This window comes from Pseudoalteromonas byunsanensis (assembly GCF_001854475.1).
Lineage (GTDB): Bacteria > Pseudomonadota > Gammaproteobacteria > Enterobacterales > Alteromonadaceae > Pseudoalteromonas > Pseudoalteromonas byunsanensis.
In genome coordinates this window covers 1-57671 of record NZ_MNAN01000025.1, presented here as the reverse complement: position 1 = coordinate 57671, position 57671 = coordinate 1, and the positions used below count along the sequence as shown (strand labels likewise).

General features: G+C 41.1%; 45 protein-coding genes and 1 pseudogene (1 of these 46 running past the window's edge). 35 read left to right on the top strand and 11 right to left on the bottom strand.

Features of this window, described 5'->3' with window-relative positions; genetic code table 11:
* From BIW53_RS03575 to BIW53_RS03490, 19 genes are all read left to right on the top strand, one after another.
* Positions 1-294, top strand: partial view of a ParA family protein gene (locus BIW53_RS03575; RefSeq protein ID WP_070990444.1) — the end only. It extends 492 nt beyond the left edge of the window; 294 of the gene's 786 nt are visible here — the last part of the coding sequence; the start codon falls outside the window, past its left edge; its stop codon occupies positions 292-294.
* A 15-nt stretch (positions 295-309) separates the two neighbouring features.
* Positions 310-1236, top strand: a complete 927-nt coding sequence (locus tag BIW53_RS03570) for a ParB/RepB/Spo0J family partition protein (RefSeq protein WP_070990443.1) — start codon at positions 310-312, stop codon at positions 1234-1236.
* Positions 1237-1375: 139 nt separating this feature from the next.
* Positions 1376-1756, top strand: coding sequence for an ATP synthase subunit I (locus BIW53_RS03565; RefSeq protein ID WP_070990442.1), 381 nt, complete (start codon positions 1376-1378; stop codon positions 1754-1756).
* 15 nt (positions 1757-1771) lie between these two features.
* The gene (atpB, locus tag BIW53_RS03560) at positions 1772-2623 is read left to right on the top strand and encodes a F0F1 ATP synthase subunit A (protein WP_070990441.1); all 852 of its coding nucleotides are present in this window, start codon (positions 1772-1774) and stop codon (positions 2621-2623) included.
* Positions 2624-2677: 54 nt separating this feature from the next.
* Complete coding sequence (gene atpE, locus BIW53_RS03555) at positions 2678-2911, top strand: F0F1 ATP synthase subunit C (protein WP_070988097.1); 234 nt, start codon at positions 2678-2680, stop codon at positions 2909-2911.
* A 57-nt stretch (positions 2912-2968) separates the two neighbouring features.
* A complete protein-coding gene (atpF, locus tag BIW53_RS03550) occupies positions 2969-3439 on the top strand; it encodes a F0F1 ATP synthase subunit B (protein WP_070990440.1) in 471 nt (156 codons plus the stop codon).
* Between the two features lie 15 nt (positions 3440-3454).
* Entirely contained in the window at positions 3455-3988 is a 534-nt protein-coding gene (gene atpH, locus BIW53_RS03545; RefSeq protein ID WP_070990439.1) for a F0F1 ATP synthase subunit delta, read from the top strand.
* Positions 3989-4002: 14 nt separating this feature from the next.
* Positions 4003-5544 carry a F0F1 ATP synthase subunit alpha gene (atpA, locus tag BIW53_RS03540; RefSeq protein WP_070990438.1) on the top strand — a complete coding sequence of 514 codons (1542 nt, stop codon included), beginning with the start codon at positions 4003-4005 and terminating at the stop codon, positions 5542-5544.
* Between the two features lie 58 nt (positions 5545-5602).
* Entirely contained in the window at positions 5603-6463 is an 861-nt protein-coding gene (atpG, locus tag BIW53_RS03535) for a F0F1 ATP synthase subunit gamma (RefSeq protein WP_070990437.1), read from the top strand.
* Positions 6464-6495: 32 nt separating this feature from the next.
* A complete protein-coding gene (gene atpD, locus BIW53_RS03530) occupies positions 6496-7881 on the top strand; it encodes a F0F1 ATP synthase subunit beta (protein WP_070990436.1) in 1386 nt (461 codons plus the stop codon).
* A gap of 14 nt (positions 7882-7895) precedes the next feature.
* A complete protein-coding gene (locus BIW53_RS03525; protein ID WP_070990435.1) occupies positions 7896-8312 on the top strand; it encodes a F0F1 ATP synthase subunit epsilon in 417 nt (138 codons plus the stop codon).
* Positions 8313-9621: 1309 nt separating this feature from the next.
* Positions 9622-9747, top strand: coding sequence for a hypothetical protein (locus tag BIW53_RS21190; protein ID WP_281179861.1), 126 nt, complete (start codon positions 9622-9624; stop codon positions 9745-9747).
* A gap of 103 nt (positions 9748-9850) precedes the next feature.
* Positions 9851-11995: a glycosyltransferase gene (locus BIW53_RS03520; RefSeq protein WP_070990434.1), complete on the top strand. Its 2145-nt coding sequence runs from the start codon at positions 9851-9853 to the stop codon at positions 11993-11995.
* Positions 11996-12013: 18 nt separating this feature from the next.
* Positions 12014-12856 carry an MbnB/TglH/ChrH family RiPP precursor modification enzyme gene (locus BIW53_RS03515; protein ID WP_084228057.1) on the top strand — a complete coding sequence of 281 codons (843 nt, stop codon included), beginning with the start codon at positions 12014-12016 and terminating at the stop codon, positions 12854-12856.
* A gap of 78 nt (positions 12857-12934) precedes the next feature.
* Complete coding sequence (locus tag BIW53_RS03510) at positions 12935-14722, top strand: ABC transporter ATP-binding protein (RefSeq protein WP_070990433.1); 1788 nt, start codon at positions 12935-12937, stop codon at positions 14720-14722.
* Positions 14723-14732: 10 nt separating this feature from the next.
* Positions 14733-16667 (top strand): asparagine synthase (glutamine-hydrolyzing), encoded by a 1935-nt coding sequence (gene asnB, locus BIW53_RS03505; protein ID WP_070990432.1) that lies wholly within the window; start codon positions 14733-14735, stop codon positions 16665-16667.
* Positions 16668-17127: 460 nt separating this feature from the next.
* Positions 17128-18378: an HlyD family secretion protein gene (locus BIW53_RS03500; RefSeq protein WP_070990431.1), complete on the top strand. Its 1251-nt coding sequence runs from the start codon at positions 17128-17130 to the stop codon at positions 18376-18378.
* A 13-nt stretch (positions 18379-18391) separates the two neighbouring features.
* Positions 18392-19099, top strand: a complete 708-nt coding sequence (locus BIW53_RS03495; protein WP_070990430.1) for an ABC transporter ATP-binding protein — start codon at positions 18392-18394, stop codon at positions 19097-19099.
* Positions 19096-21525: an ABC transporter permease gene (locus BIW53_RS03490; protein WP_070990429.1), complete on the top strand. Its 2430-nt coding sequence runs from the start codon at positions 19096-19098 to the stop codon at positions 21523-21525. Before BIW53_RS03495 ends, BIW53_RS03490 begins: the two co-directional genes overlap by 4 nt.
* A gap of 45 nt (positions 21526-21570) precedes the next feature.
* Here BIW53_RS03490 and BIW53_RS03485 read toward each other — a convergent pair whose 3' ends face one another.
* Complete coding sequence (locus BIW53_RS03485; RefSeq protein WP_070990428.1) at positions 21571-22101, bottom strand: winged helix-turn-helix domain-containing protein; 531 nt, start codon at positions 22099-22101, stop codon at positions 21571-21573.
* Between the two features lie 408 nt (positions 22102-22509).
* Here BIW53_RS03485 and BIW53_RS03480 point away from each other — a divergent pair, with 408 nt between their 5' ends.
* The 5 genes from BIW53_RS03480 (at position 22510) to BIW53_RS20650 (ending at position 28962) form a co-directional block, all read left to right on the top strand.
* Positions 22510-23874 (top strand): sigma-54-dependent transcriptional regulator, encoded by a 1365-nt coding sequence (locus tag BIW53_RS03480; protein WP_070990427.1) that lies wholly within the window; start codon positions 22510-22512, stop codon positions 23872-23874.
* Positions 23867-25165, top strand: a complete 1299-nt coding sequence (locus BIW53_RS03475; RefSeq protein ID WP_070990426.1) for a sensor histidine kinase — start codon at positions 23867-23869, stop codon at positions 25163-25165. The genes BIW53_RS03480 and BIW53_RS03475 overlap by 8 nt, the downstream gene beginning before the upstream one ends.
* Before the next feature lie 463 nt (positions 25166-25628).
* The gene (locus tag BIW53_RS03470) at positions 25629-27764 is read left to right on the top strand and encodes a winged helix-turn-helix domain-containing protein (RefSeq protein WP_084228056.1); all 2136 of its coding nucleotides are present in this window, start codon (positions 25629-25631) and stop codon (positions 27762-27764) included.
* Between the two features lie 469 nt (positions 27765-28233).
* Positions 28234-28368 carry a hypothetical protein gene (locus BIW53_RS21185; protein ID WP_281179858.1) on the top strand — a complete coding sequence of 45 codons (135 nt, stop codon included), beginning with the start codon at positions 28234-28236 and terminating at the stop codon, positions 28366-28368.
* Positions 28369-28416: 48 nt separating this feature from the next.
* Entirely contained in the window at positions 28417-28962 is a 546-nt protein-coding gene (locus BIW53_RS20650; protein ID WP_139158771.1) for a hypothetical protein, read from the top strand.
* Here BIW53_RS20650 and BIW53_RS03460 read toward each other — a convergent pair.
* Entirely contained in the window at positions 28874-29815 is a 942-nt protein-coding gene (locus tag BIW53_RS03460; protein WP_070990423.1) for a hypothetical protein, read from the bottom strand. The two genes, BIW53_RS20650 and BIW53_RS03460, sit on opposite strands and share 89 nt — an antisense overlap.
* A gap of 180 nt (positions 29816-29995) precedes the next feature.
* Here BIW53_RS03460 and BIW53_RS03455 point away from each other — a divergent pair, with 180 nt between their 5' ends.
* The 7 genes from BIW53_RS03455 to BIW53_RS03425 all read left to right on the top strand — a co-directional run bounded on the left by BIW53_RS03455 (position 29996) and on the right by BIW53_RS03425 (position 40974).
* Positions 29996-30682: a helix-turn-helix transcriptional regulator gene (locus tag BIW53_RS03455; protein WP_070990422.1), complete on the top strand. Its 687-nt coding sequence runs from the start codon at positions 29996-29998 to the stop codon at positions 30680-30682.
* A gap of 234 nt (positions 30683-30916) precedes the next feature.
* A complete protein-coding gene (glmU, locus tag BIW53_RS03450) occupies positions 30917-32278 on the top strand; it encodes a bifunctional UDP-N-acetylglucosamine diphosphorylase/glucosamine-1-phosphate N-acetyltransferase GlmU (protein WP_070990421.1) in 1362 nt (453 codons plus the stop codon).
* A 199-nt stretch (positions 32279-32477) separates the two neighbouring features.
* Entirely contained in the window at positions 32478-33722 is a 1245-nt protein-coding gene (locus BIW53_RS03445) for an HlyD family secretion protein (protein ID WP_070990420.1), read from the top strand.
* Positions 33723-33753: 31 nt separating this feature from the next.
* Complete coding sequence (locus tag BIW53_RS03440) at positions 33754-35877, top strand: peptidase domain-containing ABC transporter (RefSeq protein WP_070990419.1); 2124 nt, start codon at positions 33754-33756, stop codon at positions 35875-35877.
* Positions 35878-35923: 46 nt separating this feature from the next.
* Positions 35924-37132: a lanthionine synthetase C family protein gene (locus tag BIW53_RS03435; RefSeq protein ID WP_070990418.1), complete on the top strand. Its 1209-nt coding sequence runs from the start codon at positions 35924-35926 to the stop codon at positions 37130-37132.
* A 10-nt stretch (positions 37133-37142) separates the two neighbouring features.
* Positions 37143-40322, top strand: coding sequence for a lantibiotic dehydratase (locus BIW53_RS03430; RefSeq protein ID WP_070990417.1), 3180 nt, complete (start codon positions 37143-37145; stop codon positions 40320-40322).
* Positions 40323-40449: 127 nt separating this feature from the next.
* On the top strand, positions 40450-40974 hold the full coding sequence (locus BIW53_RS03425; RefSeq protein WP_070990416.1) for a hypothetical protein: 525 nt from the start codon (positions 40450-40452) through the stop codon (positions 40972-40974).
* Positions 40975-41026: 52 nt separating this feature from the next.
* Here the strand turns inward: BIW53_RS03425 and BIW53_RS03420 are convergent, their stop codons facing one another.
* Both BIW53_RS03420 and BIW53_RS03415 read right to left on the bottom strand, forming a co-directional pair.
* On the bottom strand, positions 41027-42298 hold the full coding sequence (locus BIW53_RS03420; protein WP_070990415.1) for a LysM peptidoglycan-binding domain-containing protein: 1272 nt from the start codon (positions 42296-42298) through the stop codon (positions 41027-41029).
* 280 nt (positions 42299-42578) lie between these two features.
* On the bottom strand, positions 42579-43865 hold the full coding sequence (locus tag BIW53_RS03415) for a beta-ketoacyl-[acyl-carrier-protein] synthase family protein (protein WP_070990414.1): 1287 nt from the start codon (positions 43863-43865) through the stop codon (positions 42579-42581).
* Positions 43866-44080: 215 nt separating this feature from the next.
* On the opposite strand from BIW53_RS03415, the gene BIW53_RS03410 reads away from it, so the two are divergent.
* Positions 44081-44383: a DUF6482 family protein gene (locus BIW53_RS03410; protein WP_070990485.1), complete on the top strand. Its 303-nt coding sequence runs from the start codon at positions 44081-44083 to the stop codon at positions 44381-44383.
* A 40-nt stretch (positions 44384-44423) separates the two neighbouring features.
* Here BIW53_RS03410 and BIW53_RS03405 read toward each other — a convergent pair whose 3' ends face one another.
* Entirely contained in the window at positions 44424-45722 is a 1299-nt protein-coding gene (locus BIW53_RS03405) for a PKD domain-containing protein (protein ID WP_070990413.1), read from the bottom strand.
* Positions 45723-45940: 218 nt separating this feature from the next.
* Here BIW53_RS03405 and BIW53_RS03400 point away from each other — a divergent pair, with 218 nt between their 5' ends.
* Positions 45941-46708, top strand: a complete 768-nt coding sequence (locus tag BIW53_RS03400) for a DeoR/GlpR family DNA-binding transcription regulator (protein ID WP_070990412.1) — start codon at positions 45941-45943, stop codon at positions 46706-46708.
* Positions 46709-46787: 79 nt separating this feature from the next.
* Positions 46788-48608: a glutamine--fructose-6-phosphate transaminase (isomerizing) gene (gene glmS / locus BIW53_RS03395; RefSeq protein WP_070990411.1), complete on the top strand. Its 1821-nt coding sequence runs from the start codon at positions 46788-46790 to the stop codon at positions 48606-48608.
* 174 nt (positions 48609-48782) lie between these two features.
* Here glmS and BIW53_RS03390 read toward each other — a convergent pair whose 3' ends face one another.
* Positions 48783-49073 carry a type II toxin-antitoxin system RelE/ParE family toxin gene (locus BIW53_RS03390; RefSeq protein WP_070990410.1) on the bottom strand — a complete coding sequence of 97 codons (291 nt, stop codon included), beginning with the start codon at positions 49071-49073 and terminating at the stop codon, positions 48783-48785.
* Positions 49060-49317, bottom strand: coding sequence for a ribbon-helix-helix domain-containing protein (locus tag BIW53_RS03385; protein WP_070990409.1), 258 nt, complete (start codon positions 49315-49317; stop codon positions 49060-49062). Before BIW53_RS03385 ends, BIW53_RS03390 begins: the two co-directional genes overlap by 14 nt.
* Positions 49318-49477: 160 nt before the next feature.
* Here BIW53_RS03385 and BIW53_RS03380 point away from each other — a divergent pair, with 160 nt between their 5' ends.
* Positions 49478-49834, top strand: a complete 357-nt coding sequence (locus tag BIW53_RS03380) for a PDDEXK family nuclease (RefSeq protein ID WP_245699342.1) — start codon at positions 49478-49480, stop codon at positions 49832-49834.
* Between the two features lie 32 nt (positions 49835-49866).
* On the opposite strand, the gene BIW53_RS03375 is transcribed toward BIW53_RS03380, so the two are convergent.
* The 4 genes and pseudogenes from BIW53_RS03375 to BIW53_RS03360 form a co-directional block, all read right to left on the bottom strand.
* Complete coding sequence (locus BIW53_RS03375; protein ID WP_070990408.1) at positions 49867-50574, bottom strand: hypothetical protein; 708 nt, start codon at positions 50572-50574, stop codon at positions 49867-49869.
* Between the two features lie 625 nt (positions 50575-51199).
* Positions 51200-52615 (bottom strand): hypothetical protein, encoded by a 1416-nt coding sequence (locus BIW53_RS03370; protein ID WP_070990407.1) that lies wholly within the window; start codon positions 52613-52615, stop codon positions 51200-51202.
* Positions 52616-52628: 13 nt separating this feature from the next.
* On the bottom strand, positions 52629-56105 hold the full coding sequence (locus tag BIW53_RS03365) for a fibronectin type III domain-containing protein (protein WP_070990406.1): 3477 nt from the start codon (positions 56103-56105) through the stop codon (positions 52629-52631).
* 545 nt (positions 56106-56650) lie between these two features.
* A pseudogene (locus BIW53_RS03360) lies at positions 56651-57625 on the bottom strand (transposase).
* Positions 57626-57671 lie beyond the last annotated feature (46 nt).

Sequence of the window (57671 nt, the reverse complement as noted above, 5' to 3'; positions counted from 1 at the left end):
ATTACCCAATTGGCTAAGTTAGTGAACCCTGAATTACAAATTGAGGGGATTTTACGCACCATGTATGATCCGCGAAATCGCCTAGCCAATGATGTATCTGAGCAACTGAAACAACATTTTGGTGATAAAGTATATCGTACCGTGATCCCCCGTAATGTGCGTTTAGCTGAAGCCCCAAGTTTTGGTGCGCCAGCTATGTATTATGATAGGGCATCTAGCGGTGCAAAAGCGTATTTGGCTTTGGCAGGCGAAATGTTACGTCGTAAAGAAAAACAATCCGCAGCGGTTGCCTAAGAGGATAATAACAACATGTCGGTAAAAAAACGCGGTTTAGGCCGAGGCTTGGATGCCTTACTTAGCTCTTCAAAGCCACCAGTAAGCGCTGAACCTGTCGAAGTGGAAGAAGCGCAACAAGCACCTAGCTCGGGTGAGTTGTCACTTGATGGTGAGCTAAAACGTATCCCTATTGAGTTTTTGCATCCAGGTAAGTATCAGCCGCGTAAAGATATGTCTGAGCAAGCGCTAGAAGAGCTAGCCAGTTCTATTAGAGCACAAGGGGTACTGCAACCAATCGTAGTGCGCCCTGTTGCTGATAAACAATTTGAGATCATTGCCGGAGAGCGCCGTTGGCGAGCAGCTCAACTGGCTGAACTTGATGTTGTACCATGCATTTTAAAAGATGTGCCTGATGAGGCTGCCGTTGCAATTGCCTTAATTGAGAACATTCAACGTGAAGACCTCAACGCGATGGAAGAAGCGGTTGCTTTAGACCGATTACTACACGAATTTGAGCTAACGCATCAGCAAGTAGCCGATGCAGTGGGTAAATCGCGTACCACAGTGACTAATTTACTCAGACTCAATAATCTCAATGACGATGTTAAAATTTTGTTGGAGCATGGTGACATTGAAATGGGTCATGCGCGTTGCTTATTAGCCCTCACCGGTGAAGAGCAATCTGAAGCTGCAAGAACCGCGGTGGCCAAAGCTTTGACTGTGCGTGAAACAGAGAAGTTGGTACGCAATATTCTTGAGCCTATGGATAAAAAACAGCCAAAAGAAAAAGATCCAGATGTCAAATTGTTAGAACAACAATTAGCCGAAAATTTGGGCGCTAAAGTGGAAATTAATTATAACCAAAAAGGCAAGGGAAAATTGGTTATTTCATATGCCAATTTGGATGAACTAGACGGTATCTTAGGTCGCATCCAGTCAGACATGCAGCAACCTTCCTAATGCATGAATAATAGGCAAATGTGGTGTCGAAAAAGCGCCACATTTTGTCGCATCAAGTTGCAAAATCACCAAATATAAGTATAATTTCGCCAGTTTTAAGACCCTGATTAATTTTTACGCCATTAAAGGTTAACTAAAAGTGACTCAATCGTTAGTAAGCCCATATCGGCGTGCCGCACTAAAAGGTGTTTTATATCAGGGAGCCGTGGCGTTAGCCATCGCAGTTATCGTTTTTGTATGTTGGGGAGCTTTGGCAGCTCAGTCGGCACTAGCCGGTGGAGTGATAGCCGTGCTTCCCAATTTAGTATTTGCCGTTTATGCCTTTCGTTATATGGGCGCAAGCAAGGCAAACCAAGTGCACAAATCGTTTAAACGAGGCGCTGGGTTAAAATTTTTGTTAACTACTGCACTATTTTTGGTGGCATTTAAAGTCCTAGCAGTCGAGCCGTTATGGTTGTTTGTTAGTTTTATCATCGTAACCATCGTGCATTGGTGTACATCGATTTTTTTTAATCATTAACTTTTAGGAAAAACAATGGCTGCAGAACAAAGCTTACAAGGCTATATTCAGCACCACCTTACGAATGCCAAAATGTGTACGACCGATCAAGGTCTTGCATTTAATAAGGCATGTAGTGAGGCTGGTTTCTGGACTTGGCATGTAGATACTTTGGCTTGGTCAATTCTATTAGGTCTTGTTTTTATCTGGATTTTCAAAAGTGCCGCTAATAAAGCGACCACTGGCGTGCCAGGTAAAATGCAATGCTTCGTAGAAATGATCGTTGAATTCGTTGACTCGAACGTGAAAGATACCTTCCACGGTAAGAGTAAACTGATCGCTCCTCTAGCCCTAACAATTTTCGTTTGGGTATTTCTGATGAACTTGATGGATTTGATCCCGGTTGACTTCCTTCCATTTGCTGCAGGGCAAATTGGTGCTGCGACTATGGGCATGGATCCTCATGATGTATACATGAAAGTGGTACCTACTACAGACGTTAACCTAACGTTTGCGTTGTCACTGGGTGTATTCGCACTAATCATTTTCTATACCATCCGTACCAAAGGTGTAATGGGCTTTGTAAAAGAGCTAACACTTCACCCGTTCACGGCTAAGAACCCGTTTGTTCAGGCGTTACTTATCCCTGTGAACTTCGTGATGGAATTTATTACATTGATTGCTCGCCCTATCTCGTTGGCGCTGCGTCTACACGGTAACTTATTTGCGGGTGAATTGATTTTTATCATCATCGCATCAATTGGCTTGTTCCAGTTACCATTACACTTTATCTGGGCGGTATTCCACATCCTAGTTATCGTATTACAAGCATTCGTATTTATGATGCTGACCGTTGTTTATTTAAGCATGGCAACGTCGGATCATTAATAGATATAAACACCAAATTCATTAACTTTAAATTTAAATAAATCGGAGACAATAATGGAAATCGTACTAGGTCTTAAATATATCGCTGTTGCACTTCTAATTGGTTTAGGTGCGTTGGGTACTGCAATTGGTTTTGGTACTCTTGGTGGTAAATTCCTAGAGTCTGCTGCTCGTCAACCAGAGCTTGCACCTCAACTTCAAGTTAAAATGTTCATCGTTGCTGGTCTTATCGATGCGATCGCTATGATCGGTGTTGGTATCGCAATGGTACTGTTGTTCGTAATGTAATTACTGGTTTTATAAGCCAATTTGTTTATCGAACAACTAATTTGAGGAGGAGCGGTTGTGAACTTAAACGCCACTCTACTGGGTGAATTAATCGCGTTTATCGTTTTCGTATGGTTCTGCATGAAGTATGTATGGCCACCGCTAAACGGTGCGATTGAAGCTCGCCAAAAGAAAATTGAAGACGGTCTTGCTGCTTCTGACGAAGCGGAAAAAGAGCTTGAGCGTGTGCGTCTTGAGGCTGCTGAGCAGTTAAAAGAAGCAAAATCTCAAGCGGCTGAAATCATCGAGCAAGCGAAAAAACGCGCTGCGTTGATCGTGGATGAAGAAACCACGCGTGGTCAGCAAGAGCGTGAGAAAATCATTGCTCAAGGGCACTCTGAAATTGAATCTGAGCGTAACCGTGTGACAGAAGACTTGCGTAAGCAGGTTGCTACTCTGGCTGTGGTTGGTGCACAGAAGATTTTAGAACGTGAAATCAATCAAGCTGCACACAGTGACATCGTTGAAAAACTTGTCGCTGAGCTGTAATAAGGAGGTATGAGCATGTCTGAATTGGCTACTATCGCTCGTCCTTACGCTAAAGCGGCTTTTGAGTTTGCTGTTGAAAAAAAAGCTGTTGAAGCTTGGAATGAGATGCTTTTCTTTGCTGGTGAAGTAGCAAAGAATGAGCAAATCTCGCGTTTCCTAGCAGGCAGCGCCTCTGTTGAAAAACAAGCTGAGGTTTTCGCTCAAGTTTGTGCTGAGCAAATCAACGACCAAGTTTTGAACCTTATTAAGGTGATGGCTGAAAATGGTCGTTTGGTTGCACTTCCAGCGGTTGCACAGTTATATGCTGAGTTTAAAGCAGAATATGACAAAGAAATCGACGTAGATGTGATTTCTGCAACACAGTTAGCACCAGAGCAGCAAACAAATCTAGTAGCGGCACTTGAAAAACGTTTCGCACGCAAAGTTAAGCTAAATTGTAGTGTTGATGAAAGCACGGTTGGCGGCCTTATTATTAAGGCTGGCGACACAGTCATCGACGGCTCAGTACGCGGCAAGCTAAACCGCTTAGCTACTACACTACAATCGTAATTGGGAAAAAGAGCATGCAACTTAATTCCACAGAAATTTCTGCGCTGATCAAGCAACGTATTGAACAGTTTGAAGTTGTAAGTGAAGCTCGTAACGAAGGTACAATTGTATCTGTTACTGACGGTATCATCCGCATCCACGGTCTAGCTGACTGTATGCAGGGTGAGATGATCGAGCTTCCTGGCAACCGTTATGCTATCGCACTAAACCTTGAGCGTGACTCAGTAGGTGCAGTAGTAATGGGTCCATACGCAGACCTTAAAGAAGGCGTAAAAGTACAATCGACTGGTCGTATCTTAGAAGTACCTGTTGGTCGTGGTCTACTAGGTCGTGTTGTAAACACACTTGGTCAGCCTATCGATGGTAAAGGTGCACTTGAGAACGACGGTTTCGAACCAGTTGAAAAAATCGCACCAGGCGTAATCGAGCGTCAATCAGTAGATGAACCAGTACAAACTGGTTATAAGTCTATCGATGCGATGATCCCTGTTGGTCGTGGTCAGCGTGAGCTTGTGATCGGTGACCGTCAGACTGGTAAAACTGCACTAGCAATCGATGCTATCATCAACCAAAAAGACACAGGCGTTAAGTGTGTGTACGTAGCGGTTGGTCAAAAAGCTTCTACTATTGCTAACGTAGTACGTAAATTAGAAGAGCACGGTGCACTTGCAAACACTATCGTTGTTGTTGCATCAGCTTCTGAATCAGCAGCGCTACAATTCCTAGCGCCATTTGCTGGTTGTACTATGGGTGAATACTTCCGTGACCGCGGTGAAGATGCGCTAATCGTATATGATGATTTGTCTAAGCAAGCTGTTGCTTACCGTCAAATCTCATTGCTACTTAAGCGTCCACCAGGTCGTGAAGCATACCCAGGTGATGTATTCTACCTTCACTCACGTCTTCTAGAGCGTGCATCACGTGTTAACGCTGATTACGTTGAGAAGTTCACTAACGGTGAAGTGAAAGGTAAAACAGGTTCATTGACGGCATTGCCAATCATTGAAACTCAAGGTGGTGACGTTTCTGCATTCGTACCTACCAACGTTATCTCAATCACCGATGGTCAGATCTTCTTAGAAACTGACTTATTCAACGCAGGTATCCGTCCAGCTGTTAACGCTGGTATCTCGGTATCTCGTGTAGGTGGTGCTGCGCAAACTAAAATCGTTAAGAAACTAGGTGGTGGTATCCGTCTAGCGCTAGCTCAATACCGTGAACTAGCGGCGTTCTCTCAGTTCGCTTCTGATCTTGACGATGCAACTCGTGCACAACTTGAGCACGGTGAGCGCGTAACTGAGCTAATGAAGCAGAAACAGTACGCTCCAATGTCTGTTGCTGAAATGTCTCTGTCACTATTTGCAGCTGAAAAAGGCTACCTAAAAGACATCGAAATAAACAAGATCGGTGACTTTGAAGCAGCGCTTATCGGTTTTGCAAACAGCACATACGCAGAGCTAATGGCTCAAATCAATGAAACAGGTAACTACAACGCTGAGATCGAAGCGCAGCTTAAAGAACTTCTAGAGAAGTTCAAAGCAACGCAAACTTGGTAATTTAGTTATGCTTGGTGAGGGTTATCGCTAACACTCACCTTGATTCGGAGAGAGAGTCATGGCCAGCGGAAAAGAGATTAAAAGCAAGATCGGGAGTATCAAGAATACTCAGAAGATCACCAGCGCAATGGAAATGGTTGCCGCTTCAAAAATGAAGAAGGCGCAAGACCGTGTGGCTTCAAGCCGTCCATACGCTGAGAACTTACGCAAAGTGATCGGTCGTGTTGCTCAAGCTAGCCTTGATTTCCGTCATCCGTTCTTAGCAGAACGTGACGTGAAACGAGTTGGTTATATTGTTATCTCTACTGACCGTGGTCTATGTGGCGGTTTGAACTCAAACGAGTTCAAAAAAGTGGCATTAGACGTAAAAGCGTGGAAAGAGAAGGGTGTAGACGCAGAGTTTGCAACCATCGGCAGCAAGTCTGCTGGTTTCTTTAGACGTTTTGGTGGTCAACTACTTGCTAAAAAAGCAGGGTTAGGAGATACCCCTTCAATTCAGGACGTAATTGGTCCTGTTAAAGTAATGCTAGATGCATACGCTGAAGGAAAAATTGACCGTTTGTACGTGGTATACAACAAGTTTGTAAATACCATGAAGCAAGAGCCCGTAATCGATCAGTTATTGCCTTTGCCAAAAGCTGAAGAAGAAGTATCAAGCTACGCTTGGGACTACTTATATGAGCCAAGCCCAGAAGCGATCTTAGAAACGCTACTGGTACGCTTTATTGAGTCACAAGTTTACCAAGGCGTAGTTGAGAATGCTGCCTCTGAACAGGCTGCCCGTATGGTTGCGATGAAAGCCGCAACTGATAACGCAGGCGACCTGATGGATGAGCTGCAACTTGTATACAACAAAGCGCGTCAGGCTGCAATCACACAAGAGATCAGTGAGATTGTTAGTGGCTCAGCAGCTGTATAACGCTTCGGCAAAGTTTAACGAGAGGAATAGACATGAGTTTAGGTAAGGTCGTCCAAATTATCGGCGCCGTTGTGGACATCGAGTTCCCACAAGACAACGTGCCAGCCGTATATGACGCACTAAAAGTAACAGAAGGCGACCTAGCTGGTTTGACTTTAGAAGTTCAACAGCAGTTAGGTGGCGGTGTGGTACGTGCTATCGCACTTGGTACTACTGACGGTTTACGTCGTAGTACATCAGTAGAAGGCACAGGCGAGCCAATCATGGTTCCAGTTGGTACTAAGACCCTAGGTCGTATCATGGACGTGTTAGGTCAGCCTATCGATGAAGCAGGTCCAATTGGTGAAGAAGAGCGTATGTCTATTCACCGTGCTGCGCCTTCATATGAAGAACAATCAAGTTCAGTTGAACTACTTGAAACAGGTATCAAGGTAATCGACCTTGTATGTCCGTTCGCTAAAGGTGGTAAAGTTGGACTATTCGGTGGTGCCGGTGTAGGTAAAACCGTAAACATGATGGAACTTATCCGTAACATCGCAATCGAGCACAGTGGTTACTCAGTATTCGCAGGTGTTGGTGAGCGTACTCGTGAGGGTAACGACTTCTATCATGAAATGAACGATTCAAACGTACTTGATAAAGTATCGCTTGTTTACGGTCAGATGAACGAGCCACCGGGTAACCGTTTACGTGTTGCTTTGACGGGTCTTACTATGGCTGAGAAGTTCCGTGACGAAGGTCGTGACGTACTTTTCTTCGTAGATAACATCTACCGTTACACACTAGCAGGTACTGAAGTATCAGCACTTCTTGGTCGTATGCCATCAGCGGTAGGTTACCAGCCTACACTAGCTGAAGAAATGGGTGTACTTCAAGAGCGTATCGCTTCTACTAAGACTGGTTCAATCACATCAATCCAAGCGGTATACGTACCAGCGGATGACTTGACTGACCCATCACCAGCTACAACGTTCGCGCACTTAGATGCAACAGTTGTACTTTCACGTGATATCGCATCTCTTGGTATCTACCCTGCGGTAGACCCACTAGATTCAACATCTCGTCAGCTTGACCCACAAGTTATCGGTCAAGAGCACTATGATACAGCACGTGGTGTTCAAACAGTTCTTCAGCGTTATAAAGAACTTAAAGACATCATCGCTATCCTAGGTATGGACGAGCTATCTGATGAAGATAAGCAAGTTGTATCTCGTGCGCGTAAAATCCAGCGTTTCCTATCTCAGCCGTTCTTCGTTGCTGAGGTATTCACAGGAGCACCTGGTAAATACGTTTCACTGAAAGACACTATCTCAGGCTTCAAAGGCATCCTAAACGGTGACTTTGATGAATTGCCAGAGCAAGCTTTCTACATGGTTGGTTCTATCGACGAAGCAGTTGATAAAGCTAAAAACATGTAATTTAGGGGGTTGATATGGCATTGACAGTACATCTTGACGTAGTAAGTGCAGAGCAGAGTGTATTCTCTGGTGAAGCGGCTGCGATCCAAGTGACCGGTAGTGAAGGTGAGTTGGGTATTCACCCGGGTCACGCCCCACTATTGACTGGCCTAAAACCTGGTATGGTACGTTTAGTGACGCAAGATGGTAAAGAAGAAATCATCTACGTTGCAGGTGGTACGCTTGAAGTTCAACCGAAAACTGTAACTGTTCTAGCGGACGTTGCGATTCGTGGTGAAGACTTAGATGAGCAAGCTGCTGAAGAAACTAAACGTGAAGCGCAAGCGCAAATGGACTCAACTTCAACGACTGAACTTGACCATCATGCAGCAGCGGTACAACTGGCTGAAGCTATTGCTCAGCTGCGAGTTATCCGCGAATTGCGTAAATAGATACAAACCTATCTGGTTTAAAAAACCCGCACTGCAAAGTGCGGGTTTTTTTATTTCAAGACATAGGCTCAGCGACGATACTTTAGGTCAAACTTATAGCTCTGCTGTGAGTTCATTTTAATAACCTATCTAGGGCAGGTGAGCTTGGAGAATAGCTACATTATATTTGCTCTTAAAATGCTAGGCTGTAGGTGATAAGGGTTCTCAAATTATACTCTTTCAATTGGTCTGATCCTCTTATTTTTCTGCGATATTCTAGCTGTCTCTTCCTACTTGTAGGTGATATGAATTTTCACATGAAACTAAATCGTTCCGATAGGCGCTTTATGTAGCACATACATTTATAGCTTGTGCTTTCTATTGGGTATGGAATTAAAGGTTCGAATACAGGTATGCTTAGCTTTTCAGCTCCTTACGGTTTACTTCACTAACTAGCCATTATGTTATTTAAGCATCACTTTCATCAGAGCTTCTTAAAAAACATGGTTCACATTTTTCCATGTTAACCTTAGCTAAACATTTTCTATATGGATGTGATGCGCCTGACATTAACAACAATGTGATGGTGTGACTAACACTAAAAGAGATGTGCAATAATTCACTTATAAAAAACACTATTTATAAATAAAAGTTTTAAATTCAATATTTTATATGTTGTTGATGGTTTGCTAATAACACTTAACAAGTCTTAACTTTCCATTCTCTCTCTTGTACCCATAAATTATATCCAATCAAACGATATGTCGTATTTGTAGTTGATAGTCGTGTCTTAACGACAATAGTCAATCAGCAGGTTCATACTATTTTTTGATATTTGAGCGAATACGTTGTGTGTTAGCTCACAAAAAATAAACAAGGGTGAATGTGAATATCACACGTGAATGGCCTTGTTTAAAAACAAACTTAAAAAGGAACAAGCTTAATCTATGACCAATCAAGCAATGCTAAATAACGGTGGCCGTAAATGTAACCAGTTTGTATTGCTGCAGGTTGTACATAGTAAGTTCCAATAACCTATTAAATTATAAGGAATAAATTATGTCTAATTCACTATTTATCATTGCTGAAGTTAGTCAGAGTGTTGGCGATGTAGATATCGCTGGTTGTAAAGGTTGTCGCTCTTGTCATGCAGAAGCAGTCTTTTAATCAATCGAGGTTAAGTAATGCCTTTTTCAAATAGTATTTTCACATCTGCTCAGACTACAAGTCACACCGGTGACAGTGAACTTTCGGGCATATGTTGTTACCAAGAACATGCAATTTGAATCCAATCATTTTTAAATAAACCCTAAATAATAAGGAATAAATTATGTCTTTTTCAAACAATATTTTTGCAGCAGCTCAAGCTACTAGCCAAAACGATGCGTCTCTTCAAGGCGGTCATTGTGGTGGTTGTACTGGTTGTTCAGGCTGTTACCACTATGCACAACTGTAATCGCTAGCAGTTAAAGAGGCGTGATATACGCCTCTTTTACGGTTTCAATTACATCGAGTGAAGTAATAACAATCAATAATAAAAAGTACTAAAAGGCATATTAATGAACATTTGTATAATAGGAAAAGTTTCACCAATTCAAGGGGGGGTAGCACAGCTAAACTTCTGGCTATGTTATGCATTGGCTAAACAAGGTCATCAGGTGCACCTGATCAGCAATGGAACTGAAACTGAAGAAGAATTTAGAATCACATTGGGGCGTATTCCTGATGATATGTCAGGTACTCCATTTGCTGATGTAAAGGATAATCTGCATATCCATTACACAAATGAAAAAGCGAAGTATCAATACATCCCTTACGCTAATCCATTCGTATCAAAGCTTTCAAACATAGCTATTGATGTCGTGCGTAAATATGAGTGCGACTTTATTCTTGGTCACTACTTTGAGCCATATGGAGTTGCGGCTTATGTTACTTCACAAGCAACAGGCGTGCCTTTTGGTTTAAAACATGCGGGCAGTGACGTAGGACGACTACTAAAGAACCCAGAGCAAAACACCCTTTATCATGAAATATTCAGCAAGGCTGCATTTATTTTTTCTAGTGGCTCTACTACTCGCCGTTTCTATCATGCAGGTGTTGATCCATACAATGTTATGCCTTTCGCGCCACCGACTTGTCCTGAATTTATTTATAACCCAGATCGAACGGCACTTAATTTAGAACAGTATTTACTCAACACAAAAGATGCGTTGAGAAAACCAATTTATTCAATGCTTAGAGAGCAATTTGGATATGAGAACTATGATAGTAATGCTGGCACTATTGGTATCTACGGTAAGATAGGTATTAGTAAAGGTAGTTACGATCTCATCGAGTCTTTAGGTAAATTAAAGAAACGTGGTAAAAAGTTTAATTTCTTAGCGCTAACCAATGGTCATGAACGTCAGCTAATAGAGTTCATTGATAAAGTAAAAGAAGCTGGTATTGAAGAAAACACCATTTGGTTGCCATTTATGCCTCATTGGCAGGTACCTGAGTTCATCAATCTGTGTGACACGGTTTGCTTTTTAGAGCGTGACTTTTCCATTCCTATTCATATGCCTGGTGTTGCAGTTGAAGTTATGCGCTGTGGTAAATGCCTAATTGTATCTGAAGAAATTTATGATAAGCAGCGTGTGAAAGATGCTCTTGTGCCAGATGAAAATTTACTTGTAGTAGACCCCCAAGATACAGATGCACTGGCTGAGAAAATTGGCTTTGTCCTAGATTTCCCTGATAAAGCTAAGCAAATTGGTGCTAACTGCTATGAAGTCGCAAAGGATTTCTACCCATCTTTTGAAGAAGTAGCTGAATCAATTAGCGATAAATTTACTGAAGCATTTGAAAATATAAAAAGAAGAGAATTAGAAATGAGCGCACTGGAATTACAATCTTTCGTCAATCGCTTATACACAGACGACGTATTTCGAAAACTAAATGATGTTGCCCCAGATATGGCAGAGTCTTTATATCAGCTAACAGACGAAGAAAAACAAGCAATACGCAACATCGAGAAAAAGGCCTTAGCTGAGTTTGCATCTAGCCTTAAAATGAAGAATTTCAAAAAAAATTCATCTAGTTATGAATACACGTTAAAGGTGCTTGGTGAACCAGCATTATTCAAACTGTTTGAACGTTTTTATAATGTTAATCCTGCATATCCAGGAGAAACAAAATTAGCTTTCGTCTCTAAATTTGGCCAGTTTTTAGAAGATAGTATTAATGGCTCTGAAGATGATATTCCAAATTATACAGCGGAGTTGATTCGCTTCGAAAATATTCGAAATCAGTTGAACCTTACAACAACTAATCAAGATGATTTTGAATATATTAACATCAAGCAACTGCCGAATCCTAAAATAGAGAACGACACCAAAATTAAGCTTGTTGATTCAGCTACTTTGTTAAAACTTGATTTTGACTTAGCACAAATTATTGAGCAACTTGATGAAGATGATGTTCCTGCACATGCTGAGTCTAAAGTAACTGCTATGGTTATGTATTTTATACCAACATCACCAAAGGTGAAGTTGCTGTCACTTAACCCAGCAGCGGGAATGTTAATAGAGCTAATGAAAGGTGAGACGACATTTGCACAGTTATTAGACAGTTTCGAAACTCAAACAGGTATCACTGGTTGTGGCGATGACCTTAAGCAGGCATTGGAATTCTTCCACTCGAATGAATTGCTTTTAGTATCGTAATAACAAAGGGAGTCATTCATGATCAGTAAAGCAATAGAGTCACTACCTTTTTTAGGCGCTGGCCTAGGTTATAGATACCAGATCCATGATGATATTTTAGCAAATGAAAGTGAAATTGATTTTTTGGAAATTATCACTGAAAAGTATATCGGTGCCCCAGCGCGCACTATCGATTCATTAGCGGAAATGGCGGAGAAGTTTACCATTATCCCTCATGGTGTATCTTTATCTGTTGGGTCAGCACGTAAAGTCTCAAAAACATTTTTGTCTAATGTGAAAGAGGTTGTAGATATACTTAACGCACCTTATTACAGCGATCATCTGGCAACGACAGAATGTCCTGGTATTGATCTTGGTCACTTGTCACCAATTCAGTACAGTGAGGTTACGCTAAAATATACAATCGACAATATTAATATGGTCCAAGATACTCTTGGAATCCCTTTTGTTATCGAGAATATTACTAAAACATTAGAGATCCCAGGCTCAACAATGAGTGAAGAAGAGTTTTTACATCAACTTGTTGATAAAACGGGCTGTGGTATGTTGCTTGATGTTACGAATCTTTATACTAACAGCGTAAATTTCGGCTTCGATGCACTTGAGCGAGCTAAACAGTTACCACTCAATACTGTAGTGCAAGCCCACCTAGCTGGCGGGATATGGCATCATGGTAAGTTAATAGATTCACATTCTGAAGCTATTCCTAATCAAGTGTGGCAATTGTTCGAACGGCTAATTCCATTTATGCCTATCAAAGGTGCATTAATTGAGAGAGATGATAATTACCCTGATTTCAATGAATTGTTATCAGAGGTAAGAATGAGCAAAGATCTTTTGAACACAATTACACCTCGATAATTCCCAAACTAATTGTAGGCAAGCATTAATTTATTTAATGCTCGCCCTACCTATTTACTAATTCAATAAGCAGAACCCATGAAAGCAGCCCAATATAAAGAAGGCAATTTGTCTTTGTTTAAGCGTCTTTGTACCTTTCTTATACCGTATAAATATTCTGTCATGATGGCTATTTTTTGTGTGGCATTATCCGTCTTGATGAATCTATTTCCTCCTTTAATTTATAGAGAAATTATTGACTCGGCTATCCCCAATAAAGATCTACAAGAGCTAACAACATTAATTATTATTTCAATTGGCATATTGGCCTTATCAATGTTGTCGGGGTTAGCTGAGGAGCTTTTTATTAGTCGGTTTGGTTCCGGATTCTGTTTTGATATAAGGTGTCATTTATATCAACACATACAAAGATTACCTTTGTCTTTTTTTTCCAAAGTAGAGAGAGGGGAGCTGCTTTCAAGGTTTAACAGTGACTTGTTAAATATTCAGGTTGCTTTGGCTAGAACTATTCCATCTATTATCACCAATGTCATTACGCTGATTCTAGCCGCATCATTTATGTTCTATATGAACTGGAAGCTTACGCTGATTTCGATCTTAACAGTGCCTGTATACTTTGTGATCCTCTACTTCGTCACCAAAGAAATTAACAAAAAGTCAGCAGAGTCATTTCATTTTGGGGATCAGTTAAACTCAAAAATTTCCGAAGACTTTTCTGTGAATGGTTTTATGTTTTCCAGGTTGAATGGCATCGGAGATAACCAATCTAAACAATTCTCCAATATTGCAAATAATTTGCGTAAGTCTCGTATTGCGATCTCTATGCTGTTTCAAACAAACCGTGTCTCCTTTTCTGCTCTTTCTGGACTAGGGATTGTTTTTGTCTATTACTTCGCTGGACAGCAGTTAATACAAGAAGAATTAACAATAGGAACACTGGTTGCTTTTACTGTATTTACCCAGCGACTTTATCAACCAATCGGCTTTTTATCACACACTGTTCTAGATATATCTAGTGGTGTGGTTAGTTTAAGACGGCTATACAAAGTTCTCGATATGACGCCTGAAAGTCGATTAGGGAATCATCAAATGGAAGTCAGCACAAAAGTAAGCACCGACCAAGAGTATATCTGTTTCGATAACGTGGGGTTTAGCTACACAGAGAATGCGAAACAGCCCGTACTTGAAGGCTTATCCATGTCCATTGCCAAAGGAGAGCGAGTTGCTTTTGTTGGAGGTAATGGTGCTGGAAAATCAACTTTGGCCCTGCTCTTATCTGGTATGTTACCGGTTCAACAAGGCGAAATTAGAATCGGAAACTTAATCATTAATGATGCTTCCGCTGAGCTGATTAGCCAACACGTTAATACGGCCGTTGCTAATGCATTTTTCTTTAATACGTCAATTTTCGAAAATGTTCGCATGGTCAACCCTGATGCAACACCTGACGATGTTTATCAAGCATTAGATAAAGCTAACTGCACATCCTTTATCGACAACTTACCTGAAGGTGTAGATACCGTTATTGGCCAAGACGGCCATCAATTGAGTTCTGGTCAGAAACAGCGCCTATCAGTTGCACGCTTATTTTTGAAAAACTCACCAATTTTCATACTCGATGAAGTGACATCTAACCTAGATGTTGAATCGGAGTATGAAATTCTCAAATCAATAGATGAAATATCAGATGATAACACTGTGATAATCATTACTCATAGCCTAGAGACAATTAGTAAGGCAAATAGAATATTCATGATTGACCAAGGCAAAGTGGTAAATGAAGGCAGTTTAGATAGCCTCATAGAAACCAGCCCTGAATTTAGGAAAATTTTTAATATAAAACAAAATCTAGCCGAAGAAGTGTAAGGAGAAACTGATGTGTGGTATTACTGGTATTTGGCGCTTTGATGGCAAGCCTATTGACCCTGTAGGGTTAACGAAGTTTAACGATGCATTGCTACATAGAGGACCCGATAGCGGAGATATTTTTATAGATGGTAAGCATAATTTAGGGTTAGGGCATCGCCGTCTATCAATCCATGATTTAAGTCAAAATGGTGCCCAACCAATGACTTTTCAAGATCGTTATGCAATTAGCTTCAACGGAGAAATCTACAACTATCGAGAGTTAAGAAGTGAATTAGAGGAAATGGGTTTTCACTTTTTTTCTGACTCTGATACTGAAGTTGCTTTGTATGCGTATGCTCAGTGGGGTGTGGAATGTTTTAAGCGCTTCAATGGCATGTGGGCTATGGCTCTTTGGGATAGTTTTGAAGGCAAGTTGCGTATTTGTATTGACCGGTTTGCTATCAAGTCTTGTTTATATTATAGAGATAGTGCTCAGTTTGCCTTTGCTTCTGAATTAAAAGCTTTTGCTTTACTGCCAGATGCGGATCTACAGCAAAATGTAGAACTCATTAACAGTGCGTTTGTTGGTCAAGCAAATGAATTAAGTCAAACTTTATTTAGTAAGGCAAAACGGATACCAGCAGGGCATTATTTGGAAGTGGATAGTTCTGGCGATATAAGTATGAAGCGCTGGTGGAACACATTACTACATTTACCCGAAGCTCCGAATACTTTCGAAGAACAAGTAGAGCAATTACAAGAACTCATGACGGATTCTGTACGGCTTAGATTAAGTACAGATACTAAATATGGTATCCCGATTAGTGGGGGGATGGATTCTAGTAGTATCATGTTAACAGCCAGAGATGTTCTTGGTGATGATAAGAAACCTTTGGATGGTTTTGTTATAAACAAACAGGGTTTGTTAGATGAAACCGATTTAGCTAAAGAAGTCTGCCATAGAGCTGGTGCAGTGTTGACAGAGGTGAATTCTAGTCCATATCAGGATGCTGATATGTTAGAGAAACTTACTATTTGTTATGAAAATATCGATCCCGCTTCGGAAGGGCCTTATTTGCTTTATAGGAGTATGCGTCAGCAATCTAGGGTTGTGTCATTGGATGGCCATGGAATGGACGAGTTGATGGCGGGGTATGCTTATCATATTGCACCTGCACTGGATGATGCTTTTTCAGGTGTTCCTAATTTAGCTAAAATTTTTGATTTGTCTGTATTGAGTCGCAATATGAGCTTGAACATTGACTCATTAAAACCTTGGGACGGATGGCAAAATACTAAAAGATTCCTTAGAGGTGCCTTCAAGGGGCGCTTTTCAGCCAAGCATAATCCGAATAGTTACACACATGATCAGGAGTGGTACCCTGACCATTTCGATTATCTAAATACAGCGCTATATCATGATGTACACTATGGTTTTTTACAAAATATATTACGTGCGTTTGATTATGCGTCTATGGCACATGGTGTGGAGGCGAGAACACCATTTCTGGATTGGCGACTTGTTACATTTTTATTTTCATTACCGTCAGATAGTAAACTAAAGCACGGTTACACTAAGCGCTTATTACGTCATGCAATGGCGGGCAAATTACCAGACAGTGTGCGATTGAAAAAAAATAAAATTGGATTTATTGACACGAAAAATTACTTTTACAATCCAAACACTCTTGCGTGGGCAAGAGATAAACTGGACTCCCATACAGCCCGTAATTCAAACCTATGGGATCACAAAGAAGTTATGACTATCGTTGATAAGTTAGCTAAACAACAAACATCACACCCTGCTCATTTTAGCATAGTAATGAGAATGGCTCGATTAGTTCACTTGACTGAAAGCTTTGCAGCCGGTCAGCGATCTTTACGTGTGAACGACAATATTGCAGCGATTAAGCCTGCATCGGAAGTTGGTTTTAAACCTAAGACTTCTCAGATAGCCCAGTAACTCGTTAGGTCACCCATACTTATCAGTTGGAGAGGTTAGGCTGCGCGTTATGACCTTCATATTGCTGATAGGTATGACCGTGCTGTTTTAACTTCTCCATTATTAGATTGGTGGAGTTTGAGTATCCAATGCATGTTAGGGGTTGCAGCTAACTATCAATTGACGTAAATCAGCGTCATCGTCCACTCGGATTTGTGAAAACTTACCAGGCCACATAGCTCATTGTCCCAGCAAAGTGCATTACCTACTTAGCTTTTAAATTTGTATCGATGTTTTTCATTGGTGACATGAATAAAAGCGTTTCGAAATCACAAAACCTTTCGAAAATGGACTTCAAAATCGGAAAAGAGAGTGAGATGAAAACAATAAAGTTATTAAAAAACAATGGTTTAAATATTGGCGCGTTATGTGCATTATTTAGGTTGGTTCCTTTTCTATAGGTAACACGAGAAGTGAAAAAATGGATGTAATGATAAAGAATTCAAAAAAGAAAAACGCAACATACAAGTGGTCTATATCGATAGTTTTCCTCATCGTTTTAACGCTAGGTTGGTTGCTCGTTGCGATTGATGAACGTCCCGAAATTCTCCGCAAAGAAAGTTTATTTTCGAATATACAAAAAGGAGAGTTTATTGTGAACGTTGACGGTTATGGGGAGTTTAAGTCGAACGATCAAAAACTCATCACATCTCGTTCGCAAGCGACCGTTGAGAAGGTTTTTCTTAAGCCTGGAGCAAGTGTTAAGCCAGATAGCGTCATTTTAAAATTAAGCAACCCAGAAATAGAAGAAAATGTATTGATCGCTCGTCAAGAATTGGCGAAAGAGTATGCGACGTTAAAGCAAATTGAGCTGTCACAAAAAAGAGAAATTATGACAGAGAAGGTTAAGTTTACAGAGCTGGAAGCCAATTACGAGTTATCTAATATAAATTTTCAGGCGCAATCGGATCTATCAACTAAGGGGATTGTATCAAAGTTGAGTTTTGCCGAAAGTGATATTAAAGCTCAGCAAATGAGAAAGGTGTTGGCCATATATAAAGATCAAATTGAACAGTTGAAGTTGATTCACACTGAGTCTATCAACATGCAAAAAGAGATGATTAAGCAAGCTGAAAGCAACTTACGAATAGCAAAAGATAAACTTGATAATCTTACAATTACAGCTGGCATGACCGGGGTTCTTCAGCAATCTTTCGTCACTTTGGGCCAAACTGTCTCTTCAGGCGCTCAATTAGCTCTTATTTCAGGCACTGAAAACTTAGTGGGGATAATTAAGGTTCCCCAAACACAGGCTGATTTAATCAAGCTAGGGCAAAAGGCAAAAATCAATACACGCAAAGAGATCATACATGGAAAAGTTGCTCGCATCGACCCTGTTGTGACAGATGGTACTGTGAGCGTAGAAATAAAAATGGAAGGGGACTTACCAGACAATATTCGTCCTGAGCTCAGTATTGACGGCACGATTGAAATTGAGTCGATACCAGACACTTTCTTTATTGAGCGTCCAGCAAATATTCAGCCTAATTCAATAGGTAAGTTATACCTAGTGTCAGAGGAACTCAATCACGCTTCAGCGAAAGAAATCACCTTTGGTGCGGAAAGTGGTAGATATATTCAAATACTATCAAATGTCAATGTTGGTGAGACATACATTATTTCTGATACATCTGCGCTTGCAAGTACAGAATCTATTGTAATCAAACAATAAAAGGCCATCATAAATGGAAAAGTTAAAAATAAAAATGAAAAATATCTCCAAGATTTTTTATACCGGAGAAATGGAAACACATGCCTTAAAAGATATTAGCTTCGACATATACGAAGGTGATTATATCTCTATTTCAGGACCGTCTGGGTGCGGTAAGTCCACACTATTATCATTACTTGGCTTATTGGCTCCTCCTTCTAGTGGGCAGTATCTTATTGAAAACGAAGACGTAAGCAATTTGACGCTAACTGAAGCGGCAACAATTCGAAATAGAAAGATAGGGTTTGTATTTCAGCAATTTAATTTAATTGATGAATTAAGCGTGGTTGATAATGTTGCATTACCACTTAAGTATCAAACCCCCCCTGTTCCTTTAAATGAAGCGCGTGATAGAGCTATTAAGTGCCTTAACAGAGTGGATCTAGGCCACAGAGTTGACCATAAACCTAACCAATTATCCGGTGGTCAACAGCAACGAGTTGCTATTGCCCGAGCACTAATTGCCGATCCAGCTATTCTCCTTGTTGATGAGCCAACAGGAAACCTGGATAGTAAAAATGGTGATGTAGTAATGGATATGCTTGAACAACTAAATAAAGATGGAACGACTATCTGTATGGTTACTCACGATGCTCGATATGCAGATATGGCACACCGTCAGCTTCACCTTTTGGATGGTGAGATTGTAGAGCAGAAGCAAAATGTGATGGAGGCTGTGTGAATTATTTTTTGCATGAACTAAAAAGTAGTTTTTTCAGCCTACTAAAAGTTCCAGCATTTTGCTTTACGATTATTCTAACGTTAGGAATTACGCTGGGAGCATTAGTTACTGCCTTTAATTTAAATTATTTAGTATTTGTTAAACCGCTTGTTTACAATGATCATGAGCGCTTAGTGGTTGCAAATCACATAAGGGTCAAAAATCATGAAGTAGATAGTGAAGGTTTTCAAAGTTACCCAAGCTTAGTGGAATGGTATAAGAAAAGTAACTCTTTTGACGAAAAAGCGCTTATCTCAAGTGATGTAACACAAATCACTAGCATAAGTAGCATGCCCCGAATCAACGCCAGCTATGTGACACCGAGTTATTTCAATATTACAACGGCATCGATGCAGTTTGGCCGTGCTTTTAATGAGTCTGAAGGGGTTAATCAATATAAGCCGTCAGTAATTCTCACCGATAAAGCATGGCAAACATTTTTTAATCGTGAGCATGATGTACTTGGAAAAACACTAGCAGTTGAAGATATTCAGTTCGTCGTTGTAGGGGTACTTTCTGCAGATTTTCAACAACCTCAACTAACGGACTTTAGATCTGAAAGCTTAATATATTTACCTTGGGATTATAATACGATTCGTGAGGAGAGCCGCACCAGTTGGGATGATTTCTTGCCTCATATTCAGTTTGTTGGAAAGCTAAAGTCGTCTTTGAAACAACAACAAGCACAACATGAGCTAACAAGCCTCTCTGATTCTGGTTTCCGACGCAATACTCAAGGCTCTGAGTATTGGAAAGACGTGAGCTTACAGGCAAGACTATTAACCTTTGAGCAAGCCATCATTGGTGATAGTGAAACAACAAGCGCGTTATTTTTTGCAGGTGTTCTCGCGCTATTACTTATTGCTGTGGCAAATGCAACAAACTTGTTCTTGTCAAGAATAGTTGAGAAACGCCGCCAATTGGCTATTCAAGCAGCTCTTGGAGCTCAAAAGCAGCATATTTTTAGAGCAATGTTAGCTGAATCTATGTGCTTAACAGCCGGAGCTTTATTATTGGCGATAGCAGTTGCTTGTTGTGGCATATATCTGTTGCAACAAAATGCGGCTGGACAGTTACCGAGATTAGATGAAATGAGCCTTAATTTGCCATCGACCATATTTATGCTTATTTGTGGCATCACGCTTTCTTTTATCTTCGCAGGTACAGCTTCTCTTGCCGTCGATTATCGAGGACTGAGTAGTATGCTTCAATCAAGTGGAAAAGGGTCTGGTCTACAAATTTCATCTCGGTTACGTGTCGCTTTAGCCGCAAGTCAAATTACCTTGGCAATTGTGTTACTTGCAGCAAATTTTTCTTTAATGTTCGTCGCATCAGCTAAAATTTCGCAACCATTAGGCATTAATACTGAAGATACTTACTATTTTACCGTCACTACAGGCAATAAAGATCTAACCGATCTTTCAATAAGCCAGCAAGCAAAGGAACTGAAAAAAGCAATCGAAGCTATGCCTGAAGTGGAAGCCGTTTCGATTATTAGTGCTACGCCTCTATCACCTCGCATGACGCGCTCAGTCACGCACCCCGATAGACCAAGAGATTTTGTCCGTACAAATGTAGTAATTTCAGACAGTGCTCTACAACAAGTTTTTTCTCAAAAAATAATTGCGGGTCGTCAATTTACAGAAATGGAAGTTAGAAACAACGATAAAGTGGTAATGATAAGTCAGACTTTAGCAAAAGTGTTATATGAAGATGAATTGTCCGCAATAAACAAGTCATTAATATACAATGGAGTGACTTATAAAATAACCACTGTTTTAGCTGATATTAATAATCCATCTAGTAATTCTTTTGAAGAAGTACTATATATTCCATCAGAACTAGAAAAGCTAACGTTTGTTTTTAAGAAGAAAGAAGGGGTGCAAATAAGTAAGCAGTCAATAATAAATAGAGTTAGAGACTATGATAGTAAGTTTAGAGTGTTTTTATATTATTCCATGGATGACTTACACTATAGAATACTAAAAAGGGATGTTGCAACTGCGATAATTACAATTTCAATATCTATGCTGACTTTGTTATTGGCTTCTATAGGGCTTTATGGAATTCTTAGTTATAACGTTAAAATGCGACAGTATGAACTGGGTGTTAGGATGGCGATTGGAGCAAACCCTTTTCATATAGTCAAAGATGTTTTAAAAGATAACAGTAAAGCAATATATTGGGGTGGGTCTGTAAGCGTGATTTTAATATCTCTATTTGAGGGTTTAAGAAAGGAATTAGATTTTGTAAACTTTAATATTGATTTTTTACCTGCGTTTACAGCAATGTTAATAACGCTTCTGCTATCTGTTTTTATATCGATAATTTCATTGAACGGCGTAGCGAATAGAAGTCCAATATATTCATTGCGGAATGATGATTAGAAATGGTTTAGCTCTGAGGTTTTTCTCAGAGCTAAAATAATATGGTTACCTGAAGATAAAGGTTGAAACAAATCTTCCAATATTAGAGGTTCTTATTTTGCGCTTAATTGATAAGCTATAGAATTTATTTCTTTTTATTTCAATTGGTTGGGCGATTATTGTGTAGCCCCTATTTGGTGATGTTTTTATAAACCGGGGAAGTTTTGGGTTATCACCCATTGCATCTCTAAGTTTCTTTACTGCAACTCTAACAGCATTGTCTGAAACTATTCTACCAGACCAGACATGCTGCATAAGATCACTAACACTAAGATATGAACCTGTATTTTTCATCATGTAAGCGAGCAAGTCCATTATTAAAGGCTCAATCCGAATGTTTCTACCATAAGAATCTGTTAAAGAGTTTGTATCAAAGTCAATGTAAATTTCGTTTAGTTTATAAACTCCACTTCTGAATTTTTGACTTTCAAATTGTTTTTTTTGTTCTTCATTGGTAACTCCGGGTTGTTCTTTTAATAAACTTCCAATTTTTATATCTCTCGTGAAAGAGTCGGTGTTACTAATCATATTTTTCATTTTTCAATCCATTTAAATGATAGTTCAATACTGTTTTTATTTTTGTGTTGTTAAAGCCCTGCAATATTAAATGTTTGTTCGATAAAATGGAACTATAAATAATTTTTGGTTACATTTGTTGTAAAGTTGTTTTTACAGCTTCGTCTCACTTTAATGCGTGGAGTATTGTGTTAATTTTGTTCGGTTATGGCCTGTTCGATTTTTAGCTGATTAATTTTGATTTTTAAAAATGAGTATTACTAAAACCTAAAAACTAAAAACAAAGTTAACGAGTGTTGATAAATTTCATATGAACTAAAAATAAGAAATAAACAGCTTTTAATCGAACACATTATTAAGTTAAAATGCGAGAGGGAAGGTCATTTACCAATGAATACTTAAACTTTGCTAAGCGCGAGGACTCTTAATATGCAGTCATCTTCTTCTCCTCATATTTTAGTGTTGGACGATAAGTTGGATATTTGCCTTTCGCTCGAATATATTTTGAGCAAAAAAGGATATAAAGTCAGTTATGCACAGACTGTAGAGCAAGGTCTTATCGAAGATCAGGCGTGTAATCCAGAACTGGTGTTAATGGATATGAATTATACATCCGACACTACATCTGGCTGCGACGGTTTGGCACTACTAAAAAAATTACGTGCGAGCAACCCCAACCGAGCTATTGTTGTTATGACTGCGTGGTCGAATACGGAGTTAATTGTTGAATCAATGAAACTTGGCGCTGCCGACTTTATAGAAAAGCCTTGGCAAAATCAGCGACTTTTTCAAATTATAGAACAGCAAATAAAGCTACAAAACTTGGAAAAATCAAGGCAAGGTTTGGTACAGCAACTTGCAGAACAGTCTAATTCGGAAGTGCTTTGGCGTTCCCCTGCAATGAGAAAAGTGATGATGCAAGTTGAAAGGATCAGTCAAACAGATGCATCAGTGCTCATTCTTGGAGAAAATGGCACCGGAAAAAGCTCTCTAGCAAAATACATATATACTCAGTCATCTCGATGCGACAAAAACCTTGTTTCTGTGAATATGGGGGCGATCCCTGTTGACTTGTTTGAAAGCGAAATGTTTGGTCATGTTCGAGGTGCTTTTACGGACGCGAAGTCAGATCGTATCGGTAGATTCTCTATTGCTCATGAGGGCACCTTGTTTCTCGATGAAATAGCTAATATGACAGCGATGCAGCAGAGCAAACTGTTACGTGTATTGGAAAGTGGAGAGTATGAAGCTGTCGGAAGTAGCAATACGCAGCTTGCAAATGTTCGCCTTATCTGTGCAACTAATGCTGAATTGAGAGACTTGATAGAGCAAAGAAAATTTCGTGAAGATTTATATTATCGTATAAATACATTCGAAATAACCATGCCTCCGCTAAGAGAGCGACGAGAAGATATTAGCTTATTAGCCACACATTTCGTCAATTTACACAGCAAAAAATATAACCGACCGACACCTAAAATTACTGCTAGTGCAAATCGGGCTTTGGAGGGGTACTACTGGTCAGGCAATGTTAGAGAGCTTAGCCATGTTATGGAGCGGGCGGTATTACTTTGCTCGTCCGAAACTATCGACAGTGACGTTTTAAATATCGTGCCTACATCGGCTCAGATCGAGAGCTGCCCGTTAACAACTTTAGCAGAAGCGGAATGTACTCTTATTATCAGGTCGCTTGAAGAAACCAGAGGCTGCACGGCAGAGGCTGCGAAAATTCTAGGGTTGAGTACTAGTGCTCTATATAGAAGAATGGAAAAGTATCAAATCAAATATGGCTAAAATGTCTTTGGAACGTATCGTATTTGTGGTATTAGGCTGCTGGGTAGGCCTTCTAAGTCTTGCCTGTATGATTATTTTCTGGTTATTAACTTCTCAGTTAGTGTTGAGCATTTTGATGATGTTGCCATTTACTATGCTATTTAGCTATGTAGCTATGGTTCAGTACAGCAGGTTGCTTGGGTTTTATATCGGTATTAACGGGCATCTTGATGCAATCATCAACGGTGATCATCGCCGCAGAGTAAGACGGCGATTTGAGCACGGATTAGGCTTCGATATTCAAGATAAGCTAATCAATCTCAGTAAAGAGATCCATTTGGCTCATACACGCTATGATCAGAGTAAGTTAATTATTTACGACTTGTTGGAAGAGTTAGACCTACCTATGCTTATACTCAACGAAAAAAGCCAGTTGATTCGAGCAAACGGCGCGTTTTCAAACTTCACTGGATACGCATGGCAGTTACAGCAAAAAAAGTTAGCAGATCGCTTTGGTTTGCATAGAGTGGGTGAGACGTGGGAGTTCACTGATTTTGATATAAATAAACGCTGGTTGATTAGGCACAGTAAGCTTTATCATGATGGTAAGGCTCACGAGTTGTTAATTTTTATCGACCAACACTCTACGATTAGAAAAACACAAACGGAAGCGTGGCAAAAGCTAATTCGGGTCATTAAGCATGAAATAGGTAACTCGCTCACACCAATTCAATCCTTAAGTTTGTCACTCTCGGAAAACGAACCCTTAACTCCAGGCGGTCAGAAAATATTAAGTATTATCCATAAGAGAGCGGTGGGCCTACAATCATTTATAAATGCTTACGTGCAGTGCAGCAAAAGGCCTGAACCTAATTACAGACTTACTAGCATAAAGAATGTATACCAACGAATTAAGGTGTTATTTCCAGAAGGAAAGTTGGTTCTTGACGGTGACTTGATAGAATTTGTGTCAGATCCTGCATTGTTAGAACAAACATTGATCAATTTGATAAAAAATGCCTTTGAAGCAAGTGAAGCTGAACAGTTAGTTGTGCTCAGGTGCTTTACAAAATCAAATCAAGTGTTTATCGAGGTCGCAGATAGAGGCTGTGGCATTCAAAATCTCGAAAATATCCAAACGCCATTTTATAGTACCAAAGAAAATGGGCAAGGCCTCGGTTTAGAGTTATGTCGGTCCTTAATTGAAAGTCAACAAGGAGAGTTACATATCAAAAACCGCAAGAATGAAAAAGGAGCAATTGCAAGAATAACATTGCCTCTACACCATCCAAGCTCACCTCATAAGGGCTGATGACTAGAAGCTTTACTTGTTACACACCCGTTCTTCATATGTGTCGGTTTATTTGAGTATTACTCGCCGCTGCTCAAGTTGGTAATGACCACTATCATGAAAAGAACGATTCAAACGTACTTGATAAGGTATCGCTTCAACTAAGATTGGTTCAATCCAAGCGTAAATACAAACTATTAGTTCTGGGATAGTGAATTTGCTTATGGTGACTTAAGTGTGTTATTGATAACTATTGCGTTCAATTTCGCCTTTTTTGGCCATTTAGCTTGCTTGATACCTGTTCGGCTATCTGAAATAATAAAAAAATTAATATATTGAATATCAATTGGCTTCACGACGTGTACAATTATAGTTTCGAAATAACGATTAAAGCGGCCTGCTTTTAAACACTATTGTTATCGGTTTCAGAAGCTGGATTGTAAATGACAGCATTATAATAACTCCAATAAAAAACGATGTTTAAATGGCGACAATGAATGAAGTTAGTTTTTCAAGGAAAGTAAAAGAAGTTCATTTTGGGGCTTGGGTGTTTGATCCCAAAACCCAAACCCTTTCAGATGGAGAAGTTGAAAGAGAACTTGAACCTTTATTATTTAAGTTACTTTCTTATTTTATTATCAACAATGACCAAGTAATCACTCGTCAAAACCTGGTTGACGATGTTTGGTGCCAAAATTATGTCGATGATAACGCCATAAACCGCGCTATTTCTGAACTGCGAAAAATACTGAAATCGGATAAGCAAAGGGGCTTAGTGTTAAAAACACATTATCGAAAAGGATATAGCTTCGTTTTCGAGCCTATCATTATTTATCATGACCAACTATCTACCGAAACCCAGCACACTTCTCCAGACATTCCATTTACACAAAATCACATTAACAGCGCAATTAAAAATACAGGGCAAGGTAAGCGAGCTAAAAGCATAAAAGCTGTAACTTTCATTGCTGGGGCTTTAGCCCTGATGTTAATTGGTAGTCAATTTACCCCTTCAGTAGAATCGGCTCCCGATGTGATAGAAAAGCCTATTGAAGAAAGTGTTTTGTCTTGGATAGAGGGGCGTTATACCTTACTTAACTTATCTCCAGACAAACGTCAGTTGCTTTTCGCATTTATTCCTAGTGATGGGGAAAACTATACGCTGGTTGTTAAGGATCTGAATACTGGCTACGAAAAGCGCTTAGGCGAAGAGCAGGTTAACTATTTCCCAGTTGGATGGTCAGTTGACTCAAGTACAGTTTATTATCGTATTGTTAAAGAAGATACTTGCCAAGTTTGGCGCTTAAATGCTGATTTTAACTCAAGCAGTGAGTACCTTTTCCCATGTGAACCTGCTGGGTTATCTGGAATTGGTGTTGATAATACTCACTTTATATATTCTAAACGCGGATATAGAAATAAAGATGAGTTGGCAGCATTGACTAGCCGGGACTTGGTTTCCGGTGAAGAGTATCAAATCACATCACCTAACTTGAACTCTTACGGTGATAATTTGTTGGCATATATCCCAGAGAAGGAAACCATCATATTTGAACGTTTGCAGTTCGATACCAGTGAGCTGTATATGACCGACTTAGATGGTGGCAATCAGGTTAAGCTGTACGAAGCGGAAAATAGAATTTGGGCCCTTAACTATGATCGCTCGAAAAATATGTTGGTTTGGCTCGATACAGTTGAAAGCAAAGTCTATGGGTATTCTCTCACTGAAAATAAACTATCAAATGTCACTAAATTGCTAGGTAATATTAACTATGCAAGCTATCAGTCTGTCGGGCTGAATGAGTTTTTAACGGTAAGCTATCCATTCTTACAAGACATCTATACCTATGATCCAACAACAGACCAACTAACAGAAAAAATTAAGAGCCCTTACGAAGATGTATTTGCCCTAGATGTGCAAGATCACACCATCTTATTAAGACGACTCGGCAATAAACTGGCAATCAAGAAAATTAGCAGTGATGGACAGGTATCGCAGCTGGGCTTACCAGACGGACAATATACTGGGATAAGTTACGACAAGGAACAAGATCAACTATTAGTTCAATATCAAAATAAGATAGAAGTATATGATTATGGGTCTTTGTCTCTTATTGCATCTGTAGTGGTAGATGGAATCATCATATCGTCAGAGTTTTTACTTAATAATCGCATAGGGTATGTAGTACTTGATGAGCAAAAAGTGAGAAGCCGAGCTTATATTTATTCACTAGAAGATAGCAAAGAAACTAAATTACCAATGGTTAACTTACGCTGGGTGGGTCAACTTAATGAATACCAGTATGTCACTCTGTCATCAGATGACAAAGTGCTACTTTACGATGCTAAAAAAGGTGAAGTGTCAGCAACTGTCAATTTGCCCAAAGCGTTATATAAACATTCTGAAGCTATTGGCAACGGTCTTTACTATCACTCGGATGGTAAGAGTATTTACCGAGTGGACTTTTATGCAGAAGAACCTCTTACGGAGATTTACTCCGTTGATGCATCAAAATTTGTTATTCAAAATCTACGTATCTCAGAAACCTCCGGCCAGTTACTACTGGATATTTTGGAAGTGAGACAAAATCAGCTATTAAAAGTCAAAGTTCTAGACTAATTTGACTACCCACACAGAGCTATTGATATCAACAATAGCTCTTCATTAAAGTTTCTTTTCTTATTCTTCGCTCTCAACCTGCTATGAGTTCCTTGTAGTGCATTCTTTTGGTGTTATTTGATCTAATGCAAATGTCGACTTTCGATGAAGTGGTATTAATAAATCGCCTGTCGAGTGAATTTAGGCGATTTCTTCGTGAAAATATAGCAATAGTATTTCTATCGTAGGTATTTCTATATCAGTTTTGATTTTTATCTCATAAGGAACGATGCGTCAAATATTATGACTTGAAAACACTTTTGTATTTAAAATAAAAGTATATATAACAATGTATTACAGGTTAATAAATAAGGTTTTATAATTTCTTGTTTTTGTCTTGTTTGGGTAATGTAGTTATCAAGCAAAGCGGGCCAGATGAATGGCACTGTGGATTGAGCACTTACATTTAAACAATAAGAAGGAAAACAAAATGTTTTTGAAACTTAAAACTAAAAAACTAAAGAAGCTGGTAAATAACGAAACATTGAACACTCAGCAAACAAAGAAAATAGCGGGTGGTACAAATACAGACACTGTTAATCCAACAACATCATATGCGGATTAGTCATGTGAAGCAAAAATGCGGCATTAAAGACGATTGGGAATTAGATTTTTGATTGAAATAAATGGATTGTTAATAGCGCCATTAATGATGACTACTTTGGTGGGAAAGCTGACATTTCAAGCTCCAACAACAGAGTATTATTATGCCAGAGAGGCAGGGGTTGTCGTTGAGAGTGTGTTTGAGCCGGGTAATACGGTTCAAAAAGGTGATGTTATTTTAAAATACCTCACTGAGCTAGACAAAGAGACTCTAAAGCAATTGAACGTTAATCAAGAAGGATTTGTTGATTACGTTCGCAGAGCCTCTGAGCAGGGAGGAAGTTACAACTCTGGGGATATCCTAGCAAAAGTCAGCAGCAATACATCAATGGGTATATTGCTGGTAGAAGGAGTAGCATTTCAAGGCATGTCTAGTCCTGAACAATTATGGACATGCCTAAATGGTGTCAAGAAGCGCGTTACGGTTAACGGTGTTCACGACAATCAGGTACTCTTATCTGTTAAACTCAGTGAAGCTGATTATAGTAACAAAGTGTGGTATCAAAATGAGTCACAAGTGACTTTGTCAACAAATGAGAGGCCTTGTGCACAGTAGCTGCTTTGGCCCTTTTTTTTGATTTAACCTCTGCACTAAAGTAAACCTCTGCACTAAAGTAAACCTCTGCACTAAAGTAAACCTCTGCACTAAAGTAAACCTCTGCACTAAAGTAAACCTCTGCACTAAAGTAAACCTCTGCACTAAAGTAAACCTCTGCACTAAAGTAAACCTCTGCACTAAAGTAAACCTCTGCACTAAAGTAAACCTCTGCACTAAAGTAAACCTCTGCACTAAAGTAAACCTCTGCACTAAAGTAAACCTCTGCACTAAAGTAAACCTCTGCACTAAAGTAAACCTCTGCACTAAAGTAAACCTCTGCACTAAAGTAAACCTCTGCACTAAAGTAAACCTCTGCACTAAAGTAAACCTCTGCACTAAAGTAAACCTCTGCACTAAAGTAAACCTCTGCACTAAAGTAAACCTCTGCGACAAAGTAAACCTCTGCGACAAAGTAAACCTCTGCGACAAAGTAAACCTCTGCGACAAAGTAAACCTCTGCGACAAAGTAAACCTCTGCGACAAAGTAAACCTCTGCGACAAAGTAAACCTCTGCGACAAAGTAAACCTCTGCGACAAAGTAAACCTCTGCGACAAAGTAAACCTCTGCGACAAAGTAAACCTCTGCGACAAAGTAAACCTCTGCGACAAAGTAAACCTCTGCGACAAAGTAAACCTCTGCGACAAAGTAAACCTCTGCGACAAAGTAAACCTCTGCGACAAAGTAAACCTCTGCGTTGATGGGAGTCAGGCCCACATGGGCCAATTTAGCAATATTGTCGATGTATCTTAATATCGAGACCGCTCTGCTGGTTCGGGTGAATATTTTGATAAGCTTTTGTGTTTTTTGCACAATTTGAAGCTATTGTTATCAATTAAAACGGAAGCTTAATGGAAGATAACAATCAGTGCTAAATTGTTGTTTTTTATGTTTTTATTTTTGATTTTATAAATTTGACGCTATGTTTTTAATGGGACAGAATCGTTTCACTCCTTGATTGAATTCGCAATTAACAAAATAACGGGGTTTGAAATGAAAGAGCTAAAAATGGCAAATGAAAATGTCTCGCTTGTTAACTTTAATAAAATAAATGTACTCATGGCTGATTTTGAAAAAGCCAGTGATACACAAGATTTAACCTCAATCTTAAAGAAAGAGGCATTAGAGTGTGGTTATAACGTACTGGGTGTTTTAGATTACAACCCTCTATCTGCCCAGTCATATCAACTTAACTATTTTGGTGAAATAGATAAAGAACTGGCGAAGTCTCTAGATTCAGATGATGGCTATCTTCACTGTAAGAATGGTTTAAGAATCAAACCTCTGTCACAGGTTATCGAATATAAAGATAGCTGTTGTGGGTTGTATCTGCTGCCGTTAAGAGGGGTTGCAGGAATAGCTGGTGGGATCATATTTGATATACCTGAAACTGTAGAAACGTTTGGTAGCATTGAAATGATAGATTGGTACTGGACGATACTGTCTCCGTATCTACTAAATGCGGCGATTCGCTGTAGAACAGGTAGTGTTAACATTACAAAAAGAGAAAAGGACTGTCTGGTTTGGGCGTGTGAGGGCAAAACATCTTGGGAGATAAGCCAAATATTAGGTATCTCAGAGAGAACAGTTAACTTCCACTTATCAAATTGTATTGTCAAGACAGACAGCGCAAACCGCCAGCAGGCTATTGTAAAATGCCTTGTGAAAAACTTGATTTAAGGTCAGATAGGCCATTAACAGCAATATTATTGAATTAATGCCGCTGTTTATACAACCAAAAACAAAGCTTGGTTGATAGATTCGTCAGTGAGGTAATGAATATGCCTTGGCGTGAAATAGAATATATAAGTTAGATGCGGAACTTTTCATAATGCTGATAATTTCAGTTAGAATAAGGGCATAAATGCTTGGGCACAAAAGCGCCTTCAATACTTAATATGGGATTCTATTTCGATGTCACTCACTACAATTATATTAGCCGCGGGCAAGGGTACTCGCATGCGTTCAAAGCTACCAAAGGTTCTTCATCCTGTTGCAGGCCGACCAATGGTGCAGCATGTCATTGATAATGCTGCTGCTTTAGGTTCGAAAAACATCAATTTGGTTTATGGACATGGTAAAGAACAACTACAAACTGCGTTGTCCCACAATGAAGTAAATTGGGTTTTACAAAAAGAGCAACTCGGTACTGGTCATGCTGTTGCTGTAGCAAAGGAACATATTGATGACCAAGACAAAGTACTTATTTTGTATGGTGATGTGCCACTGACTAAAACAGAAACGTTGCAACGCTTACTCGCAGTGACACCTGCTAATGGTATGGCCGTATTGACCGTAACTTTAGACAACCCCAACGGGTATGGACGTATGCTGCGTGAAAATGGCAAGTTAGTTGGTATTGTTGAACAAAAAGACGCAACGGCACAGCAGCTCGATATTAAAGAAATCAATACCGGTATTATGGCTGTAAATGGGCAGCTGTTAAAAAAATGGCTTGATGCGTTATCGAACGACAATGCACAAGGCGAATATTACCTAACGGATATTGTGGCGATGGCTCACAATGATGGTGTGGAGATCGCCTCCGCTCAACCTGATGATGCGATGGAAGTTGAAGGGGCGAATAACCGTGTACAACTGGCAGGGATTGAGCGTGCTTACCAGGCTTGGCAAGCAGAGTCGTTGATGTTGAACGGTGCCAGTTTAGCCGACCCTAGCCGTATTGATGTACGCGGAATAGTGACAACAGGTCAGGATGTACAGATTGATGTTAACGTGATCTTTGAAGGGTCAGTTGAAATTGGCGATGACGTGGTAATTGGGCCTAATTGTGTGCTGAAAAATTGCGTGATTGGCAATGGTGTGGTGATTAAAGCAAACACGTTAATTGAAGACGCAAAAGTCGGGGACAAATGTACACTGGGGCCATTCGCAAGATTGCGGCCTGGGGCTGTGATGGAAGAGGATTCTCACGTAGGTAATTTCGTTGAGATGAAGAAAACCCGTTTGGGTAAGGGTTCCAAGGCGAATCACCTTACGTATTTAGGCGATGCCGACATTGGCGAAAAAGTAAATATTGGTGCTGGCACGATTACCTGTAACTACGATGGCGTAAATAAGTCGAAAACAGTAATCGGTAATAACGCTTTTATTGGTTCAAATACAGCGCTTGTGGCACCTGTAACGATTGGTGATACCGCCACCGTTGGAGCGGGCTCGGTCATCACATCAGCTGTCGCTGATGAACAGCTAGCTATCGCTCGCGCTAAGCAGCGTAATTTATCAGGCTGGCAAAGACCTGTGAAAAAGTCCTAATCCCTATTGGTGTGTATGACTTTTGTATACACACCAGCATGATGATTTATGTGGCTTCTTAGCTTTGCTCTGCGCTAGATATACCAAAGGATGTAGCTGAATTGGTAACTGGGTGGTCAAGTTCCTTTTTGTTACTTGCCATGATACATTGTCAACTTAATTGAAAAAATATTAACAATAATATTACCGAAGTAGAGTTATGGAAAATTTATTCCGCAAAGAAGTAATGGAACACAAGCGGCATCGACTAGACGGGGCAGTTTCACTCGTACAACCGCCACTATTCAAAACACTGACTATTTTAATATTCACAGTGGTTGTGATCAGTATTGTTTTTCTATCAATAGGCCAATATACGCGTAAAGAGCGTGTCAGTGGTGTCGTCGAGCCTAATACTGGAATACTAAGACTTAAAGCACCGCAAACAGGTGTTATTTCAGAAATTTTGGTTAATGAGGGTGAGTATGTTGCCAAAGGTGCACCCATTTTACGCATTGCTTCAGCTAAACACAGTAAACATGCTGTTGAGTTGAATCAGGCGTTGTTGAACCAATACAGTTTTCAGTTGCAGAGTCTGGAACAACAATTGTTGCACCAAAAAAGACAAAACTCTCTGGCAATGACTGAACTTGAACAGCAAAAAGCAACGGCAAAAGCGCGTTTGGCTGAGCTTGAGCAACAATCTCAAACTTTTACTGAAAGGCTGAAGCTGAATGAAACCATGGTGTCACAGATCAGTACCCTCAAAGGCAGTGGCTACATTTCAGAGTTGGAGCTGCAAAGACAGCGCGATACTTTACTATCTCTAAAACAACAAGCCTCTAGTATTCAATCCGAACGTTTGTCGTTATTAAGCCAGATAGAGCAACTCAATAATCAACTCGAGAAGCTTCCCCTAGAACAAAGCAATCATTTGTCTCAGTTACAATCGCAAAAAGCAGACTTACAAATTCGTTTATCGTCCGTTGAGCAACAGCGTTTGGGAGAGCTTAGGGCACCAAAATCAGGTATTGTCAGCGGTTTAATGGCGAAGGTAGGTAAGAATGTAATGGAAGGACAAAACCTTCTTACTGTTTTGCCTGAGAACAGTCAAATGCAGGCCGTTATTTTTGTACCTACGTCAGCGTTTGGTTTTATTAATGAAGGACAAAAAACACGATTACGATATCACGCCTTCCCATATGAAAAGTTTGGTGTTTATGACGGCACAGTGATTGAAGTAAGCCAAAGCGTTATTTTTCCTGATGAAACCAACACGCCGGGCATTATCTCAGCCCCAGCGTATCGAGTTGTGGTAGCGCTTGATAATCAAGAAGTACAGGCTTATGGCAAAGCGTCTGCATTACGTCCAGGTATGACGTTGGACGCCGACATTATCATCGAAGAACGATCGTTACTAAGGTGGTTATTCGATCCAATATTCAGCATTCAAGGTCAGCTATAAGCTGTATAAATGAGAAATAAGGCGGCTTAATATGCACATTGAAGACAACTCTCCTGTGGCTAAGCTACAGTTCTGGTCAAGGAAATCACTGCCCATTATTTTGCAATCTGAGGCGGCTGAATGTGGTCTTGCCAGTTTAGCGATGGTTGCAGCCTACCATGGCTACCACAGTGACCTGATCTCCTTAAGACAAAGGTTTAATATTTCTTTAGAAGGTGCGACGCTACTCGATATCATGCACTTTGCTGAAAAACTAGAGTTAACATCGCGTCCACTGCGTATTGAGCTTGACGATCTCGATGCTTTGCAAACTCCGTGTATTTTGCATTGGGATATGAATCATTTTGTGGTGCTTAAAAAAGCCAATGAAAAGCGCATCGTGATCCATGATCCAGCTGCGGGAGAAAAAACCTTTACCCTAGAAGAAGCGTCAAAGCACTTTACCGGAATTGCGTTAGAACTGACCCCAACAAAAAACTTTGAACAACAAGAAGCTAAACCGTCACTCAAGTTTTCTGACTTTTGGAGTCGTATCACTGGCTTAAAGCGTTCATTGACACTGATATTTGTTCTGTCAATGTTGCTACAAGTGTTTACGTTAGCGTCGCCTTACTACATTCAATTGGTGATTGATGATGTTGTGCTCACAGGAGATACCTCACTTTTAACGGTCTTGGCGGTGGGGTTCTTTTTGGTAATGGTGTTTGAAATTGCCACTAATGCATTACGTGGCTTCACACTTTTGCATTTCGGTAATCAAATGAACATCCAACTAGGTGCCAACTTGTTTCACCATCTTGTACGTTTACCTCTGAGTTATTTCGAGACGCGTCATATGGGTGATGTGGTTTCTCGTTTTGGCTCGTTACAGCAGGTAAAACAATTACTTACCACAGGAGTCATCGAGGCGATAATTGATGGTCTGATGGCGATTATCACACTGGCTATGATCTTTTTCTACAGCCCCTTATTGTCGGCCGTCGTGTTGGTGGCTGTGGTGTTATACGCTTTGGTGCGGATCGCCATGTACAAACCATTTCGTACCATTAGTGAGCAGGAAATAATGGCGCGCGCGGAAGAAAACTCTAACTTTATGGAAACCGTCAGAGGTATCCAAACTATCAAGTTATTTGGCTCCGAGGTGAAACGAGAAGGTCAGTGGCAAAATCGTTATGCCAACGCCATTAATCAGAATATTCGTCTAGGTAATTTTCAGATAGGCTATGACGCGGTTAATAAGGCGCTGTTTGGCATAGAAAACATTGTGGTTGTGTATCTTGCGGCAAACCTCGTTATTCAAGGCGGTTTCAGTACCGGTATGCTCTTCGCGTTTATGGCGTATAAGCGCCAGTTTATGGATAAAACAGCCAATCTTATCGAGAAGTTTATCGAGTTTAAAATGCTTGGTTTGCACTTTGACCGTATCGCGGATATCGCATTGACCAATAAAGAACAGCTACAACCTGATCAAGTAAAACGTCATACCTTAGCTGGCAATATAGAGGTCAAAAATGTCAGCTTTGCATATTCAGATGCCAGTGCAAATGTGATCAATGAACTGAGCCTGAAAATCAACGCAGGAGAATCGGTTGCTATCACAGGGCCATCTGGTTGCGGTAAGTCAACTTTACTCAAAATTATGCTGGGTTTGATCCCCGTTAAAAGTGGTGAAATCTTGATTGATGGTATTCCGCTTGAGCAACTGGGGGCGCGTCAATATCGTCAACAAATCGCAGCCGTGATGCAAGATGATGAATTATTGTCGGGCTCAGTGGCAGATAACATCGCGTTTTTTGAAACGCCTATTGATATGGCTCGCGTGGTGTATTGTGCTGAATTGGCAGCTATTCATGATGATATTAGCGCTATGCCAATGGGGTATGACAGTCTAATAGGCGATATGGGTTCAAGCCTCTCAGGGGGTCAAAAACAACGTATTATTTTGGCGCGGGCTTTATATAAAAACCCCAAAATATTGTATATGGATGAGGCAACAAGCCATTTAGATACAAGTCTTGAGTCTGACATTAATGATGCAGTATCTCGTTTGAAAATCACGCGGGTGATCATCGCACACCGTAAAGAAACGATAGCCTCAGCAGATAGAGAAATAAAGCTGACCAAATATAAAGAAGCCAATACAGAAGAAGCATAATCCATCAAATGCTCATTAAGATAAAACAGATACCTTAAGGATAAGCATGAAAAGTGTAATCTCCATGCCGTTGGAAAAAAAACAAAAAGTAGAAAATATAATCCACCAATTGGCCAATCTCGTTAGCACACGAAGCGAGTCTCATCATGGATTGTTGAGCGGCTTAGCGGGGCATTTATTATTCCTCTACAAGGCACACGAGTATAACCCTGATTGGGTTGATGAAACGTTGTTTGCACAGAAACTAGATAAATTGCAAGAAGAGCTAGAAGAGCAAACTTTGGAGTTGAGCACAGGCCTTGCGGGACAAGCTTGGTTTTTGGAGTATCTCAATCAGGCAAATCAGGAAGACTATGAAGTCGACCTGTTGGAAGATGTTGATGCTCTATTCGCAGACGCCTTGAATCACAAACCTTGGCGTGGAGAGATTGAGTACGTATTGGGCTTAGGCGGCTATGCGCCGTACGCGGCAAGACGTATGCGTTATAGCGATCAGCAAGCGTTGTATAGCGTCATAGTGCAGGGCTTTGAAAGTACAGCTAGCCGATTGGAAAATGGTCACATTACTTGGTCACAACCAAGCCAATCGGTGTATCGACTAGACCAAGAATGTTTAGACCAACCAGAGTACAATCTTGGTCTCGCCCATGGAGTGCCGGGCATTATCGCAGCGTTATTACCAGCCCTTGAGATCCCAGCTTTAAAGTCACAAGTAACGGAGCTTGTGCAGGGGGCTTGTGATTGGTTGCTAACACAGCAAATAGAGGACACTGACAGTCTGTCATGTTTCAGTTCATGTGCTAGCCACCCGCATGAAACTTCGCGCTTGGGCTGGTGTTATGGTGATTTGACCATTGCTATGGTTTTAGCCCGTGCCGGTCAGGCGCTAGACCGCCCCAGCTATGTGGAGCAAGCACTAAAAGTGGCTCTAAAAAATATCCCTCGCGATGTGACAAGTGGTTATGTTAAAGACGCAGGACTATGTCACGGCTATGTCGGTGTGATGACTATCTACCAAGCTTTAAACCAGCTAATGCCCCATCCTCAACTCGAAGAAGTTGTTACGACTTGGCTTGATCACGCATTAGAGCAATTTGAACAACAAGGCCTAGAAGCATTTTATTTCTTTAGTGGGCTAAGCAAGAGCTATGAGGAAGATTTTGGTTTATTGACGGGCTATTCAGGCATTGGGTTGTGCCTGCTTGGCGTGCTTAATGACGACCTGAGTTGGATTGATAGTATGCTAATGGCATAAGGAATAGATGATGAATAATAATAATTCTAAACAATCAAAAACGGCTATCAAGCCTATTCAATGCGCTCCTTTTTTTGTAATACGCACGCCGCGTTTAGCGACGGAACATTTGAGTGCTTTTGGTGCCAGCGACGCTGACAACAACGCGATTCTTCGAGACTGGCTTGAAATGCCAGGAGTAACAGAAGCGCTCTATTTGGCCAGTCCATCATTACTTGAGCGTATAGAGCAGTGGCGTAATAAGCCTGATTCTAAGCAGGGTAAAAAAGTCGCACAAGCGTTGATAAAGTATATGGTACGGATGTGTTCGCGCGCGACACCTTTTGGCTTGTTTTCAGGCATACACCAAGGGCAAGTTTCAGATAATACGAGCATTATTAGTGGTCCTTATAGTACTGATAAGCGTAACACTCGATTAGACATGTTTTACCTTTGTGCTTTAAAAGAGCACTTTGTAAAACATGCCTCTCGCTCTGAATCCCTGACTTATAAGCCTAATTCCTCACATTATTTTGTTGCAGAACAATGTCGTTATATCGAGAGCTATATTTCTGACGACAACATGCAATATCGATTGAGTGCAGTGGACAGTGATGAATACTTTAAATTTGCCCTATCGATAGCGAAAACAGGTAAGAGTTTTAACGCCTTGGTCGAGGCGTTTCACAGTCAATATCCTGAGGCTGATAAAGAAGATATTGAATCATACATCCAAGACTTAATTGATGAAGGTGTGATACAGGCCGACATTCCTTTGCCACTTACCGGTGAATCTCCAGATTTGGCCTTATTGAAGTCATTACACGCAATTAATGAACTTCATACGGCGGATCATTTAGCGACCGCTTTGACGCAAATCGCGCAGTTAGATTCGCAAAGAAGTGGAGAGATCTCTCCGTATAAACAAATACTGGCTCATTTAGAGCAGCTGCCAATCAAAGTACAGGAAAACAAACTGTTCCAATCGGACGTTTACCGAGACTTTGCACAGTGCCAGTTGAGCGAAATGGAAATGAGCCGGCTAAGAAAACAGTTGGAATTAATAGCAGGCCTCAGCGCAGCTCCAAAGACCTCAATGTTGAATAGCTTTATTAATCAGTTTAATGCGCGTTTTGAGGGACAGTTTGTTCCACTGGATATGATCTTAGATGACGAGTCCGGTATTGGTATATCTGATGAAACAGGTTACGAGTCGCCGCTTATTGCAGGCCTTTGGTTGGGCAAAAAAGCGAAGTCACAAGTAAACGCTAGTACCGATACCTGCGAATTGGATACCATCATAGATGAAGCCATTAGCTTGCCAGAGAACCGAGCTCGGGACTGTATTGTATTAAAGAGCAAAGAGTTAAAGGCAAAAGTCACTAACCCAGAGGTGGTGCATAAATTCCCTAGTTCATTTGCAGCTATGATCAGCCTCTATGAAGATGAAAAGCAGAACCCTATTGTGAAGCTAAGCGGCTGCACAGGCCCTTCGTCAGCAAATTTACTTGGACGTTTTTGTCACCTTGATGAAACCTTAAAAAACAATGTACGTTCGGAGTTACAAAAAGAGCAGGCCCACTCAAGTGAGGTTATTTTTGCTGAAGTGGTTCATATGCCTGAGGGGCGTCCCGGTAATGTGGTTGCACGGCCGCACCTGCGAGAGTATGAAATTGTATTTATGGCAGATAGTAGTTTGGATGATGAGTACCAGATCCCACTGTCAGATTTATATGTTTGGGTTGAAGGGCTACAAGTTAAGTTATGGAGCAAGCGACTTAATAAACAGGTGGTACCGCGCCTATCTTGTGCACACAATTACTCTGCGCGTAGCTTAAGTGCTTATAAGTTCTTGTGTATGTTGCAACATCAGTCTGGGCGAGCACCTAATTTCCGTATGCCTTCGAGCACTGCTCGCAGTGCGTTTGTGCCGCGTATTATGCTCGACAATTTAATTTTAAATGAAAAAACTTGGCGTATTCCAAGAGAAGCGCTTGAAGCGGTATATCGAAAAGGGCAATTCGACAGCGCCAAGCTAGAAGAGCTGATGAGCAAGTATCAGCTTGACGCTCAGGTCTGCTATGCGATAGTTGATAATGTGTTGCAGTTGAACCTGCGCAACGCTGAGATGTTGTCTATTTTATTGGCTGAAACGAAAGGACAATCCCATATTGAGCTCAAAGAAGTATTGAGCAGCCACTATCAATCCCGAGTGGTTGATGCGCAGGGACACCATTATAACAACGAATTAATTGTGCCATTTTTTAACGAGAATGCCGCAATTCATAGGCATTCAAGTGACAACCCAATAGCCAATATTACAGCTACTCCAATCAAACGCCGATTTAGCGCAGGATCTCAGTGGTTAAGTCTAAAAATATACTCGGGTAACTCCGTTTTGGAGCAACTGCTTAGTGAGCGTTTACAGCCACTTATTGAAGCGCATCATGAGTTGTTTGAAAAGTGGTTCTTTATTCGCTACGGCGATCCTGACTGGCATCTTCGCCTACGCTTTTACGGCGACCCAGAGGTGCTATGTGGTCAGTTATTACCGCTATTAAACCAATTGTTAGACCCTATGATTGAAAGTGGTGAACTACACAAAGTAGAACTTATGACTTACGAGCGGGAAGTTGAGCGCTATGGTGGGCCAGAGTCAATGGCGTTGGTGGAGTCGCTGTTTATGTATGACAGCGTTCTGATAGCCAAGACCTGTGCGTTGCTTGATGAATATGATGAACAGTTAAGATGGCGTATGGCGTTACTTTACACCGATAGGCTGCTTAGTTTATTTGAATATGATGATGAAGCTCGCTTGGCTTTAATCAGTCGCCTCAGAGATGGCTTTGGTAGAGAGTTTAACGAAAGCAATACGCTTAGAAAACAACTAGGCAATCGCTATCGGGACTATCAAGAAACTTTAAACGGTGACTTTGCGCAATTCAATCAGCAGACACCATCTGCAAATGATGAAGTACAAAATGCGTTGTTTACGTTATTGAGCCAATGGCAGGTTCAAGCCGCCCCTGTGGTTGCTAAGCTTAATGCCTTACTTGCTGATGATGCCTTAAATTGTAGTCGTGACTCTTTATTAAGTTCGTTATTGCATATGCATAACAATCGTATGTTTAAAGCCTATGGGCGTGAGCAAGAGTTGGTGATCCACGATTTATTGCGCCGCAAGTATTTTTCTGCGAACAAGCAACAGTAACGTCACCAAACCGCTGTCGTGCGGTGCTTGTGTACCGCCGAACTTGGCTATAAATTTGCTCAAAAGAATATGAATAACTAAGCTCAATGGCTACATAGACTGCTTGTTAAGTTACTAAGAGTGTCAGATGAAAATATTTAAATTTTTGATTTTTTTGTTTTTATTTATACAAAGTTATGGCGTATTGGCTGCAAAACAGCTGGTTTCTGAACTGAGAATATTTGAACCCTACCTAGGGACTTGGCAGGCTGATTTTGCTGTTGCTGGTGGTAAGCCCTCAATGCAGGACGTTAGCCATTGGGAGATAGCTTTAAATGGTACAGCCGTGCGCACTTTGCACTCTATTAACGAGGGAATGTACGGTGGTGAATCACTGATATTATGGGATCAAAGCAAGCAAAAGGTAGTATTTTTTTATTTCACCACCGCAGGATTTTACACCCAAGGTACCATGGATGTATTAGATGATGGCAGCTTTGTCGCCTACGAAGATGTGGCTGGTAATCAAGATGGCATTACGCAAGTGAAGTCGACCAGCCGCTTTGTCGATGGGCAGATGGAAGTGTCTACCCAGTACTTGAAATATGGTACGTGGACCGAGCCTGAAAAACGTCACTACACGAGATCAAGCAAAGCGGTTAAATTTCACTGATAGCTAGCTGCTGTAGTTAATTCAGCTAGCTTGTATACACAAGTGATTAAATTTAAGTTTTAGATAAAAATAATTTAAGTGTATCGCCGACCCGTAACACATCTTTTGATAGTGCATTCCACTTCTTGATTTCATCCACACTGATGTTGAAGTGTCTGGCAATACGCCATAGGCTGTCGCCAGCACGCACCGTATAGTCTAGTTGCTGATCCGCCAAAATGGGCAGCAGTAACGTGTCACCAATTTTTATATTGTTACTTTTCAATTGATTAAATGTTTTAAGTTGAGAGACCGTCAACGCATGACGTTGCGCAATGACACTTAAACTATCTCCTTTTTCGATAGTGTAATGTTGCCACTGTTTGCCAGGCATGGCAGGAAGTTTGGCTACATAATCTTGCCATTGACTTGCCTGCAAGGCGGGCACGACAATATGCTCGGGTCCATCCAACAAGGCGGGAAAGCGAGTATAGCCAGGGTTGAGGGTTTGTAGCTTACGCCACGCTTTGTCTGTATTTAGGATCACACCCTGCTTTAAGGGTAAGACTGCAATTGCGGTATGGTTAGGGATTTTCGGAAATTGCATTTGCTTGTTACGTAAGAGCTGTGCGGCTGCCAGAAGTTTTGGTATGTAGTGACGGGTTTGTTTAGGCAGCGATAAATCAAAAAAGTGTGTTGATTTACCTCGCTGCTGATTGTGCTTAATGGCTTGGGCAACGCGTCCTTCACCGGTATTGTATGCTGCAATGGCATGATACCAGTTACCGTCGAAGCGTTTATGTAAGTAGCTCAAAAAATCCAGAGCGGCATGTGTGGCATCGACTATATCTTGTCGACCATCGTACCAAGGGGTAATTTTCACGCCGTAATGTTTGGCAATAAGTGGTGTGAGCTGCCAAAGACCAGAAGCGTGCTTATGAGAATAGGCCGAGGTGTCAAAATCGCTTTCAATCAAAGGCATTAAGGCCAATTCAATAGGCAGCCCTCGATTCTCCACCTGTTCTACAACATACAACAGAAACGGCTTGGCTCTTTCACTGATCACATGCATATAGTTGGGGTGTGACAAGTACCAATTAACACGTGCTTGCACGCTTTCATGTTCAGAGGGAGCAAATGTCAGCTGGGAACGAATGCGCTGCCATACGTCGTCAGTTTGCTCGTCAAAGGTTACACGCTCTACGGTGGCTGTTGTGTGAGTGCTAGATGCCACGGTAGGAGTTGCTGTTTTTGGTTGTGGTGGTGCAGTAGACACCGGGGTTGTGGTGCAGGCGCTCAGTAGTAGCGACGAGCATAAAAGTGTGAAGCGAAATAAATGCATCATGAGATATTCTCTGCGTTGTTTGTACCGATTGTAAACAAGGGGATCGGTCGGTGTAAAGTTTGCTTAATTTAAAGTGATGGGATTAATATGGTATGAATCGAGTGTATTAATAATAGTATATTAACGGTAAGTGAATGCTTACATTCTATATTTCTCTTTGAGATGGTAGGTGTTCTAGGGTGAATACAGCAACGAAAGCTGTAGAGTTGCGTTAAATCTGTAACGCGCACTCGATCTATTGGCCAAGGCGCACTCAGTAGTAAATCGCTAACTAAGCTTGCTAGTCAAGCGCCTTAAATGCAATAGCCGCATTAGTGCCACCAAAGCCAAATGAATTTGAAAGTGCCACATTAACTTCTGCTTGCCTTGCTGATTGCATGATCAGATCAACACCCAGGCAGTCGGGGTCGACGTTACTTGTTGTGAGGTTGAGGGTAAATGGTAGCATTTGATGCTTTAACGCCAACACCGTGAACACGGCTTCAATAGCAGCGGCCGCACCTAGCAAGTGTCCAGTTTGTGACTTAGTACCAGAAACGGCCAGTTGCGCGGCATGCTCAGCAAAGGTCTTTTTTATTGCCAAGACTTCGATACTATCGGCTGCGGTGCTGGTGCTATGGGCGTTAATGTACTGCACATCTTGTGTATGAAGGTTTGCCATATTGAGCGCATTTTGCATTGCGCGTTGTGCCCCTGAGCCATGTGGATGTGGGGCGCTTAGTGCTTGCCCTGTATAGCCATCAGAGGTTCTGCCAAACCCGACAATTTCACAGTAAATTTTAGCACCGCGAGTGATAGCATGATCATACTCTTCTAGTACCAAACACGCGGCTCCCTCACCCATTACAAAGCCATCTCTGTCAATGGTGAATGGCCGAGAAGCCGCCGTCAGATCCGTATTTCTGGTCGACAGCGCATTTTGCGCGTTGAACGTGGCAATACCTACCGGAGTAACGGAGGCTTCCGCACCACCTGCGACAATAATTTCTGCTTCTCCACTTTTAATCGCATTACAGCCATCAATTATTGAATGTGCGCTGGCAGCGCAAGCTGTACAGTGAGCATTGTTTGGACCGCCAAAATTCCAGTGGCTGGCAACATATCCTGCAGCAAGGTTAGGTAAAAACATCAAGTTTCCAAATGGAGACTGTTTTTTACCATTGGCTGCTTTGGCTGCACACACTTCTAAGCTATTTAAGCCTCCTACGCCTGTTGCAATGTTTACCCCTATACGGTGGCGTAATTGTTCATCGGTGAGGTTATCAAGTCCTGCCTCAGAAATGGCTTCAGCGGCCGCTATCATGGCGAACATTTGATGCCTGTCTAACTTTTTCAGTAGCTTAGTACGGGCGCTGTCGTCCATATACTTAAAGGGTGCAAGGGTGTTTGCGTCTAACTGTGAACTAACTTGAGCAGCAAAAGTTGTTTTACAGGCAAATTGAACCGGATCAAAGTGCTCAATTGGCTGTATGCCATGTTTACCTTGCAATAAACTATCAAAGCTACTTTGTGCTGAAGTGCCAATAGGCGATATGGCACCAATGCCAGTCACAACGATTCTTCTCATGATCTTCCTTCTTACTTGGCTCGTGATTTGGCTTAACCATGTTTTAGCTAAGCTAATTTTATTCAGACGCAAATACCACTCACCTAGCCTAATAAGACGTCATTACAAAACCATGACACTCACTAAGATGAAGAATAAAAACTTTCACTTTGCATGATCCATAAAGGTATATGGGGCGTTTAAAATTTAACCAGAACAAAGTAGGTAACCTAAAAATGCGCGTAAACGAATTAAAAGCCCAATTAAATCAACGCATACTCGATGCCATTATTTTGAGTTATGCAGACGCAAATCATTATTTGGCAGGCGGGGTGGACTCGCATGGTAATTATCATTTGCTCTGTGATGACAATGGCAGTGTAATGACGTTTAACTCACTGCGAGAAGCAGAAGTTATGTTAGCCAGTTTGGGGGTTGAGTCGGCAGATTTTGAGATGCAAAGCGCCTATGATGAGATGGTTTCATCGGCGCCAACATCCACAAACAAGTTTAAGGCTACAATAAACCTGCGGCACTAATTTTATAGTTGCATAGGGCAGGGAACCCTGCCATATACAGTTATTGCACTCTGACAATTGTGGCTGACGGTACTGTTGTTTCAACTTGGCCGTCATTTGCATACACATAGACCACATACCAACCAACAGTGTTGACGGTGAGCTCAACAGCCGCTTCAGTGGTATTTGAAAAAGTATAGTTGGAGCCTTGTACAGGGTTATGCATCACCCATCGGTAACTTACAGTATCTCCATCCGGGTCCATGGCTCGTGTTGTTAATGTGATGGGCGCACCAACGGTGGGGTTAGCGCTTATCTGTATCATTTGAGAGAAATAAGGTGCTCTGTTATTGGAGTTTGTGGGGCGAGTTGATACGTTAACGTGTGCACGTTTGGCGTCACTTTGTGATAGGCCATCCGAAACCACCACTTCCAACACGTACTCTCCAATTACATCAAAGGTCATATACACTTGCTTATTATACTCGTTTTGAATGCTTGCCTGACTGTTACTTGGGCGACTAACAATACGCCATTGATAGTAAAGGCGGTCACTATCTAAGTCTTCTGCGTAGGCGGTAAAGTAAACGGAGTCGTGGAGAAAAGCCTCACTTGCTGTTTGTTCGAGGCGCAATAATGTGGGCGTATGGTTGTTTTCAACTACTTGCAACTCGCGACTGACGCTATGCTCGCTCTGGCCGTCATTAACAGTTAGAGCGATAGTGTAAACACCCGCAGTTTGAGCAGTAAAAGATGCTTTTGAAAGTGTACTGTTTTGTAGCGAAAACTCAGCTCCTTGTGGCGCACTGCTAATTTGCCACAAATAGGTAAGGGTATCGCCATCTGCGTCGGTACTGGCTGTTCCATCTAGCTCGAGCGTATTATTAATTAATATACTCGGATGAGAAAGGTTAAAGCTTGCTTGTGGCAACTGGTTGGTACTGGGTTCGTCGATGCTAACAAGTACCTCTGCGGATGACGTTTTTTTCTGTAAGTCTGTGAGTGTAAGTTGCGCGCGATAGTCGCCGGCGCTATCTACGATAAACTGTGCGCGTAGCGTGTTAGCGTTAAAGATTTGGGCTTGGCTATTGTCTGGTTTTTGCAGCCACTGCCACTTTGCTGTGACACCATCATAAGTTTGGCTGTTGATACCATCTAAAATGATAGTTTCACCTATTGCGGATGTGCCCGATACCAATGCGTTGGCCTTTAATACAGGTGCTGGCGCGGGGGTGGCCGTATTTACAGGCTTTTGTTGTTCAACGGACTCCACAACTTCGACAGATTTTGAACCTGAACCGCCGCATGCAGTGGTGAGTGTTGTTAATAGAGCGAGCGATAAATATGTAAGGTTACGCATAAATTCATTCCTTTTAACTGCGCTTTTATTCAAATAATATCTTCATTGTACCTATAGTAGATAAAACGTAAATGTTTATAGCCAAGCTAAAGCAAAAATACATTTGGGTCGTGACTTTTTAAGTGCTGTAAAAGAATCTGGTATTCAACATTGTCAAAATGCATAAGTTTCGTTTAAACTACCCCTAAATTACGAAACGAAACTTTCCTGAACGATTCATGACTAAACGAAATACTCAACAGCGCCGCCATACCATCCTTAGTAGGGTCAATGAACAGGGTGAGGTGAGCGTCGATGCATTAGCAGCTGAGTTTGAAACTTCAGAAGTTACGATTCGGAAGGATTTAACTGCATTAGAAAAGAGTGGTTTGTTATTACGCCGCTACGGAGGCGCGATGGCCTTGCCACAGGAGATAGTGGGTAGTGCCAATGGCGAACAAGACTCACGTCGTAAAACTGCGATTGCCAAGGCCGCCGCAAAGCTTATCAAAGACCACAACCGCATCATTATTGACAGTGGCCGTACCACCGCAGCTATGATCCCTGAGTTATCCAACAAGCAGGGCTTAGTGGTGATGACTAACGCCATGAACATTGCCAACCGGCTTTTATCACTCGAGAATGAACCGACATTATTGATGACCGGGGGGACGTGGGATCCGCATTCTGAGTCATTTCAGGGGCAGGTCGCAGAGCAGGTGCTACGCTCTTATGATTTTGATCAGTTGTTTATTGGTGCTGATGGCATAGATGTAGCGCGCGGTACCACAACCTTTAACGAGCTGGTGGGCCTGAGTCAACTAATGGCGCAGGCAGCCAGAGAAGTGATTGTTATGGTCGAGTCTGACAAGGTAGGACGAAGAATTCCTAACCTTGAACTGCCATGGCAACAAGTCACGACCTTGATCACAGACGAGAATCTAGCTGATGAAAAACGTCAAGCCATTGAACAAAGTGGTGTGACGGTTATTTGTGCGGCTTTATAAATACAGCGTTATACAAGTACGACAACACCTTGTATAGCAAAACTAATATGACAACACCAACGTGCAAAATGGAGCAACTATGTGTGGGATTGTAGGGGCGGTAGCAGAGCGTCCAGTTAATAAGATTTTAGTTGAAGGCCTAAAGCGCCTAGAGTACCGAGGCTATGACTCGGCTGGCGTGGCATTGAGCCTAAACAATACGCTAAACACGGTAAAAGCGGTGGGCAAGGTGGTTAACCTTGAACAAGCCCTCGAAAAAGCCAATGTAAAAGGCTCCACAGGGATTGCACACACGCGCTGGGCAACTCACGGTGGCGTAACACAGAGCAATGCACACCCACACGTTTCAAATAGCGAAATAGCGCTGGTACATAACGGTATCATTGAAAATCACGCGCCGCTGCGCGATGCCTTAAAAGGTGATGGTTACGAGTTTTTGTCAGACACCGATACCGAAGTAATGGTGCACCTTATTCACCAACTTCGCCAACAGCACGACAGCTTACTCGATGCGGTAAAGGCCGCTGTTAAGCAGTTAGAAGGAGCTTATGGCACGGTGGTTTTTGATAAAAACAACGATCAAGAAATGATTGTTGCTCGCTCAGGCAGCCCGTTGGTAATTGGCCTCGGTTTAGGTGAAAACTTTATCGCCTCTGATCAGCTTGCGCTGCTGCCGGTTACCCGTAGTTTTATTTTCTTAGAAGAAGGCGATGTAGCCCGTATTACTCGCGATACAGTAGAAATTTTTGATAGCAATGGCGAAGCGGTTGAGCGAGAAGTCATAGAGTCAAACATCACGCAAGACAACTCAGGTAAAGGCGAGTACCGCCACTACATGTTAAAAGAGATCTACGAGCAGCCATTAGCGGTGCGAAATACTCTAGAAGGTCGTCTAGACAACGACCGTGTAGCCGTAGATGCCTTTGGCGACAGCGCTCAGCAGATCTTCAAAGACGTAAAACACGTACAGATCATCGCCTGTGGTACCTCTTACCATTCAGGTATGGTTGCACGTTATTGGTTGGAACAATTTGCGGGCGTAAGCTGTAACGTAGAAATCGCCTCAGAATTTCGTTACCGCCAATCATTTGTTCATGAAAACAGCCTGTTAGTGACGATTTCTCAATCTGGTGAAACCGCTGATACCCTCGCTGCATTGCGCCTTGCAAAAGAGCAAGGTTACATGGCGTCGATGACGATTTGTAACGTACCGGGTTCATCATTGGTACGTGAATCAGACTTGGCCTTTATGACCAAAGCAGGCGCTGAAATTGGCGTTGCCTCAACCAAAGCATTCACTACACAACTTGTGGGTTTATTGATGCTAACTGCGTCAATTGCACAGGAAAAAGGCCTAGATCAAAGTGTGATTGTTAATGCAATAAAAACTTTACCAAACAAACTAGAAGAAGCTCTTTCACTGGCGGGCAGCATTGAAGACTTGGCAGAAGAATTTGCTGATAAACACCATTCATTGTTTTTAGGTCGTGGCTCACAATACCCAATCGCAATGGAAGGCGCGTTGAAACTCAAAGAAATTTCATACATTCATGCCGAAGCGTACGCGGCAGGGGAGTTAAAACACGGCCCACTGGCATTGATTGACGCAGACATGCCAATCATCGTAGTTGCACCAAATAATGAACTACTGGAAAAGCTGAAATCAAACGTGGAAGAAGTGCGTGCGCGTGGCGGTATCATCTACGTATTCGCAGACAAAGATTCACACTTTGAATCTGACGAAACCATGCGTGTGATCAACGTAAACCACGTAGAAGACATCCTAGCACCAGTTGTATATACAATCCCGCTACAGCTGCTTTCATACTACGTTGCGGTGATCAAAGGCACCGATGTAGACCAGCCGAGAAACCTCGCTAAATCGGTGACGGTGGAATAAGAAAAGGCGCGAAAGCGCCTTTTTTTGTGGGTGAACAATAAAGTGCTAGGCGACATTTTTTGTGACTTAGGAATATAGTTTCAATATGCACTTATAAAGTGCGGCGCGACAAGGCTACCGAGGGCTGGCAATAATATTGTTTTTGAAAACCTAGTAATCAATGCTTGAGCGCATTTACTTAAACGCTGTCGACAGGTTTTCTGATCTCAGTACGCGCATTATATCAACGCTTTCGCCCGTTATTTTGAAATAGATAGTATGCTTTCGGTATACACTTCGTCTATACCCTTTACGGATATGACTCACAGTTTGGTAGTGAAGTGGGTTTGTTGCAATATTTTGAAATTGAATGATTAAGCCATCAACATATGTTTTTGCTTTAGTTAGGCCAAAGTTGTCGATACCATATTCAAATAGCAGCTCTAAGTCTTTGTCGGCGGCTTTGCTTAATCTATATGTCGTCATTCGTCTGCTTTTTAGCTAATACAGCGTTAACAATATCTTCTGCACTTCTTGAGCTAAAACCACTTTGTTCCGCTTTAATAAGTTCTTGTCTGAGCACTTCAATTTCATTACTGCGCATTTGTTCTTTTCTGATCAAATCACGTAATAATTCACTGTCACTTGCGTAACCACCTGTCGCAAGTTGCATTTGCATCCATTTCTCTTGCTGCTCAGTTACTGTGATACTCTTTTTTACCATTGCCATAAACAAACACCTTAAGGGGGGATTTAATCCTACTTTATACTACTTTATACTACTTTATACTACTTTAGATAAGTTTAGTTATAGAGGGCTTGAATATCAACTAGTGTGACGACACTTTATTTTCTGGTGTGTCAGATTCAATAGGTTAAATTTATTTTCTATGTCTAGGAAGATTGGCCATACTGAGGCGCAATATCGTAAGTGGATTAAAGAGGGGCGCGGTACTGGCGAGTATCAGGATTACAAGCCATGGTTAACGGTTTATGATGCGCCATCCGATGGTCGTGTACATCGAGTCTTTGGTTATAAGTCCAAACGAACCCATCATTTATTATCCGATCTTGAACTATCCATGTTCTACTTGCTCGAGTGGCGGCAGGATGTGCTGCAAGTCAAAGAGCAGTTTCCGCTAGAGCGCGAGATAACATTAGAGCTAGCTGAATCTGCTGGTATCAAACACCCAAATGTTCGGGGGGGGTTACCAACACCTACAAACCTAAATACACACTCACTCTAATATTTAGCATTACACAGTTGGTGAGTATCAATTTAATAACTAAATTTGACCTCGGCTTTTCTTTTTAATTGGCTTGCCACGTTCTCGGCAAATTCAAAGGTGTTAAAGTTGTCTTTAAAGTAGGAAATATCATCCCGCTCGGTGTAAGTGCTGTCTAGTACTTCTCTAAAATCCAGAATATTTTTTAGGTTTTCGGTGTTTACATCATATTTGCCCCACGCATTGGCCTTACCGTCAGCGCCTCTGTCGTAGGCCAGTCCTTTCATCATGACATCGGGGACTTGTTTGGCTAATTGCACAAGCTCATTGTTTTCATTGAGTTTTTCTTCCAGATACGCTTTGTTTTCATTACTGATAGGGCCATTAACAACCAGTTGGCCACCCTCGTCAATAGAAAAGCTCCATTCTAATTTTGCCAGCTCTGGATCTGATTTTTCCAGTTCACTCATAAAGTCTTGATAATGGGATTGCATACCTCTGAATAAACTGGGTAATTCACCAAAATAAAGTGTTTGAGACACCTTCGCAAACCGCTCTGGCTCATAAACACTCACAGACGTTACTTCAATGTCGTGCAGGTTTTGGTTGTTTACCAGAGCTGGGTCATCGTTCATATCACTTTGTGCATGCTGTTGTTTGGCGGCAATGTTGAGCTCATCGCTAATGGGCTTTTTTCTGTCAGATACTTGCGTTGTGGTATTAAGCTGGGCCTGACTAATGGCTGGGTTACCTATCTTCATAACATATTCCTTATACGTGAAGAGGCCTTATTTATCGATAGGTTCTTTAAATTACCTTAGTAAGGTTTAACATTATTTTTGCATTTATTCCAAGCACCCGCAAATAAAGCTGAGCAGTGTTTGAACACTGCTCACTAAATCTTGATCACATAAGTGACCAAACCAGACGTACTCGACGTTGTCACCGCCAACCCCTAGGCCAACAGAATGTGGCACTTCCATTCGCCAAACTGCATAGGCCAAGTCGGCGCTACTATAGCTAGAGTGCCACTTTAATGCTTTTGCTTGTTTTTGTGGCTCATTTGACGAAATGCCTACTTTTTTAATCCTTTCTCAAATACAAATAAGCTAGTAGGTAAAACATACATCCAGTCCATGTTTCTAGCGGTTGTTAAATGTTGAAAATTGGTGTTGTTAAATATATTAGACAGCACATGCAACCTATGCATTACAAATGTAATCATTGTTTTTTAGCTGACGTTTTTTTGGGTAGCAGGTTACGTGGGTAAAAATATCCGGCTCTAGTTTCATATTGAATTCTGGAGCCGGATAGGCGTTATGAGTGGTTACAGTAAATGGCAATGTATCATGTCATACATGTGCAATTTAATTGTTTCACTCACCTTTAGTCACAGTAACTGTACGGCAAGAATGTTGCCTTACCTCGCTTTAAAGATGGTGCGTTTAACGTGAGTTTCACGACATTACCTGTGGTGCTTACCGAGATATTGTCAGGACCAACAACCTTTGTAAATGCGCCATTGGATTTACGCCAAAGGCTTGCATGCTTTGAGTACCCATCAATGAAGCTTGAAATAGCAAGGCAGTCATAGCCTGCGGGAATGGCTACTTGCGTTGAATTACCTCTTGCTGCAAGTGCAAATTGGTAGCTCTTTGCCTTATTCGCTTCATTTTCGATAAAGAACATTGAGTTTATTGAGTCAATATTAGTCAGTTTCGAATTAACGTGTACTTTCGTATTTTCAAAACGATAGCGCTCAGCGTTTGGCACATTCTCTAACTTCAAATAATCTACATTTTTTGCATTAACGAGCTCTAATACATCACCGACTTTGTTGACGGTATTGAGCGAAATGTATTGTACTTCATCTGCGATGATACCCGTCTTAAGGTTGCTGAGTTTTAAAGTGTTAAATGCAAGGTTATATGCTCTAAGATTTTCTGACTCTTTTTGTACAAGCATTCTTTCAGGGTGTGCTTGTGGAGAATCAATGATTAAGCCTACGCTGCTGTCTATCGATGCGCCGGTTAAACTCACATTGTCTAACTGCACAGTCATTGCCTGCATTTTTATGCCATAATCAGTAAAATTAGACACAGAGATATTTTTAAATCTTAAGACGTTATTAAACCACCCATCATCATAAAAAAATAAATTGCCATCGTCATCTTTGGTCTGACAGGGAGGCTTACTCGTAACATAGCAATTATTATTAAATTTACCATCTGTTTTTGGGAAGCGTGAACCATATTGGTTGTTGTTGTGAACAACATAATATCTAAAAATATCACTATGTAATTCAATACCAATGTTTACATCGCTGATATCAATGTTCTCAAACGAGCTATATAGGTGTTTTCGTCCAGAATATGCCGTATGGAAGCCAGAAATAGCCAAGTTTTTCATGTCACTAAACGAACTAGAGTAGCGCACATAAATGGCTGTACCTTTGGATGCCGTATTTATTAAGGTCATATTGTCCAATGTCGTCTGGGATTGAATGCCAAATAACGGGTCGCTGATGTTGGTTTTTAACACTACACCACTTTTTGACTCGCCACAAATAGTCACTGGGTTACTATCATTCAGATCTAGCATTGCATTGATTGTATACTCCCCATTTGGAATAAAAATAAATTGGCCAGTTGTCATTGCAGAGTTAATCACTGATTGAAATTGTGAAGCAGAGTCTAGCGTAATAAAATTTTCGCCATATTGGCTTTTACAATAGTTGGTTGCCGCATAGACTTGGCTTGTCGCTGCCACTAGTATTAAAGAAAAAGTTGATAGTATTCTCATTGTTCGTATTCCATTAATGAATTTGAGTTATCACAACCGTGACATTTGATAATGCGCGCGACGCGCTTAACACGAGTTGCCTGTCTGAGTTTATGCTCAAAGAAAGTCCGGCACCGTTGTCGTACGATGTCGTAAATTGTGCTGAACTACTGGCTGACGAGGTATAAACGAGTACTTCTTTTCGTTTGTCGGCATAGCGTAATTCCACTTTCAACATGTTCTCTTTGAACAGTTGTTTCTTTGAAAGTAAGGTGACGGCGCCTTGAATATTGCTAAACGTTTTTTCCAATGAGAACAGAGGTTTCGTTATTAGTGCACCTTGTTCCATTGAGCTTTCGGCGGCACTCGCTCGTTGATCTGTAAACTCGTTGACAGTTGAGTCTCCACGAACGTTCCACATGTGATCCCAATGATGTTTCCCTGCATTACCCTCTATATTGAGTGTTGATACATTGTTGATGTCAAACATCGAGTTACCAAGACGATAAGGCTTGTTATAGTCGCGACCCTGATTATAAAGGTTGCTTAGGTCCGCTTGTTTTAAGTTTGATAATGAGAAAACATTGTGGACAAATTCGCTGTAGAAATTACTTACACTGAGCGTTGATGAACCATTATCACTTGAAGATTTAACGCCTCTTATGGCATCAAACGTTTGTGCTGCATGAAAACTAGCTTGAATATTAAACGTATCGAACTTACTGTTTATATTGTGTAAGTCGACGAATGTGCCATCTATGATGCGTTGTACAAGTAAACGTTCGGCAGAAAGTTGAACTACCTGACTTGGTATGGCCGCTTGTAGCTTAATACCTGTTTCGATATACACGATCTCAGTATTATAAATATTTACTCTACTGGCCGATGATAAGCTGTTGGCAATGATTCCGTGCTTAAACCCACCTAATCTCACCGAGCTTAAAGTTAGGTTAATATCTGAATTCCCCACGCTTAAGCCATCAATATCTGTAATATTACCAACATGCGTAACCGCCAGTTCGTTCAGCTGTGCTCGGGTTGGGTTAGAAATTTTTGAGATGCTTGAAATGAGCTCTTTTTTGGCCTCACTGTTTTCTTCATGAGAGATTGTCATCCCTATCAGCTGTAGATTTGCGTTAACAGAGATAAGAGGTGTACTTGCGCAAGCAAGAGATGCAGATGTTTGACAAGCATAAGTTAAATGGGTGCTTGCGATTGCACTACCAATCAATACAGTTGGTTGAGTGATATTAAAATGAGTACTGACGCACAGTTTACCCGCTGGCAGCGCAAGCTTTTTACCCAATTTACCAGATACTTCTAATGCCAGTGACAATGCTTTGTCATTTTGATCATAAGCGTTATTCGTGTTTGGTAAACATGCTTCGTGAGGTCTTTTTACCAATATGTTGAAGTCGCTCAGATTGACGGTGCTTTCATTTGCACTGATAGGCGCAATTGTAATGTCTTGGGTCGTGATACGAGACACTTGCCCACTCGTTGATACAGCACGTGCTGATATAGAGTGTTTGCCAATTTCTAAGCCAGTTAAGGGAATAGAGTAATATCCGTTACTTGCACTTGCTTGAGTCCAAGTACCGTTTGGTTGCTTGTATTCAACGCGATTAACTGCTTCTGCTGTGGTTGTGCGTAACGATTCGCCTTCATTAAAAACAAAGCCTCCTAAACTGGAATCAATGAATGTGACACTTGGTGTTTCACCTTGTACTTTCACCGTATAAGTTGCACTTTGGCTGCAATATGCCGCGGTTTTGTTACACGTGACGAAAGAAAAAGTATGGTTTCCTGCTTGTGTTAGAGCCGGACTGTCCCAGTTTGTTGCAGGATGGCCGTTGTCAAAACGTTGCTCTGATTGGGTGGTTGTACCTGACGGCGTAGTGTGTGACGCTTTATAAAATGCACCACTCCAAATAGTGCCCGCACCAACATTGATAGTAGCGCTTACGTTTTCACCCGTTGTTACCTGGCTTTGGCTCATAGTGACTGTAGGCGTATGTGGCTTGTCGAAAATAACGATCCTTTCAGTTGGACTCATGGCACTACAGCCCGCGCTATTACAAGCCTGATATGCGATATTATAACGCTTTAATGTACCAAAGCTCTTGCTCGTAGGTGTGCATGATTGTGCTCTGTTGATAGTATGGCTATAGGCAAGTGAATCTCCTTCCGCAGCAGTATGAATTTTATACTGTGTTGCAGGGTCACCAGAGCGTTGATCGTGGATACAAAATGACACTGAGGTGTTTATAGGGTAGTAGAGATCACCATGAAAATTTGGCTTTGTAACGGGGGTTACAGGTTTATGAGCAATGCTGACATTCACAGAGACTATCTGAGAATAATTCGAGCATAGGTTATCGATATTACAAACAATAGCACGGTAATAATAGGTATTGCTTGAAGTGACATTTTCAGAATAGCTTAACGCATTGCGAGTACTAATCACTTGCCAGTTATTAGTTGAACCAATTGAGCGCTCTAATTGATATTTAGTAATACCATGTCCCCATGGTTGTTTCCATGTCAGGGTATATTGACCTGTACTTGAACTGCTAGGGGCTGTGATGGCGGTATCGTTTGGTTTTGTATACGGTCTTACAATATTGACTTCATTTGCGCTCCAAGCGCTACAGCCAGCTGCGTTACATGCTCTAATGCGTGCTACGTATGTCAGTGTACGGGTGAATGTTTCTGAGTATGAAGTACTCGAGCCTAGGTTAACAATGGATTTAGAGCCGTCGTATGACTTCTCCACTTCATAGTGAGTTGCTTTGCTTACGCTACTAAATCTGTACGTATAAGTACCACGTAAAATGTGGTACGGTTGTCCATTGTCTAAAAAGGCAGGGGTGGTTGGCGGCGTCAGTATGTCAACGTTTACCGTCGCTATACGTGAGTAGTTTGAACATCTATTGTCAACATTACATACCATCACGCGGTAGTTGTAAGTGCCACTAGAACTCACACTTTCTGAATAACTTCTCGTGTTTGCTGTACTAAGTACTATCCAATTCGATGTGCCATTCATTGATCGTTCTAATCGATAGCTATTGATACCATGTCCCCATGGCTGAGACCAAGTTAACGTGTAGCGTCCGGTTGATGAACTGCTTGGCGCTGAAACAGCCGTATCATTTGGTTTTGTATAGGGTCTTACGATATTAACTTCGTTAGCACTCCATGGACTACAGCCAGACCTATTACAGGCTCTGATACGCGCAACGTATGTCAAAGTGCGAGTAAACGTTTCAGAGTAAGAGGTACTTAAGCCAAGAGAGTGGCGAGATGTTGAACCATCAATCGTTTTTTCGACCTCGTACCTAGTTGCATTACTAATGCTATTCCAACGGTAAGTATAAGTACCGCGAAATATGTGATAGGGCTGACCGTTATCTAAAAAAGAGGGAGTACTTGGGGTGCTTGCGTATGTATTAAAGCTATAGAGCAAAAATACTATAAACAGATAGAAGTTTGTCCTCATAAAGTTCATTTTTTTATTCCTTTGTGTTCGATTATCACTGCATTATTTCATAATTTACATGTATTGTCCCTTTTTTGCTCACAAAATAGGCTGTGAAATTTTATGAGGTGCAGTGAATGACGAATCGCAATACCTTTATTGTTTTTGCTAGAGAGTTTATAGCCGAAGGCCATTTTTCATTATTTAGTGATGAGCTGGTTCTAGCGCAACCATGATTACGTAAGAACCCATTGTTGTAGTATCTTAAGAATTAAAATAAGCCATAAAATCATTGGAATAAAGAAGTTAGAGTAAAGTCAGAGTAAAGTCAGAGAGTAAAGTCAGGACAGTCACTTTAAAAATAGAAATAAAGAACAGGTAAGCTAAGCCTTGTGCTAGCTGGCACAGCTTCCTTGATGAATTCCTTGATGAGATATGTAACCAAAAATGCCCCATTATTGAGTCGTGATTATTTTAACTGGATGACTTTTAGAGAATTACCCCATGTGTTAAACGCAATGGTCCCTGCCTGTTACAGCATATCCCGCTTGGTGTGGATAATTGCTAGCTGGATATTAGGAAAATAGCGCTTCACTAATTTTGATACTTCGTCGCCGTTTATGCTGTTGTCGCTCACAGTACACATCAAGATTATGTGTTTTACCTACTGCGCCATGAAACACCTTTTCAAATTGCGTTGTGAGCTTTATCCAGTTGTAAGCTTGAATGTTTAATCGTTGCAAGATGGGCGCTTCATGTTCTTCTATGTAGCCACGTTTGTCTAAGCGAATACATTTACCTGTGAGCTCAACAAGCTGTAAGTAAGATTTAAGTTCGAATGGCAAACCCTTTGGTATATGTTTTCTGGGACTACCCGCAAAGCGTGCAAGCTGTTTTGGTTGTTTACCTGCTTTTGCATGTTGGCAACGTAGTTTAATACTGGTATGAGCTGAGTCTTCTGGTGTTTTTGCCATCTCCGCCCTGATAGGGTTTAAATCTATATAGGCCATACAGGCCATTAGAGCCGCGTCATCTAATAGCGCTTAGCTTTTGAACCGCCCTTCCCAAAAATGACCTGTGCATTTATCTTCTTTATTCGCCCTGCGCGCGATGTTTTCATTAAGGACACGCATAAACCAACTGATGCTTGAGAGTCTGTTTCTGTATTCTTTTATCTCTTTGTCTAAAAAGAAGCGCTGACCTTCATCTAAGCACTCTCCTTGTAAGTACATCAGAGCACGCTTTGAGCCTTTAAACAGCTTGTGCCAGCGTAGTAACACCGCTTTGTCACTCAACCTCTGTGCTTTTTCAGCATCTATATACAACACTACATGGGTGTGATTACTCATGACTGCAAAAGCACACACATCGATGCAAAACACCTTCGCTAAGAACAGTAAACGCTGCTCTACCCAGCCGCGGCGATGTTCATATGATTTACCCGTCAGCTTATCTTCTCCGCATAAAAATGCGCGGCGAACACAGCGTGACACACAGTGATAATAAGGTGTATCTGACAAACTGATTTGCCGCTTCCTTGCTAATCCCATCGTTCACTCCTTGAACTTAGAATTGATTATAAAATTGAAGAATTAA

What these genes read in the sequence shown, in the direction of transcription:
- BIW53_RS03525 (WP_070990435.1), top strand. Translation starts at nt 7,896, where the DNA reads ATGGCATTGACAGTACATCTTGACGTAGTAAGTGCAGAGCAGAGTGTA.
- BIW53_RS03485 (WP_070990428.1), bottom strand. Translation starts at nt 22,101, where the DNA reads ATGAAAAATATGATTAGTAACACCGACTCTTTCACGAGAGATATAAAA.
- glmS (WP_070990411.1), top strand. Translation starts at nt 46,788, where the DNA reads ATGTGTGGGATTGTAGGGGCGGTAGCAGAGCGTCCAGTTAATAAGATT.
- BIW53_RS03455 (WP_070990422.1), top strand. Translation starts at nt 29,996, where the DNA reads ATGAAAGAGCTAAAAATGGCAAATGAAAATGTCTCGCTTGTTAACTTT.
- glmU (WP_070990421.1), top strand. Translation starts at nt 30,917, where the DNA reads ATGTCACTCACTACAATTATATTAGCCGCGGGCAAGGGTACTCGCATG.
- BIW53_RS03435 (WP_070990418.1), top strand. Translation starts at nt 35,924, where the DNA reads ATGAAAAGTGTAATCTCCATGCCGTTGGAAAAAAAACAAAAAGTAGAA.
- BIW53_RS03375 (WP_070990408.1), bottom strand. Translation starts at nt 50,574, where the DNA reads ATGAAGATAGGTAACCCAGCCATTAGTCAGGCCCAGCTTAATACCACA.
- BIW53_RS03400 (WP_070990412.1), top strand. Translation starts at nt 45,941, where the DNA reads ATGACTAAACGAAATACTCAACAGCGCCGCCATACCATCCTTAGTAGG.
- atpD (WP_070990436.1), top strand. Translation starts at nt 6,496, where the DNA reads ATGAGTTTAGGTAAGGTCGTCCAAATTATCGGCGCCGTTGTGGACATC.
- BIW53_RS03445 (WP_070990420.1), top strand. Translation starts at nt 32,478, where the DNA reads ATGGAAAATTTATTCCGCAAAGAAGTAATGGAACACAAGCGGCATCGA.
- BIW53_RS03430 (WP_070990417.1), top strand. Translation starts at nt 37,143, where the DNA reads ATGAATAATAATAATTCTAAACAATCAAAAACGGCTATCAAGCCTATT.
- BIW53_RS03500 (WP_070990431.1), top strand. Translation starts at nt 17,128, where the DNA reads ATGGATGTAATGATAAAGAATTCAAAAAAGAAAAACGCAACATACAAG.
- BIW53_RS03405 (WP_070990413.1), bottom strand. Translation starts at nt 45,722, where the DNA reads ATGCGTAACCTTACATATTTATCGCTCGCTCTATTAACAACACTCACC.
- BIW53_RS03390 (WP_070990410.1), bottom strand. Translation starts at nt 49,073, where the DNA reads ATGACGACATATAGATTAAGCAAAGCCGCCGACAAAGACTTAGAGCTG.
- BIW53_RS03425 (WP_070990416.1), top strand. Translation starts at nt 40,450, where the DNA reads ATGAAAATATTTAAATTTTTGATTTTTTTGTTTTTATTTATACAAAGT.
- BIW53_RS03510 (WP_070990433.1), top strand. Translation starts at nt 12,935, where the DNA reads ATGAAAGCAGCCCAATATAAAGAAGGCAATTTGTCTTTGTTTAAGCGT.
- BIW53_RS03380 (WP_245699342.1), top strand. Translation starts at nt 49,478, where the DNA reads ATGTCTAGGAAGATTGGCCATACTGAGGCGCAATATCGTAAGTGGATT.
- BIW53_RS03520 (WP_070990434.1), top strand. Translation starts at nt 9,851, where the DNA reads ATGAACATTTGTATAATAGGAAAAGTTTCACCAATTCAAGGGGGGGTA.
- BIW53_RS03385 (WP_070990409.1), bottom strand. Translation starts at nt 49,317, where the DNA reads ATGGCAATGGTAAAAAAGAGTATCACAGTAACTGAGCAGCAAGAGAAA.
- BIW53_RS03415 (WP_070990414.1), bottom strand. Translation starts at nt 43,865, where the DNA reads ATGAGAAGAATCGTTGTGACTGGCATTGGTGCCATATCGCCTATTGGC.
- atpG (WP_070990437.1), top strand. Translation starts at nt 5,603, where the DNA reads ATGGCCAGCGGAAAAGAGATTAAAAGCAAGATCGGGAGTATCAAGAAT.
- BIW53_RS03495 (WP_070990430.1), top strand. Translation starts at nt 18,392, where the DNA reads ATGGAAAAGTTAAAAATAAAAATGAAAAATATCTCCAAGATTTTTTAT.
- BIW53_RS03480 (WP_070990427.1), top strand. Translation starts at nt 22,510, where the DNA reads ATGCAGTCATCTTCTTCTCCTCATATTTTAGTGTTGGACGATAAGTTG.
- BIW53_RS03570 (WP_070990443.1), top strand. Translation starts at nt 310, where the DNA reads ATGTCGGTAAAAAAACGCGGTTTAGGCCGAGGCTTGGATGCCTTACTT.
- asnB (WP_070990432.1), top strand. Translation starts at nt 14,733, where the DNA reads ATGTGTGGTATTACTGGTATTTGGCGCTTTGATGGCAAGCCTATTGAC.
- BIW53_RS03365 (WP_070990406.1), bottom strand. Translation starts at nt 56,105, where the DNA reads ATGAACTTTATGAGGACAAACTTCTATCTGTTTATAGTATTTTTGCTC.
- atpH (WP_070990439.1), top strand. Translation starts at nt 3,455, where the DNA reads ATGTCTGAATTGGCTACTATCGCTCGTCCTTACGCTAAAGCGGCTTTT.
- atpA (WP_070990438.1), top strand. Translation starts at nt 4,003, where the DNA reads ATGCAACTTAATTCCACAGAAATTTCTGCGCTGATCAAGCAACGTATT.
- BIW53_RS03420 (WP_070990415.1), bottom strand. Translation starts at nt 42,298, where the DNA reads ATGATGCATTTATTTCGCTTCACACTTTTATGCTCGTCGCTACTACTG.
- atpE (WP_070988097.1), top strand. Translation starts at nt 2,678, where the DNA reads ATGGAAATCGTACTAGGTCTTAAATATATCGCTGTTGCACTTCTAATT.
- BIW53_RS21190 (WP_281179861.1), top strand. Translation starts at nt 9,622, where the DNA reads ATGTCTTTTTCAAACAATATTTTTGCAGCAGCTCAAGCTACTAGCCAA.
- atpB (WP_070990441.1), top strand. Translation starts at nt 1,772, where the DNA reads ATGGCTGCAGAACAAAGCTTACAAGGCTATATTCAGCACCACCTTACG.
- BIW53_RS03370 (WP_070990407.1), bottom strand. Translation starts at nt 52,615, where the DNA reads ATGAGAATACTATCAACTTTTTCTTTAATACTAGTGGCAGCGACAAGC.
- BIW53_RS03475 (WP_070990426.1), top strand. Translation starts at nt 23,867, where the DNA reads ATGGCTAAAATGTCTTTGGAACGTATCGTATTTGTGGTATTAGGCTGC.
- BIW53_RS03410 (WP_070990485.1), top strand. Translation starts at nt 44,081, where the DNA reads ATGCGCGTAAACGAATTAAAAGCCCAATTAAATCAACGCATACTCGAT.
- BIW53_RS21185 (WP_281179858.1), top strand. Translation starts at nt 28,234, where the DNA reads ATGTTTTTGAAACTTAAAACTAAAAAACTAAAGAAGCTGGTAAATAAC.
- BIW53_RS03515 (WP_084228057.1), top strand. Translation starts at nt 12,014, where the DNA reads ATGATCAGTAAAGCAATAGAGTCACTACCTTTTTTAGGCGCTGGCCTA.
- BIW53_RS03440 (WP_070990419.1), top strand. Translation starts at nt 33,754, where the DNA reads ATGCACATTGAAGACAACTCTCCTGTGGCTAAGCTACAGTTCTGGTCA.
- BIW53_RS03470 (WP_084228056.1), top strand. Translation starts at nt 25,629, where the DNA reads ATGGCGACAATGAATGAAGTTAGTTTTTCAAGGAAAGTAAAAGAAGTT.